The organism is Peribacillus sp. N1, from assembly GCF_054600815.1.
In genome coordinates, this window is the sequence record NZ_BAAHZO010000008.1 from 57672 (window position 1) to 115342 (window position 57671).

The window sequence follows — 57671 nt, forward strand, 5'->3', positions numbered from 1 at the left end:
AATTTCTTCACATATATGGATTGCCAATCTTCTATCGCTTCTTGGCAGGCCGTTCTTATCTGCTCACTCGTCGTATATGTTTCCGCTGCAATCGTTCCGATTGGCAGTCCTAATAGATTTTCACTATCCCCAAATACCTCGGATAATTGAAAAATATGAGCCTGAATGGCTTTGATGGGGTCATCGATTTCATCAAAGCCTCGTTGAATTTCATCTATCACGAATTCTTTAGTATGAATTATCGCCTCTATCGCCAATTCTTCTTTGCCTTTCGGAAAATAATGATACAGAGAACCTTTTGGGATTCCACTTTCCTCAATAATGTCTTTAAGCCCTACACCATAATATCCACGTATTCGAAAAAGTCGGGAAGCAGCTTCAATAAGAATGTCTTTAGAGTTTCGTTTCTCTGCCATAGCTGGATCACTCCTTGAATTATATCAACCGGTCTATTAGAGACTATACTTGTATATCATTGTTTTGTCAAAGATGATACTTATGTATGCATTGAATATGCGATTGAAACTCATTGGAAACAAAAAAGAACACCTCCTAATGGTGTTCTCTGCAAGTTTAAAAAATCGTGAAAATCAATACCTTCTTAAACAACCCGGCATTTTTTAAAACGCTTCCATTATTAATCAAACACATCGTCCTGCCTCAATATCTTCAAGGATTCTTGTCATGATTTTTGAAATCAAGAATAGCAATTACAAACATGCCAAAGCTTAGCATCAGGGAAATAACTTCGAAAGTACCCATTCATACATCGCCTCCTTATATCCAGCTTTTCCTGATCAGAGATTGTCCTATACAAAAAAAAGATGAAGCAGTGGCTTTTAAACAAAAAATAAGCAAACCCAATAGGGTCTGCCCTTGTACTCCATTCGAATTTCTTTTCAAAAGACCGATTACTGTTAATAACCAAGTTTTTTTTCTACAACGTTCATTAAGGGTTTACCGTCAGAATAAAGCTTTAAATTTTTCAGGAATAATTCCATAACACGATCTAGGTGTTTGGAAGAGTTGTAAGCATTATGTGGGGAAACCATGACATTTTCCAGCTGCCAGAAAGGATGGTCCTTAGGTAAAGGTTCTACTTCAAACACATCTAGAGCCGCTCCTGCTATGTGCCCATTGCTCAAGGAATTAATTAAATCTTCATCAACAATCGTATTACCTCGGCCGACATTAATTACATAGCTGCCCTTTTTCATTTTATTTAAGCGTTCTTTATTAAAAAAGTATGATGTATCTTTTGTAAACGGAAGGGCCAAGACGACAAAGTCGGAACTGGAAAGGACCTCATCCACTTGATCCATTCCCATTATCAAATCAGCAGGTTCATATTCCGTGTTCCTCTTGGAGGGATTCCGGCGGCACCCAATAACGGTCATACCAAGTGCTTTACATCTCTTTGCTATCTCATAGCCAATATCCCCATACCCAATTATCCCCACTGTCGCATTCTCGAGATCTTTCACAGGAATTTCAACCCAAGTTTTGTTTATTTGATTTCTGATCATTGTCGGTACACCTCTTGCTAATGAAGACAGCATCGCAATTGTATGCTCCGCTATTGGGACAGATGTGCAGCCTTTGACATTGGTGATGATGACATCGCTGTTTTGTATATCTTCATTCAGCATGGCCTCCACTCCAGCAGTGTCTGAATGGACCCATTTAATATTTGGAGCTTTTTTTATAATGTTAAGATTATCATGAAGCCCCAGCGTATAAATGACATCAAACTTCGATAGATCATCTGTTGGTTGTGGTTCAGGTTCACCGAACTCCCATGGCTCGACAACAACTTCTGAACAAATCTCCTTAAACTGATTGATGTATTTTTCCGGTATATCGACCCTGATATAGAGTGAAGGTGCTGTTTTCTTAGAATCGGACATTATAAAACCTCCTCAAGAACCTACGATACCCTTTTCCCTCTTTTATGGGAAAACAATCCGTTGCAGATTAGACCATGCCTGCTTTATGGTCACCTCAAGAAATCTGGCTGCTCTTTTCTGATTCTGTCCCAAAGAGGCTGAAAACTCAGCCATCCCTCATATTCCGTTCCCGTTTGTTCTGCCGTTAACTTTGCATACTCTTCTTCTATAAAAATAGGCTTACCTACAGACTCAGCCATTATCTGTGCTTGACATGAACGTTCCATCGTTATGAACCACCACGCAGCTGAATCTACAGACTGGCCTACAGTTAACAATCCATGGTTACGGAGGATGACAGCTTTGCATTGACCTAAAGCCTTAGCAATGCGTTTCCCTTCTTCGGATGCGTAAACCACACCCGTAAAATCATCAAATAATGCATGATCTCTGTAAAATTGGCAGGCATCTTGCGTAATCGGATCTAACAATCTCCCTAAGGAAGACCATGTCTTTCCATAGACTGAATGAGCATGTGCCGCTGCAATGGCATCCGGTCGCGCTTTATGAATTTCAGAATGAATGGCAAAGGCAGCACCATTCACAGAATGTTCACCCTCTACAATATCACCTTTATGATTGACCAATATTAGATCCGAAACGGAAATTTGACTAAAATGCATCCCAAACGGATTAACCCAGAAATGGTCTGTATATTTAGGATCACGGACCGTAATATGGCCGGCTATCCCTTCATCGAAACCAAACTTTGAAAAAAGACGGAAAGAAGCTGCCAACCGTTCCTTCCTGTGAATGCGCTCTTCTTCCAATGTATTGAATGTTGCGGGTTGCAGGGAAATTGTCTTTGTCATTTTTACTTTCCTCCTCAATTTTTCCGTTTTTTTGCCGGACCATCAATTAGCCATTGTGTCCATGTCTGCTTTGCCCTTTATATCTTGCTTCACTTCACTTTTGTTTCTTTGATCATTATTCGGACTTAGGAGAGTGATCGTAGTAATGACGACAAAACTAGTAGCGAGCCCGTACAGGATTGGTTGAGTGGAGGAAGGTCCATTAATCACCAATCCGACAATAATAACGATCATGCTGGCCAGAATCGAGTAAAATGCCGCTGTAGCCGTGACCCTTTTCCAAAAGAAGCCAAGGATGATCGGAAAGAACACAGCACCGGATAAAATTGCGTAAGCTACATCCAATGCAACTAAAATATCTTGAATCCATATCGAAACGATTATGGTCAATACACCAATCGTTAAAGTTGTAATTCGGGATGTTTTTAAAAATTGACGTTCATTCATTCCCGGACCGATATATTTTTTAATGATGTCATTAACAACTAAAGTTGACGAAGCGAGCAAAGTTCCTGAAGCTGTGGACATTAGGGCCGAAACCACACTTGCAATGACAACCCCCAATAGGCCAGCAGGTAAAGTTTCCATCGCTATACTGGTAAATGCATTTTGGGGATCGCCTAAATCAGGAAGGATAATAAAAGCGCACATTCCAATGATACTGATTGCAATCGCATAAAAAACACTATATATTCCCGCTCCAACCGTTCCGCCACGAGAAACAGCTTTGGTTCGTGCGGTAAAAAGACGCTGCCAAATATCTTGGCCAACAACTACCCCTAGAGTAAATAGTAGGAAATATTGAAAAATTGTTTCTCCGCCAATGTTGCCTAATTCGAAATGTGAGGCAGGGAGATTTTCTTTAAGCGAGCCCCACCCTCCTGCCTTAGAGATGCTCATCGGAAGCATGACAAAGAAAATGCCGATCGTCATGATGACGAATTGCACGACATCAGTCATGGTGACTGACCACATACCTCCTAATATTGTATAAAATAATACGATCCCACCCCCGACTATCATGGAAACCGTTAAATTCCAGCCAGCCAAAACATGTAAAATCGTCCCCATCCCAATCACTTGCGTTACAGTCAGCATGAATGTATAGATAACAGAGACAAGTGCACTGATCAATCTTGTCTGAGAGTTGTAGCGCTTCTCAAGCATTTCACTGATCGTCAATACTTTTAAATTAAATATCTTATTTGTTAAAAACAACCCGATAGCGATTATGCCGAGCCCGATCATCACCACTAGCCAAATACCGGATATCCCAAACTGATAACCTAACTTTGCTGTCCCTAGAGTAGAAGCCCCCCCTAATATCACAGCAGCTAAACAGGATAAATACATAAAATGACCAAGATTACGTCCTGCCACAATGAAATCATCTGCTGTTTTTGCCCGTTTGGATCCGATTACTCCCACAATGATTAAAACAGAAAAATATAGAATCATGATCGATATATCCAAAATATGCATTTACACATCTCCTTTTGGGCTTGTATTGTTCTTTCGCTTTGTAAAGAGGGAAGAAAGGACTTCAGCGATTCCTTCCTTCTTTACAGTTAAATGAAGGAACTAATTGTTAAGCTGGGTTTCCAAATCTCCGACTCTCTCTTTTTTCTCCAGTTTCCCTTTTTTTGCGAGGGCGATGAGTGTGATGAATTCATAGACAATATTAGCGGCTGCGGCAGCCGTGATTTGTCCGTGATCGTATGATGGTAAAACCTCAACAAGATCGAATCCAACAAAATCTATATTCGTCAAGCCTCTCACCAAAGCCAAGGCATCATCAATGCTGGCACCGGACACTTCAGGGGTCCCCGTTCCCGGAGCATAGACCGGATCTAAAAAATCAATGTCAAAAGATAAAAACACCGGACCATTCGCAACACGCTCATGAATGACCCCCAGCATCTTTTCAACCCCGAGACGTTTATAATCGTTTGTCGTATAAACGCCCAAACCTAAATCCCGGGCATCTTGAAGATCTTCCGGTCCGTACAGTCCGCCCCTCATACCAATTTGAAGAGATCGCGATACATCGATGAGCCCCTCTTCTATTGCACGGCGAAAAACGGTTCCGTGATTATACTTTTGATCAAAATAACTATCCCAAGTATCAGAGTGAGCATCGAATTGAAGCAGGGCAACAGGTCCATGTTTTTTTACGATCGCACGTAACTCCCCTAGTGTAATGGAATGATCGCCTCCCAATGAAATGGGAATGATCCCTTTTTCAATGACGGGGGTAAGCTCTGCTTCGATTTTTTTATATGTTTCAGAAATATACCCCGGAATGATCGGGATATCCCCATAATCTATTCCTGATATATAGTCAAAAATATTAATATCTTGTTCTGGATTATAAGGACGTAAAAGGATTGAAAAATCGCGAATGGCCTCCGGTCCGAATCTCGCACCCGTTCTAAATGATTGCCCGGAATCAAAAGGAATCCCCGTAATGACAAAATCCATATGTTCATCTACCCGTTCAACAAACGGGAGCCGCATAAACGTACGCACTCCACAAAAACGGGGTGATTTGAATGAGTCTTTCGGTTGATACTTCATCATGTAACATCCTCCTAAATTCTAATTCTGCCATAATTTTTTTCACACCACTGCAATTGCAGCTGCCCTACAAACTTTCATCTTTTCTAATAGAATGGCTATGGAATTTCTATTTCTATCTATTACATAAGCAAGATTCAGGCCAACTATTTTGCTGTGGTATATGGGGCTTTTCGTCATTTTGTTTCATTCAACTGATTAAAAACTTAATCATTTTCTTGTTTTTTGATTTTTTTTTTGATTATTTGGACTTTTTGATTTATATTTTAATTAAACAGCATCCCAAAACCCAAAGGAGCGGAACTTATGTACGATGATATGCTGGAGGAAGAACTAAATAAGATTATTGAAACATCGAATAATAACATTCTCATTACCGATCAAGATGGGATCATTTTATATTCCAACCCAAAACTTTGGGAGATTTATGGTATGAAAAGTGACTCTTATATCGGTACCTCCGTCTATCAATTAGAAAGTGAAGGCCTTCTCACGCCTTCCATCAATGCGATCGTTTTAAAAGAAAAGAAAGCGAAGCGCATAATGCAAGAAACGAAAACGGGTCATGTTGTCATGTCGACAGGCTATCCCATTTTTAATAAGGAAGGACTTCTCGTTAGGGTAATCAGCTATGGTCAGGATCAAACCGAGATTTTGCAATTGCAGGATCAATTTGAGCAATTACAACGAAAAATAAAAGGCTATCAAACGGAAGTCGAGGATTTAAGAGAGAAGGAACTGGATTACCATTATTTGATTGCCAGAAGTAATGAAACGAAGCATATTTTAAAAACGATCCATAATGTTTCAAAAACCGATGCCACGATTCTCTTATTAGGACCTTCCGGTGTAGGGAAAAGCACTTTTGCCCGTGCTGTTCATGACCAAAGCAACCGAAAGAAAGAGCCTTTTATCGAAGTGAATTGCAGCACGATACCTGAAAGTTTGTTTGAATCAGAAATATTCGGCTATGAGCCGGGATCATTTACAGGGGCAAATAAACAAGGGAGGCAAGGCCTGATTGAGCAGGCTGACAGCGGGACGCTTTTCTTAGATGAAATCGGGGAACTCCCACTTGCCATGCAAGCTAAATTACTGAAAGTATTACAGGAAAAAAAGATAAAGCGCATCGGCGGAAAAAAAGAAAACCATATTAACTTCCGCCTGGTTGCAGCAACTAATCAAGATTTGAAGGAGATGGTAAGTCAAGGTAAGTTCAGATTGGACTTATTTTATCGTTTGAATGTGATTCCCATCCAAATACCGGCATTACATGAACGTAAAGAAGATATCCCTCTCTTAATTCAGCATTACTTACAGAAAACCAATGATAAATACCAGAAATTCAAAAAAATCCATCCATCGACTTATGAAATTTTGACTCATTATCATTGGCCCGGAAATATACGGGAATTAGAAAACTTAATTGAACGGCTAATCCTGACCATCGAAGAGCCCATTATATTTCCCGAACACCTTCCCCAATCCATCACAGGGCAAATAGAACAGCCTGAAGATTCCACCTTCCTGGCAATCGAACAGGAAGGTGAAGAGAATTTCGATTTAAAGAAGACACTGGAAAAGGTTGAAATGCAACTGATTGCAAAAGCATGGAAACAATGTAAAACCACATACGAAATGGCAGAACATTTAGGCATCAGCCAGCCAACAGTCATCTATAAATTAAAGAAATACAAAGAGTATTTGTAAATGCATCTGACTAAAATCCCTGTAAACCATGAATGGCCCTTAGCTAATTAAAGCTAAGGGCGCATTTTGAAGCCTTATATGACAGCAATTCGAAGTGAAACTATGAAGATTATCGACAATAATACCAATAAAAAGTCCCTCAAAAAAATCCACATTCAAGTTGAATGGGATTCAAAATATCACGTTTCCAAATTATTAAAGTTACATCTCACATTAATTCAAACGGATGATCGTCAGTGAAGCCCCTCACCAACTGTTAGCGACCAGTCACAACGGTAAACACAGTGTTGGTTCCATTCACTGTGAATGACCTGAATTTTGGTTACTTGGAAGCGTAAACCGATTGCCCCCACTTCTCCTGTTGTACCGGTTGATCCAGTAGCTCATTATTCCCTTTGTACGGTTGCACCTGTTACTTCCTGCTCCCTTTTCTTCACATTTCCATGATTGTCTCCATTTTAATGAAAATAAAAGATATTTTACTATATCAACAGAATTGGAATTACATATATCCTATTTTGAGTTGAATAAAAAAGAGGCACCCATAATGGGAGCCTGAATTTTTAGTGAAGGTAAGCCATTATATGTAAACGGTAACCATTCCGCATCCTTATGCTAACACGATGATTGAGAAATGGGATATTCCACCCAGTAACTTAGGAATATCTTTTCTATTGTACCGAATTTAACAGGCTAGCTTATAGTCGGTTATTTCACGGCCTTTTTTATAGCTTTCACTTCATATAATGATCCTTCCGAACTGACGATATATTCAGGCTTTGGTTTCCCAAGGTTCGCTTTATGGCCTGCGATATGGGCTTCACTCTTTTCCCACTGCTTCCAATGCGCCTCCGACTCCCAATTGATCATAATGATGACCTCTTCATCCCCGCGACGCACTTTTTTCACCATCACACTTAAATCGATGAACCCTTCCTGCTTTTCTATGATCCCTTCCCCACTGAACCGTTTTACTACTTGTTCTGCATTACCTTCTTTTACCACCATTTTTCTCATCTGGACGAACAATCTGAACAACTCCAATCGATATACTTATAATGAATCATTTTATTCGATAACGATTCTCATTGTCAATTATTGAGACTTCGACTTAAGTGCACTACTTAAAACTCCAAATCCAAAAACAAAATAAAAAATGGATCAGGAAGTTATGGCATATCTTCCTGACCCACTTTTTATTGTCATTCACCTTTTATCTTTAAGACTTTTAGGAACATAGTCATTCAGTTTATTAAATAAAGAAGTAATGTAGGAGCTGAGTTCGAAACGATCCTCCTGAACAAATTCAACTAACGACACTCCATTCTTTTTCATAACTTTTCCCCCTTTAGTTTTTATCCCGGTGCATAAACCTTTTCAGGGCACTAATACCAGTGAATTCTGCCATTTGCCGAAATCCATAACTTCTCTCCATTGTTTTCTTTATTTGATTATACAAGAAAGCGCTTACAATGTAAAATATTATAATACTAAAGATTGCTATTTAATTAGAATGTTCCAGTTATATAAAGCTACATATTTATATTTTTAAACTATGCTGGCCTTTTAGGTGCACTTTCTTAATCAATTACTACTTGTCTTGTTCACAGTGTATAAAATTTCATGAAATGCCCTTCAATATTTCAGTTAATCGCAGGAACTCTTCCTTATCACGATTTCTTAATGAGTGATCGATTTCTTTTTCGATTTGTGCTTTCCGGTAATCACTAAGGGCCTTTTTCAAAACCATTTCAGCCATCTCTTCAGGTTCAAGCGATGTTCCTGGCAATTGCTTCTCCATACGAAACCAACTCCTTAACCTTTTTTCTATTATACTAAATAACTTGGAGATTATTATTATTTATTAACTTCTCCTTTCCTCTTTTTTATTTCCTTATCCACATGATTTCCACTTTGCCACTCTTCCATACATAAAAAATACTAAATGATTTGAATTTAAAACTTTTCATTTTATCCGGGAATATCGAATCGTTTATTTCCATTACTTTAGAATTAATTATATTCCATTACAGGTGATTGGAGCTAAGTTATTCGCTTCATTTTTTTCAGAAAAGTCAGAAATATGTTGACCGGTATGGATAAGCCCTCTAAAATAATCTAAATAATCCAGTTTTTTACTTATATTCATTAACCATCATTTTTGTTCTTTTCGGCTTTATTATTGTTGAAAACAATTTTGATGAAAAACTTAGCATTAAAGGAGCATTTATCATGAAAAAAAGTCGAGTTCTTTTCGCAAGTTTAGCCGGTTCCGTTATTGAGTGGTATGATTTCTATTTATACGGGACAGCTACTGGCCTGGTTTTTACAACTCTATTCTTCCCCAATCATGATCCTGCCATTTCACTTCTTCTCGCCTTTGTCACTTTCGGGGCTGGTTACGCAGCCCGACCAATCGGGAGTATCCTATTCGGTCATATGGGTGATCGCATCGGACGGAAGGCAGCACTCATGTTCACCCTTATTGGTATGGGAGGGAGTTCAATGCTTATCGGTGTTCTGCCCACTTATGCCCAGGTTGGGTTGGCAGCCCCCGCCATCTTGGTGGTGCTGAGGTTAATTCAAGGGATTTCCTTGGGAGGTGAATGGGGCGGAGCCATCCTATTGGCAACGGAATCTGCTCCAAAGGGTGTCCGTGGGTTATATGGATCAATTCCCCAACTAGGGGTCCCCATCGGTTTGGTTGCCGGTTCGTTCAGCCTGACCCTTATCAGTTCCTTGACAACCGATGCCCAATTTTTATCTTGGGGTTGGCGGATTCCATTCCTTTTAAGCGGTGTACTGATTGCATTGGCAATCTGGGTAAGGAGTGGCATTGAAGAAACGCCGGAATTCCAACAGCAGAAAGATAGCGGCGATCTTGCGAAAGTTCCCATTATTGAAACGTTGAAACACGATTGGAGAAGTGTGCTGCAAGTGATCGGACTAAAAATTGGGGATGGGTTCTTCAATGTATTCATCATGTCCTATGTTCTCGTCTTTACTACACTGTATTTTGGTTATTCCCAAGAGTCAGCCTTGACCGGTTTAACGATTGGCTGCGCTACAATGCTAGTAACCATTCCTGTCATTGGTTACATTTCCGATTTTATCGACCGAAAAATCATCTATTTTGGGGGCCTGATTCTCCTTTTCATCTTGGCCATCCCATATTTCACAATGATCGGGCAAGGAGCCGGCTGGTTCTACTTTATGCAGGCAGTTGTACTCGGCGTCATCTGGGGAGCCATTTTTTCTACACAAGGGACGTTATTCTCGGAGCTCTTTCCAGCCAAGGTGCGTTATACAGGACTATCTGTCGGTTATCAGGTCGCGGCAGCCATTGCAGGTTTCGGTCCGCTGATCTGGACCACGATGGCGGAATCATATGGCCCATCCCCTCTGGTATTTGGCGGATTCATGATGGCAGGTCTCGCAATTTCCCTGGCGCTTTGTATATTATCACCGCATTTCAGCAGAAGGATCAAAAGTGATCAAACACTCAATCCACAAGAGCTGGATTTGAACTGATTCTAAAATCTAATAACAGAGGCTGCACGTCCTTTCACTTGGACAACCGGCCTCTGTTTTTTAGAAAGCACATACCTGTCTAAACTTCCTTAATTCCCACAATCTCCAAAAGATCGGTCAACGTCCGGATTTCATAGGTGGGGCTGATTCCCAGATTATTATCCTTTTGATGGGGATTGTACCAGCATGTATCCATTCCATAATTCAAGCCGCCCTGTATATCTGATGTCAAGGAGTCGCCCACTATCAACGCTTTCGATTTATCTGTAATCTTTAACTTCGTAAATGCATAATCAAAAATCCCTCTATCAGGCTTCTGAAACCCAGCCTCTTGGGAAACTATCAAAGTCTCAAACGTATTGCAAAGGCGTGACCCCCCTATTCTTGCTGTCTGCACTGTCGTGAAGCCATTAGTTATAATCGCCAGCCTGCATCCTCCAAGCTTCTCGCAAACCTCCAAAGCCCCGGGCAGAAGATGTATTTCCTTTCCCAAATGTCTTAGGTACACACGGCCGAACGCATCCGCATCGATATCAAGCCCATGCTTCAGGAACAACCGCTTGAACCTTTCCACTCCCAGATTTGCTAAATCAATAATCCCCTGTTCCAAATCCCTCCATAATACCTTACTGATTTCTTGGTAGCATCCCGCATAATCCTCCGCCCCTGTAGGCAAACCGAACTCTAAGAAAGCTTCATGCAGTGCATTTTTTTCCGATATTCCAAAGTCTAGCAATGTATCATCAACATCAAATAAGATAATCTCGTATTTCATCGCTGCCTCCATTATCATTTTAGTCCAACTTAACACATTTCCTTTAATTACGTATAACTTATTAGATACATGCTAAATAAATACTGCAAGCTTGGAAAACTACAAAAAGGACAGCTTCAAAGGCTATCCTTTTTTGTATGGTTCTTTATGGAGGATGACTCCTAATGGCAAACTGTTATCATATTTACTCTGTCATGACCATGGCGTTTATTCTATGACGCACAGCTATCATTTTAAATACCAACAGAAAATAAGAGACTTCCCTTTGCGGGCAAGTCTCTTATTTTTATGAAGAGCCAACTATTTTCTCTCCTCTCGGCTTTGTACTATTTGAGTCTGGTTCTCTTGTGATGCCAATTTGATTGAATTTATCATTAATGGACAGTTTGTATGTCAATGATCCTGTGCCTGCATCATCAGGCTTGAAAGTTCCTGCATTAGTCCGCTTTCCATCTTTCAGCAACCAAACCTGATACACCTCGGACTCTTGAAGGCTAGGCAAATTCTGAATTTGCACGATTAACCGTCTTTCTTCTCCTTGCTGCAAAATGTATGCAGAACCGTCCGTATTCATATTTACAGCCGTCTTATCGAAAGGCTGCAAAGATAGCGACGTTTTAACCTCCATTGGCAGATTGATGGCCGCAAGTTCTTTTTTCAGTTGAATATTGGAATATAACAGCACAAACGCAAAAACTAGCGCTGCCAACAAAAGACCTGAAGTTACTGGTGTAAACTGCTTAAAGAAAAAACGCCTCCAATTCTTTTCCCTTCTCACCGGAACTTCATCATCCGTCTCAAAGACAAAATTCATAACCTCTGATTTCAGGGAAGAAGAGGGTTCTTTTTCTTCGAAATCCCATTTCAATGACTTCCAGGCTTCCGTCATTTGTTCATACTCCCTAGTGCATTCAGAGCATTGTGTTAAGTGTTCCGCGAATGCTTTTTTTTCTTTTTCACCCAGTTCACCCGATAAAAATGAAAGCAGGTTAGCGCACTCTGTATTCATTTACAAACCACCTACTTCCAAATGCTTTTTCAATAATTTAAGCGACTGGTGAAGTCTGCTCTTGATGGTACCAACCGGTTCATTTTCAATTTTGGCAATTTCGGTTAACGAGTACCCTTTCCAATACAGTAAATCAATCAGTCTTTTTTGCGGCTTGCTTAACTTACTTTTTGCATTGGCAATTTCACTGTGTAATAGCCCATTTTCTATATCATTATTCGGATCTTCTATGTCAATTGGACGACTCATGTCCATGTGTTTATTATTCCGAATATGAACGCTGTCTTTACGGACATAATCCACACACACATTTCGTGTAACGGTCAAAAGCCAGCTTACAAAGTGCCCCTTTTCGGAATTGTAGCTGCTTTTTGTGGTCCAGAGCTTTAAAAAGACCAACTGCACAATCTCTTTGGTTTTATCAGGATTTCCATTTGTGAACTTAAAAATAAAACCATAGATTAATTTAATATGCCTGTCATAAAGTTCTTCCAGAGCAGGACGATGCTTTTTCATTACTAATGCCATCAATTCCTTATCAAGTTTTTCTTTCAATCGCACCTGCAACTCCTCACCAGTAAATTTGGAAAAAACGTGTAACAGGAACGACCATCAATGATCGTCCCTTTTTCTTATTTTGGAAAAACCGTCTTGTTATTTACAATATACCAAACATTTTTCACGCCTTCGCCATTGACATCTCCCGCTGCCTTATCATTCACAAAATAGTAGAGCGGAAAACCTTTGTACGTTACCTGCTCTTCCCCTGTATCTTCCCTTTCAATGGTTCCAAAGTCTTTTTCCTCAAATCCTTTTGGAACAGCAAAATCCCTTTCCATGAACGGCGGCCATTTTTTCAGACAATCACCGATGCAATTGCTTTTTCCTGATTTATCATTCTTGAAAAAGTAAAGTGACATTCCCTTCGAATCAGCCAAGTATTCGCCTGTTGTTTCACTTTCCATTAATTTTAGGGTTTCTGCTTTTTCATCGGCAGTACCACTAACCACTTGATCATTTTGGGATGAATCATTAGCTTCATTTCCACATGCCGCCAAAGCTAGAACCATCATAAAAACTGTAAATACCATCCACTTTTTCATATACTCTCACTCCTCGTCAATTTACTTCCATCCCCATTTTTGAAATACTTGATGGGATTCTTCCGTTTTAAGATAATCAATGAATTGTTTTGCCTTTTTCTTGTTTTCACTCTTACTCGTTATGCTTATCGGGGTTCCTCTATAGAGCTTGTCTTCCTCAGGGAGCCGAACCAGGTCCGTCACATCCGCCAGACGGTAATGCCAGGATTCATATGTGATCCAAGCGTCCAATTTTGAATTTGCCTTCCATAGATCGATAGCTTCAGCACTGGACTTCACTGAAATGTCAATATTCCTGCTAATTCCAGGAATCAATCCTTTCCTTCCAGCCAAATCTTCCCATAGCCCCAGTTGCCCAGCTCCATTAACATCCACAATCTTTACGCCCTTATTCGTTAAATCCTCCAGGGACTGTATATTCTTTGGGTTTCCTTTTCTAACCAGGATGCCAGCTGACCGTGTATACAATTCTGTACGATTTTTTTCTTCAAGGACCTCCGGATGATCATGCATAAAATCTGTTAGCATATACTCCGACCCTCCATAAATGATATCCGCATCCCGTTTGGCTTGATCAATCCATTTTTCTTCGGGTCCCGCTGTTACTTCAACTTTTATCCCGGTTTCTTTGGTGAATTGTTCCGCCACTTCCTTGATTGGTCCAAGAGGTCCACCTGGTCCATATACTTTTACGACGTCGTTGACAGCTTGCCCCCGTTTCGCACCCATTTCCGGTGAAAATCCTAACAGTACTAGCATCAATGATATCCACCCGATAAAAATGACCTTTTTCAAGTCTATTCTCTCTCCCTTCTAAAAAGCCTTTGTACTATAGATAACGGGACAAACTTCAAATCGGTTTGAAAAAAATTGTTAATTATTTATAACTTGCAGCAAAGCACACTGATGATTTCTAGTTTTTCACTTTTTCTCTCAACAAAAAAACCATTCGAAAACGGAATGGTTGCAGACTGTGGACAAACTCCTTAGTAATTGAGTTTGTCTACTATTTGGCTTATAAAAATTTGACGTTTTGGAATGTAGAGCCCTGCTTTCCACGGGCGCCCCTCCCCACTCAGGTGTCTCGAACACCCGCTCAAATCACCTTTGTTTCAAAATTAAAATAGAGCTCTTTCTACCAGCTTTCATGCACATACTCTTTCAAGTCTCTTAAAACAAGTGGCAGAAAAGGTTAGTTTGAATTGCTTCCCTTTCTCTGTCTTTTTCTTTTCCTCACAACAGCAATCACCAACAATAACAGAGGAATAATCGTTTGCATCAAAATTCCATGAAACGGGAAGGCGATGACATCATATCGACTGACAGCCATAGAGCTAGGATACGACCAAAAGCTGAATTCTACAATCAATATCCCTATAGGCCATACAACAGAACGATAGTCGGAGAGATTCAGCCACTGCGCGGTACCTAAAGCAGCCGCATAATAAAACACGGAAATTTTGACAAACGCTCCTACTATCCATACGGCCATGATGGCGGACTCCAAATGTTCAAAAAAGTCGGCCAAACTGATGTACCGAGATACATTCATCACGGGATAATTCTTTGTGGATGTTGTTGACCCGAGTATAAAAAGAACCATAAGATTCACCACAATCAACGTAATCATCACGGCAAAAACAGACATCATCCCGGATTTCATCCCTTTTTTCATATCGGTTAAAAAAGGGAGGAAAAAAATCATCAGAAAAAATTCACTGAACCATCCACCCGGTACAATCGAGCCCTTGATTGGAGGCATAATTCCATTCCCCAATATCGGGAATATATTCTTAAATTCAAGATCAGGGCCCAGGAGGACGATTAAAATTAGGATTGGAAAGATAAAAACGGGAACCAACAATTGGGCAGCTCTCCCCATCACCTCTATCCCTCCGCGTACGATAAAGGCACAAAGGAGTACCATCGTTGCCATGATCACGCTAATCGGGGTTTTGACCAAAAAAGAGTCGACAATGAATTCTCCGTAACTTCTTAGGATTTGCCCTGTGATCGGGATATAAAAAAACAAGAATAAAAAGCCGAGAATTTTCCCCGGAATCCGACCAATGATCTGTTCACTGAATTGGATAACCGTTTGTTTCGGATAAAGTTTGTGCAGTTTATAAGTGATATAAACCGTCGCATACCCGATGAGAGACGCCAAAATGGGGGAAAGCCATAAATCAGTTTTAGCATATTTCGCTGTGATGCTTGGAACACCGAGAACAGCCGTTGCCACAATCGTTGGATACATCATGAATGCCATCTGTAAAGATGAAATTTTTCCTTTCTCCATCATCTTCCTCCTTTCCGTGATAGTATGTAAATTTGAAATCACAAAGCCCACTGATAGTTTTACTTTTTCATAAACTCTTCAATCGGCTTAAAAAAGAGTTTCAATCCATTCGACTGGTTTCGGTTCCTTTACGATTTCTTTTCCTTACAACAGCAATCGCCAACAATAACAGAGGAATAATCGTTTGCATCAAAATTCCTTGTAACGGAAAGACGTTGACATCATTACGAATGACTTCCATGGAGCTTGGCAACGACCACAAACTGAATATGACAATAAAAATCCCAACCGGCCATACAATAGGTCGATAGCTGGAGAGATTCAGCCACTGCGCTGTACCTAAAGCACATGCATAATAAAAAACGGAAATTTTCACAAACGCCCCTACGATCCATACCGCCATGACGGCGGACTCTACATGTTCAAAAAAGTCGGCCAAACTGATGTATCGAGATACACTCATCACCGGGTAAAGTTTTGTGGATGTGGTTGCCCCGAGTATAAAAATAACCGTCAGATTCACCACACTTAACGTCATCATCACGGCAAACACAGTCATCATCCCGGATTTCATCCCTTTTTTCATATCCTTCAAAAAAGGAAGAAGAAAAATGATCAGGAAAAACTCGCTGAACCATCCACCCGGTACAATCGCACCCTTGATTGGAGGGATTATACCATCCGCCAATACCGGAAATATATTCTTGAATTCAAGATCAGGAATCAGCAAGAGGATTAAGATACAGATTGGAAAAATGAAAACAGGTACAAACAATTCAGCAGCTCTCCCCAACACTTCTATTCCCCCACGTACAATGAAAGCACACAGAAGCACCATCGATGCCATGATCACACCAATCGGGGTACGTACAAGAAAAGAGCCTACAAGAAATTCTGCGTAGCCTCTAACGAGTAGCCCCGTGTTCTGGATATAAAAAAATAAGAGTGAAAAACCGAGAATTTTACCCGGAATCCGACCAATGATCTTTTCAGTGAATTGGAAAACCGTTTGTTTTGGATAAAGTTTGTGAAGTTTATAAGCGATATACACCGTCAGATACCCTATGAGCGCAGCAAAAATGGGGGAAAGCCATAAATCAGTTTTGGCATATTTGGCGGTGATGCTTGGAACTCCGAGAATAGCCGTTGCCACAATCGTCGGGTACATCATGAATGCCATCTGCAGAGATGTAATTTTTCCTTTCTCCATCATCTTTCTCCTTTCTGTGATAGTATGAAAAATTGAAATCACGTAACCTTCTGCTAGATTCACTTTTCCATAAACTCTCCAAACGGCTTAAAAAGAGTTTGAATCCATTCAGTGGGTCCTGACATCTGTGGGAGATTGAACATGGACAAAGCCAAGCCAGTGAGGAGCAGTGTAAGAAATGCCACTTTATCTTTTTTAGGATTTTGTTTCATTTTCGGCCATTCATACAAAATGATTAGCGTTACAATCGCAGCTGTAAACAAAAATGCCCCCCATCTCACTTGTCCTTCACCTCTTTCTCAGACAAACCCGCCGGTTTGTTTATATAGCCCTGTCTTCGAATATGGGCCGCAACATCGATTTCCACTTCCATTTCCGCGAATATCTCATCCCAGTGGTTTTCGATTTTATTAAACTGTTTAGGATATTTCCTATAGAAATCTTTACCTAACCCTAAAATGTCCGCTTTCTTATGCTGAATATGCAGAAAAGCCATCTCGATGCGTTTCTCTATATCTTTTTGATATACTCGTTCTGCAGCTTTTAGAGACTTAGGATTTGAAAGGTTTAAATTCGTTCCATTTTGTATGACAGCTCCATCTGTATTTATCTTTACCAATAATTTCCATTTACCACTGATAATTTGCGGAATGATCTTGACTTTGGCTGACACTGGACTTAAAGATATCTCCCCTTTCTCCTCTTTGGGTTTTATGGTCACGGTATATGATTCCACTTCATCCCTTAACCACAATAGCCCTCTAGTTTCCTTTTCAGTCATCGTTCCAGTCATTTTATCTTTTTTGAACACGGCCGTTCCGAAAATGTAAGGAATCCCCTGTAATTTCGTTTGCCCTTTACCTGGAGGAGATATTTTAATGAATGGAAGTGCTGCCGCTTGAGGCCTACCCGTTAACATTTCATCCAAATCCTGCAGTGTGACCAGCATGCCAATATGTAAATCGGATAGTTCTCTAAGCACTTCCCCTGAATAGTTTTCCAGGGGTGGCAAAGATTCAAGGATAGGCTTTGCTTCCCCTTTGCTGACATACACATTTGCTTTCTCTCTTGGCTGCGGATGGCGCAGCAAAAAATCCAGCTGCTCTTTAATTCCTTCCTTCGCTAACTTTTCACCGAATACAAAAACTTTACAATGTCCCCAAAATACTTTTCGCGGAAGCTTGCTTTGCAGCTTAGACAATGCATCTGAAATATTGGAGCCTTTTTCAAATCTCACCATTGTCGTAGCCCCACTCCCCCCCTGACTGCTCCCTCCTTGACCGCCTCCACTGCTTATTGAACTTGGAATAAAGACTTGGACGGATAGTTCGATTTGATCATTACCCTTCTTATCGATGGCGGCGGCTGTGACAATCGCCAAGTCAGTGATTTCTATTCGATCCCAACAACCGCTTAGAAAAGTCGTTGTTCCACAAATAAAGAGCAAAAGAAGGACATGTTTCATGAAATGACGCCTCTTTCCTTTCTCTAATATGCTTTTTCGCCTCCAGCCATTATTCACTCCTCTTCACTCCCCCTTTTTGGATTTGGACTCTGTTCCGGGGCTTGACGGTATACATTAGAATCCCCTGTTAGATGCGGGCGTGTATCCATCTTCCACCAAGGAGCTCTCCACAGCACATCTTTCAGCTCTTGACCTTTTAACGGCGCCAGTGGCGCTAAGTATGGAACGCCAAAGGACCGCAAACTGCATAAGTGAATGACTATGGCGATGATTCCCATCATGATGCCAAGCAGTCCTAAAGTACCGGCAAGCAGCATCATTGGGAAACGCAGCATCCGGAAAGCAATTCCGGCAATATAGCGAGGCATCATAAAAGAAGCGATTCCCGTAATTGCAACCACAATGACCATTGGGGCTGAAACCAATCCCGCTTGTACGGAAGCTTGACCAATAACTAGCGCTCCAACAATGCTGACAGCGGAACCTACCTGCTTCGGCAATCGAACCCCTGCCTCTCTTAGTGCTTCAAACGTAATTTCCATAGCCAATGCCTCTACTATTGCAGGAAAAGGGACCGATTCCCGGGATGCCGCTACGCTTAACAGGAGTGCGGTTGGGACCGCCTCATGATGGAATGTCAAAATAGCAACATAAAGTGATGGAAGCAAAAGGGATAATCCCATAAAAAAATATCGTAACCAACGGATAAAAGTGCCTGCCATAAAACGTTGAGCATAATCCTCTTGTGATTGAATCAAAGAAAAGAAGGTTATTGGTGCAATTAATGTAAAAGGGGTTCCTTCAACAAGAATGACAGCTCGTCCCTCCAGCAAGCTGGCACAGGCTACATCCGGACGTTCTGTTGACATGATTTGAGGGAAAGGTGAATACGGATTGTCCTCGATCATTTCCTCGATGTACTCGCTTTCTAAAATTCCGTCTATTTTAATTCGTTCCAACCGAGTTGTAATCTCTTCAATCAGTGTTTTATCCGCAAGTCCATCAATATAAGCAATCGAAACATTCGTCCTGGTATAAGTTCCGATCTTCATCGATTGTATTTTAAGGGCAGGACTTTTAATAATACGTCGCAATTGGGATGTATTTACCTCTAGGGATTCAATAAACCCCTCTCGTGATCCCCTAACTCCTCCCTCTGCCACAGGTTCTTCAATGGCCCGCTTTTCCCATTTGGACAATCCTAAAGAAAATCCATCGCTATCCCCTTCATATAGAAGGATCGGGTTTCCAGAGGAAATCGATTCAATGCAATCCGCCAACATATTTACTTTCACCACTTTAGGAACGGGCATTTTATGTTCAATAAATTCATTTAATTGTTGTGGTTCTTTTGATGACTCCTGCATGAGTGGAGATAGCACATATTGCTCTATTGCCTCGATGTCCGAGAGTCCCGCAATGTAAATAAGCATCGCCCTCGTCTTTCCGAAAAGTAAGAACGAACGGAACATGACATCCGAGCAATTATCATAAACAGAACGAAGTGTTTCTACATTTAGACTGAAATTCGCATCAAGTGCATCTGCAGGCTTGGAATCTAGGTAATTATTTTGCATCAGGGATTTTTTTACTTTCTTATTTCTTAATAATTTGCCTATATTACGAATCAAGCTGGTTACCCCCATTTTTTTGCAGGTCGCTCTAACTCCATTTTTCTATGTTTCTTCATTTAGGGTATTTTATACAGAAAATCCTGTGCCCGGCATGAACTTAATTTTCTTTAGCAGAATTGAAAAGCTATGTTATTAGTTGATTTTGAATAAACCGTAAACTCTTGTGATATCCTGTTTGTAATTAATAACTAAGGGGTATATCAAAAATCGAGGCTACATATTAAAATACTGTCTCTGGCTAAATATTGTTTTTTGAACAAGCTACACAAGACCATAAAATAGGGGTTATTTTTTAAAGATGGATATTCGCTTTAAAATACCTCTTTTTTTCTTTTTAAATAAGTTTCATGGGCAAGCAGACTAAAACGATAAGGGAGATCCTATGTCATTCTTAATCACATTGCTCGGATTATTGGTGTCCACAATAATCGCTACAATATTAAATGCCATATGGCCCCGTATTCCACTACCGATATATCAGATATCCATGGGTGCAGTGCTTTCATTATTGCCATTTCAATTATCGTTGGATTTTCATTCAGAATTATTCATGATCTGTGTTATTGCTCCGTTACTCTTTACAGAAGGAAAAAATACGTCCCGAAAAGAAATGCTTGAATTGCGTAAGCCTATTCTGTTATTGGCCTTTGGGTTAGTATTTGTGACTGTTTTTGCAGGAGGTTTTTTCATCCACTGGTTAATACCTGAAATGCCGATGGCTGTTGCCTTTGCTTTAGCAGCTACAATTACCCCTACGGATGCTGTAGCGGTACAATCGATTACAAAAGGATTGAAATTGCCCGGTAATATGATGCCCATCCTTGAAGGTGAATCACTTTTCAATGATGCTGCTGGAATCGTGGCTTTTAAAGTTGCCCTGGCAGCTGCCTTAACTGGAGCATTTTCTATAAAAGATGCTTCGCTTAATTTTATATTTGTAGCTATAGGCGGTATTTTCATAGGTATCCTATTGGGCTACTTAATCGTTAAATTACGATTATTTTTACGGGTTCATGGACTTGAAGAAATCTCCATGTCTATTGTTATTGAGCTAATTACGCCTTTTGTCATATATATGGTAGCTGAAGAATTCCATGTTTCCGGAATCTTGGCAGTGGTTGCCGCAGGTGTTATTCATGGCATCGAGCGGGATCGCCTTCAGAATTCCACAACTAAATTGCAAATTGTATCATCTAATACATGGTCTGTATTAGGTTATGTTTTGAATGGACTTGTATTTGCTTTATTAGGATTTATGTTGCCGAGTGTTTATCAGGAAATTGAGTCGAACATAAGTAGGGGTAATCTTTTTGGGATTAGTGTTTTGATTGTTCTTTTATTATTGGTGATCCGTTTTATTTGGGTATACATTCTGCATGATACTTTTACGAAAAACAGAGTGAATCCATTAGAGCAATTCATTATGTCCAGGGTCCACCCAGAAGATAGCGAGGACACTGATGAGGAGAATGTTTCAAGACCACGATTTGCATTTTTGACATCCGTTAGCGGCATTCATGGAACCATTACATTAGCTACAGCTTTATCCATACCATATTTTATGCCAGATGACACTTTATTCCCGATGCGTAATACAGTCTTGTTCATCGCAGCTTGCGTTATATTGTTAAGCGTCACATTGGCTACGGTTCTCTTGCCATTACTGGTAAAGACACCGATTGAATTCAAAGATGAACGCCTAACCTCTGAGGAGGCTTATGAAATTGTTTTAAATAAAACGATCGATCAGCTAAGCAAAGAAGCAACCATGGATAATCAGAAAGCTATCAATCAAGTGATAGAAGATTTGAATGAACAACTGATTGATTTGGAACGGGGAATCACGAACAGACCCGATAATCGGACAATACGCGATTTAGTGGAGCAAGGGACCAAAAAGGAATTGGAAGTCGTTTCTGGATTAGTCGAAAAAGGAACTATATCTGAAACAGCCTTAGAACTTTATAAAGTGTATCTTTCAAGAACCATAAATTATATGCAAAAATCTTCGCTGAAAAGGGCTTGGATCAATTTGCAGGCGATTCTTTTCAAGAAAAAGATCAATGTCAAATGGGATAAGAAATGGGAAGCGAAATTAGAGGACTCCTTCGTTAAAAATGCGGACCTGATCCGGGAGTTTCGTAAAGCCCAAAAAGAAGCTTCAAAGGAAGCCATTTCATTGCTCAAACAACAAACTACACCTGAAAACCGTCATGAAGTGATGCTTGTCATTCAAAGATATAATCGTTATTTGAATCCATTCGGAACATTAAGTGAAAAAGAAGCACATCGCTTTGAAGAGATGGTGAGTCATTTTCAGTTGATTGCAATGCAACTCGAACGTGATATCATTCAACAAATGGTTGAAGATGATCAAATATCCATGCAAACAGCAACTGAGCTTAGACAAAACTTAATCTATGATGAAATGATAATGATACAAAGTTAAGAAATGTTAGAGACACCGTTACGACAGGGAGCGGTGTCTCTTTATTTAAATCCACAACCGCTCTCAATTCCTTCTTTTATCAAGTCCATCATTCAATATTTTCACTTGGAAGCGAAAGTAGAGATAGAATACGGTCCAGATGAACATATAGAAAGGTATGAAAATCCCAATTCCTATAGCCAATCCTTTTAAGCTGAATGGAATCCAACCAACAAAGAAAGATAATAGGAAGTAAAGAATGCTGACAGTAAGGAAGTGCAGAATGGTTTGAGATAACAAACTCCATTTTTCATTTTCAAAGAAGATTGTTGCCGTGCTGAAGAACCAGCCACATAATATGCAGCCTATCGCGTTTTTTACAAATATTCCACTTTCTAATGCAGTGACCTCCCCAAAAGCGATCACTCCAAAACACGTCAGCACCATCACGAGTGCCCCAAAGCAAATCCCAACAAAGCTACGGAATAATAGTGTTTTCATCATAATCCCTTCCTTTTCCATTGAAATGCTTTCTTGATTCCTTGAACATAGTGCCGAGAAACATATTCTTTTTCCCCTGATCGGAAATACACACATAAGGTTCCGTTGAAAGATGCCTCGAATCTGCTTAACTCATCTAAATTGGCAATCACTGACTTGGACAATCGCACGAATTGATTACCAGGAAGGTCCCTTTCCAGTTCATATAACCTTTCTTTCATTTCGAAAGTCCCCTGTTTCGTCCGCACCATTATGGAATCTTGCTCTGTAAATAAACAGATAATTTCCTCTGCCCGAAATACGTGCTGCATTTCTTCTTTCCTGCCAACAAAATACGGTCTTTTCTTTTCCTTCAAACGCTCCATCAGTTCCTGGACTTCCTCATTCCATTCGTGATTTCTGATAAGCACCTCTATCGCCTTGATCTCCTTATCTATCTCTACGTTTATTTTCAACTCTGCGACCTCCCTTTGCTTATAATGTAAGTATATTGATATTTTTGACAATTCGCTTGTGATTTCCGGTTACATGTAACTTTACAGTGATAACATGCTTGAAATGGATACTCAGATACACTAAATAACCGTCCAAATAATTGGACGGCCCTTTAATACAAAAAATTTTGTTCTGCTTTTGAATCCGTTTTTATCAGTCAGCTTACTATTGACCTGTTCCAAGGGTCCGGATCACTCTTTGCTTGTAAAAGTGCTTGGCATCACCACAGCGATTACCTCTCCACGAGCACAAAGTTTATCGATGGCAAATACCTCTGTTTCGATTCTCCATTTCTTTGGATGAACCTCATGAATGGTCCCAACGGCTGTTAATGGCACATCATTTGGGGTTGGCTTTACGAATTCCACTTTCAGTGATGCAGTCACAAACCTGGGAGGCTCCACCCCATCTCCAACTTCATGCCCATTTTTACGATGCATTGCCAATGCAGCGGAGCCTGTTCCATGACAATCAATTAAAGAAGCAATCAAGCCTCCATAAACAAATCCAGGAATTGCGATATGCTCTGGACGTGGTGTATAAATTGTCCTTGTTTGCTCGCCTTGCCAACCGGTTCGAAAGTGATGACCCTCTTCGTTTAAACGACCGCATCCATAACACCATGCAAATGCATCTGGATAATCATCTTGAATCGCTTTTATCACAATCTCCTCCATCATCTCTCCTCCTTTTTCAGAATATTATAACATCAATAAAGAGAATTCCCAGATAGTTTATTGAGCTTTCAGCTTTATACATACTGCAGAAATTGTTAACATACATAAAAAGTTTGCAAGAATCCTTGCTCCTTTTCTCGATAAATGACAAAAGCCCCTGTTAGCAAGCAGCTTTCATGGGCTTTCATTTGAAAATATATATAGTTAAGAAGTGTATCTATTATTTTGTTGCAGGTTTACCTTCTTAAAAGTTAAGCCTTTTTCTTAAATCCCAATACTTGAATGTCATTTTACCCATTTTCGACTTCGAAAGTGAATTATATTTACGTTCAAGTGCCAGGTTTTGTTTTTCTAGCTTAGTAATTTGTTTCAGTTGAACCGTGTTCAGTTTTTTTAATTGCTTTACTTCTTTAGCTAATTCTTTATTTTTCCCTTTCATATCATATTTTTCTTTATCAGCAGTTGCCCGTCCCTTCATTGAAATTTCCACATCTTTTGGCTTTAATTTAGGATTTCCATAGGTTTCAAATCCTATAGTTTTTAAATATGGCATGTTGTTTTGAAAATTTTGTTCATAGTTTCCATAACTTTTATGGATGTGGAGAAATGAATAACATCCGGCTTTTTCTGCTGAAATGATTTGCCCATATCCAGACAGTTTAAACAGTTTTTCGACTCGTTTTATTTCTTCAGGTATGTTTTTGACGATATAGGTGAAAACTTCGTCAGCACTTAACTCTGCAGGCAATCTTTTCACTTTATTTGATGGTGCATGCTTAGTCAGTTCATCAAAGTCATCTACATCAATATAAAACATATTTGTGCTTTGCTCTACAAAATCTGTAATACGCTTGCTCCATAATAGTACTTGCAGTTTTTTTATTGCTTCCGAAAATAAAAACTGCCTGCTGACCTGATACATTCGTTTTGCCGCAAACTCATATATATCCTTATTGCATAGTGCTAATTTGACAGCGTCACGAAAATCCTTCTCTGTAACAGCATATAACGGGTAATCTTCGCCAAAAAGCTTTATATGCATTTTGGTTGGATTCATTATTACAGCCTTCCTTAAAATCCCATACTCCAATAGCTTTGTAGACAGTTCAAGACTGCTGTCCATTTCCTCGCTTCTCCAGGTTATCCCAATATCACTGTTCACGATTAATTGTTGGGCATTCTCCCTTGTCAATGCACCGTACCATGTAAGACCATCTGTATTTTTAAGAAGGTATGCCGCTTCTTCCTTAAACTGAGAATCATCCTTAACCCATTTGAATTTATCCCCCGCAACATCAAGTGAAAGATTCGGAATTTCGTGCTTTAATTCTTTAAAAGCAGTAATGATCGGAATGGTCTTCCAATCAGGGTCGAACTTCCCTGTATATACAAGTTTGTTTTTTAACCGGGTCTGCCCTTCTGCTGATTCAATGTTTGGTATCATCGGTGTAAGCAGGGAAACTTTGTTTTTTTCTTTATTCAAATTAAGAATCTCAATGACAAATTCGCACATCTCTTCTGTTTGACATAAGAAATACGCACACTGATCATATATATTTTTGATGCTCTCAAATTTTTCTTCATCAACATCCTGGCCTATGTGAGTCAATCCTGTAGCATAAACTAAAGTATTCTTTATGATATGCTTATGCTTTGCTATTTTTTCAACAGTCTCAATGCTTCTAACAAATAGCCAATCATATCCCTTTTGACTCCAATAGTGAGTAATGAGCATTTCAGCTATATCAAAATCAATGACACCTTTTTTTACCCATTCATCATCGGTGGCACTGAAAAAAGGATCAACAAAAGGATTGAGAATGGTTATATTATCAAATTTCTCAAGAGGCTGAATTAAGATATCACGTTTGATCGGGCTAGCTAGAAGTAAGTCAACTTCGATGTTGGAATCTAGCGCAATGGTCGATGCTAAGGAAGATAAAAATACTGCAGATCCATCCATTGAATTCATGTCAATAAAGCCAAATAGAAGTACCTTCATTTTTCTGTTTTCAACTAGTTCATGTGAATTCAAAGTTTTCACTCCAATGACTGAAATCTGATATGAATCTTTATTTTTTTATTTGTTCTTTAATAGATGATTTAAGCGCAAGATATTTTAACGTGAATTTTCCTGCATATGTAACGTTGAATTTGTGTTCTAATAGCTTAAGTCTTCGTATTTCTTTGTTAAGCTTAATATTTTCTTTTTGGGCGACCTTACTTTTTTCTAATTCTTCTCGCAGCATATTATTTTCTTTTGTAATGTTCTCAATGATTTTTTGTTTTTCAGTGCCATTGCCCTCTATGAGCTCCAATGTCATGGACATCATGTCTTTCATTTGTAATTCGAGTTCCTCGTACATAGTTTTCCAATATTCGTTTCGTTCTTCCATATTGAAAAAACTCCCTTCGATTAACCTTGGATAATCTCCAATTCTCTTTTAATAACAACATCTACTGCGCATTTTTCTCGAATCGACTGAGAAGCTTGTTTTGACACTCTTAAAAATACGTCCGGATTGTAATATAAGCGCTCTATTGCATCGGCAATTTCGATAGGAGACTCAGGTTTTGTTAGAAGGCCAGAAACGTCATGTTTAACGAATTCCGGGATTGCCGTAATATCTGTTGAAATCGGCACTAGCCCGCTCGACATTGCCTCACACATTGAAACCCCTTGAGAATCCAAACGGGTCGGGCAAAGGAAAATTCCATACTCCTTATGTAATGCAGCGATTTGATCCTGAGATAGGAAACCTTTATGAATCGTTACATTTTCAAAATCCCTGATTGGCTCAACGGTTTGATCGAATAATTTTCCATCACCATAAAATGCAAATTCCAACTTATCGAAGTATGGTCGCTTCGATAGTTCAAGAACTGCTTTCACCGATAAATCATTGGCGTATTTTCGCGAAGCGTATGGCCTGATTGAAAGGACTTTTGTCCGCATTTCAACTGGCTTTTCAATAAAGGTAAAGAGATTGTCATCTATTACATTAGGAATGATTACTGAGTTTTCCGATTCTGCTCTTGCATCACATTCCGCTATATGTTCTTTGAACCATTTGGAAATATGAACAAAGGTTGTATTCAACTCATTCGTTTGATAAAACCAATTCATGAAAGAAAGCTGAGCTACATAGTAGTCGTCCGACATTTCAAGTATCTTCCGCAAGCTTTCAGGGCTCTCAAGAAAATTAAACCACCTTCTATGCCATGCCTCCGTTTCAAATCCATGTATCCAGGTAATAATCGGTAAATCTGTGTTCGTTTCTTTTATCGCTTGTACCATTTTTGGATTAACAAAATGAATGAGCGCTTTTTTATGTACTTTATGATTTAAGAAAATACGCAGATGCTGTTCAGTTCCACGATAAACAGGCACATCTTCATACGTATACTTTTCTGCTTTTTTATAGGCAGGATGCAAAACAAAAACATCAACTTTCAAACCCTCATCCAGATAAGCCTTGACTCTTCGGTGGATAAACCCATTCCGATATAACTGATCTTCATGTGGATAAGCATTCGTAATGATTACATATCTATCTTTTTCACTAAATGTAAGCTCATATAGATTTATAGATTCCTCCATTTTTGTTCACTCCTACTATTCAGTCATCTTCAATCGGCCTGCTACTTATCTGTAAATGAAGGATTTTTAAGAGACTCTTTTCCAATCACCTTTAAAACCGTCAACCGATTATAACAAACATGTATTACTGAATATTGACATCAATATGAGAATTCTGTAAATAAAAGTAAAGTTTTCATGAACTTTTATAGGCTATTGTGAAGCTTCATTAATCTCATGACTGGGAGCATCAGTAATAGCATGAAGGTGGATGGTAAATAAACAGCAACTTAGAGAAGGAGGGCGTTCCATTTAGCGGAAACGCCCTCCTGCATTAATCAGTTATAAAGTGTCCACTATTCCCCCCCATAACTTGTCTACACCATTACAATAAAAATTCATATTATACAAAAAAAGGAATTGTCTAAAAAAAGAGGTGCGATCTTACATGATACCCATAGATGATTGTAAATTATTAATTTCATGCTGCAATCATAAAGGCGGTCTATATTTAGTCCAATTTAAACAACAACAACAACATGAAATAAAAAAGATTTTAAATGTTGGATGCACAGGCATTACAAAATACGGCAGCTCTTTTGTCGTAATTTCCAATTCTCATGGAATCTTCATTTTGGATGAAGGCTTAAAGGTTATAAAGAATAAGGCTTTATCTACAGAATTAGATTTACATGGTGTAGCAGTAGATAAAGATAAAGCTTATATTATTGAAACCAAAACTAACTCAATTGGTGTTTATGATTTGGAAAACGATTTGGAAAGAATTGATGAAATTAGATTTTCACCTAAAAATGACGATGTTTGCCACGTCAACGATTTGTATATAGCAAATGATAAGTTATATGTATCGATGTTTTCATATCCTCCAAGGAAAAGTTTCCTCTCTTTAGCAAGTTATTTCCCTAATAAAACAATCCACAAGGGTGTGATCCTTGAATATTCTTTACAGGAAAGAAAAGTGGTTAAGATTTGTCATGATAAATTACTTCAACCTCACAGCGTACTTCATTATGATAATAAGATGTATTATTGTGTTTCAGGTGAATTCCTAGTAAAAAGAAATGAGGAAGATATTTTTAAATGCCTTGGTTATACTCGCGGTTTAGCAGTTAGAAATCAAACGATGTTCATTGGTCAAAGTGAGAGTAGGCACATACCGGTTTTACTAAAAAAACATACGAACATATTACTGGATTGCGGGATTTATGTTCATGACATCTCTACGAAACTTTCATCTTTCATCCATATACCTTCTGAAGAAATTTATGGAATATTGGTTATTTAAAACAGTGAAATCGTATTTTTCAGTTGTTGAAATTTTTCTATCCTTAATGTAAGTTATTCGTTTAGTTACCAGATCATAAGGATATCTTTCTTTATTCACTTGAACAGTCAGTGAACTTTTTTCTACCTTCAAGAATTATTCAAGCATGTTTTTGTAAGAATAGAATAGAATCGAAAAAAGACCAATTTGCTGAAGAGAGTGATATAGATGGAACCAATTACCTTTAAAGCATTTGCAATCACTAATGAAATCGATTTGAATAAAATCGCCATTCATTGCGGCATACCGAAAAAATTCACCTGGGAAGAGCCTTTAATCCTTAAAGGCGATTTTCTAAGTTCCATCCTAAATAAAAATGTGGACGAATCGCAGCAGGTGCTGGTTTTTTCCTTTGGCAGCATTGTCTTCATCAATTACTCACACGCAAATGAGATTAAGGAATTTTCATCCTTTATCCATTCTTTCGAGCCGGTTATTGATCTCGACAATTTAGATAGATATACAGACGATTACAGCCTTCACTTCAGTGAAACCGGAAACATCAATTTGACAGACGAATATGTAGTTGTACCTAAATATGAATTTTTCTACCCTGAATTAATTTCCACCATTCTCGCAAAATCGGTGGCACTTGAAAAAACTGAGGAACAGCTCGGAAAAATCCACGACAAGCTCGAAGCCATGATAGACCGACTGGAAAAAGGCAAGCTGAGAATCGGTAATAAGGAACTAGCGAGGACGACTGCCAAAATCGTACGTCACGAGTATAATACCCTAGCGTACATCATGATTCTGGACAAACCTGATATTACATGGACAAGCAGCATTGCCGGCGAATTTTATGACAGAATGCTTGATTTTTTTGAATTGAATGATCGGTATAAAATCCTGAAAAGTAAAACCGAAATTTTATATAACATTATGGATGGGTTTTCTAACATCAGCCATTCGATCAGGGGACTATTCGTTGAATGGATCATTGTAATCCTCATTGTCTTTGAGATCGTTCTGACGTTATTAGAAATTGCAGGATGGATTCCATGAATTCTGAATCATATCGTATGGAATACCTTCCAATAAAATAAGCATCGTTTAAGTGCTTCAGACTGTAGACAAATTCGAAAAACGGGTTTGCCTACAGTTTTTTCTTTGAAAAACGTTCCCATTGATTTCAGTAATCCGCTCCCTTTCCGTGGACTGTCCATTTCCTAAGTTTTCTGATGATCGTCTCATGGGTGCCTGTTTTTCTTTTATCTTACTCTCCCGAAGTATTTCATTTGTTTAATCCAGGGCAAAGTGGAAAATAAATTCCTCCCCTTCTTCCCCATTGAATCTGTATCCTTTATCAATGAATCCAGCTTTTTTATATAAATTAATCGCTGGAACATTCGAATGATGCACTGTTAGAATAATCTCATCTTTATCTGGATGACTTAGTTTGATCATATCGGGCAACACTTTTAAAGTCTCAAAAGCTAGCCCCTTTTTTTGATGGCGCAAATCCAAGGAGAATGATTTTAGAAGAATCGCATTCTCATTACTTGTATATTGATTTCCCGCTTTATCCGTATATAAGGCAAAACAACCAATCAAATCCTTATCTAAATAAATGACCATGGGGAGGTTATATTTATCCTTCCTGAAGTCTTCAATAACTTTCAAAGGTAAGGAAGTATAGATTGCTTGTTCTATAGGTAAACAATAATTGCTCAGCGCCTCATAGTCATTTTCCATAAAAGGTCTGATAGTTAATCCAGTCATCATACTTGCACCCCATTTTTACCTTTCTATAAATCCATATTAACAGATACTAAAGTTTTACAATTCACTGCAAAATACTTTTCAGGATAATTCAATCACAAAAAAGGAATGGTTTGTTTACCATTCCTTCAGACTGTAGACGAACTTGAGGGAAAGCGGCGAGAATCCGCTCCCTTTCCGCCGACAGTCTGCCAAACCTCATCAAAGCAAGCGGCTATGGGTATTGGCAGACCAGTTATTCGGCAGGTGTATCGCAAATTTCTTCAACCTATTAAGAGTTTCATAACCATGAAGATGTTAAATTATTCAGACGCTGATAATTCACTTTCCGTTACCCATTTATGATTCTTCACTTTTTCTCCTCCCGCAGTCGGTGTGAAGTCGACCATATAAACAGTCGTTTTTTCAGCAGATTCAACTTCAGCGACAGCCCCGTTCATTCCTTCCATATGAGAAGCATTTACTGTGACCTCCGCTCCGGGTTCATATGCTTTCTCACCTGCATCTTTGATTTCTTCGTGAATGATCCATTTATGATTTTCAACTCTTTCTCCGCCAGTTGCAGGCGTATACGAAATTGCATAAGCAGTCGTATCAAAGGCACCCACTATTGTTGCTTCCGCCCCCTTCATGCTTTCCATATGACCTGATTCGATAATCGCTTGACTTCCAACTTCATAGGTTGGATTTTCTGCAGCTTTTAATCCTTCTGGAACTTCACCCGTGCTAGAATGGTTCATGTCCATTTCACTATGTTCCTTTTCTTTTTTTTCTTCTTTGTTTTTATCATCGCTGTTGGAACATGCGCCAAGGACTAAAAACAGGGCTGCTAATAATGATAAGATGATAGGCAATTTTGTTCTTTTTTTCATATTAATAAAACCTCCCTTATGATTACATCCATCTTACCAATTAAATATGCAGAAAATATGGAGTTCACTCGTGGCAAAAGAAAGAAGCCTCATACTTTTTTAGGAATAGTCCTGCCTCAATTTAAGCGTTCATTAGCCACCACAATCGCTACTTTTATTGCTATTCGATTTTTCTTGAAGAAACTTTTTGAATTGCTCTTTTGTAACATCCGATTTCATTGCCAATATTACTAGTTCCAGCCATTCGTCAGGAAGGTTTTCATCAAAATCCTTCATATCGTCAACTCTTTCTTTTTATCTTTAGTTGGTTTAACTGTATGGGGTAAGGTTCAATATTGAGGCTATTTTTCCACGTGAAACTATATTCGGAATATCATTATAAATTATCTCAAGCGTCCATAGCTGGATTTTAGTGTAAATTTAATAAGTCTTTACATTTACATATAAGGCCTCAATGTTTGTTTGTTATCTAATCAAGGAATTCCCCATTCTTCTATATACCTTTAATAAAGTGAACAGCATGCTATCGGGAGTGTTTTAACAGAAGTAAAAAGAGATGGTTTATTGATAGAGGTTATATGAGGGGTATTCAATCCAAACGGGTATTGCTTGGAAACCAAGCAAGAAGGACTTTGGTAAAAGTCCTTCTTATGTTTAGTCTCCCAAAGCTGATTGTTCGATTTTTTGCATGATATGTGAAAGGTTCATGGAGGCATGTCTTTTATAATCCCTGCCTATGGATTTGAATAATCCTTTTGCTATTCCTCTTAACATGATTTTGGTATGACCATCCGAAATAATGGACTTATTAGGGAAACTTGATTCAGCTTGTGCACCGCCAATCTTATTAGCTGTTTCCTTAATAAAATCAATGATTTTAATTTCCTGTATTTTACCTTCGATATCGGTTTTATAGATAATTTGATTTCTCCAAAGCTTTAGCTCAATCCTCTGTTTAGTATAATCGAAGATGTCTTCCGTAATTTGAACATTGCTCATTTGAATGGAGTCCTTAATAGGATACAATCTTGGGTTAGGATTGATTTTCTTTATTAAGGATTGATCAATCGTGACCTTTTCCCGCTTTATGCGCGTATTCTTCGTTTCACATAAAATCAGCCTTAACTGTCCGGCAATTATATTATTGAACTCTTCTAATCCAAAGAGCTCAACGAGCATTACGCTATATTCCAAAATGGTGATAGCTTCATCGAATTTTCGTTTAGCAGCAGCATTCGATCTAGTGAAAACCAATCGATTCTTCCTCTCCATATCCTTCTCACCCCACTGAATTCATATCTATTTAGTGAATAGTAAAAACATCCAGTTGATTTCATCCGGAGCCTTTTTTGGCCGTTCTCGATTTTTTTCGTCCTTAACAGCACTTTATCCGGCCATTCTCGAACTTATTCGACCTTCATCGCACTTTATTCGACCGTTCTCGAACTTATTCGACCTTCAACGCACTTTATTCGACCGTTCTCGGACTTATTCGACCTTCAACGCACTTTATTCGACCGTTCTCAATTGTTTCGTCCTTCACCTCAGTATACCTGCGCGGTCTCGACAATCATTTTATTCATAAAAAGACTGTCGAGAATGGACAGTCTTTCGGTATGGACGCCTTTAATATTCAGTCCTTTTCCACTATCTATCGAAGTGCTGTTTCATTAACTCTTTAAATCGTGTTCCATCTATTTCTTCTTTCGTCACTTCCCCATCTTCCCACCGGGTAAAGGATGTATCAGTTAAAGTGATGTTCCCGTTGTTTGTCAAACGGGTGATTAATGGATGCTTATTGAATGGCGATTGGGGATGTTCCCTGATGATCGTTTGGACCTCATTAAGTTCCGCTACATTTCCTACGGGTTTTGAAGAATCGAAAGCATACCCTATTCTCCAATCGCGATCTTTATGTTTCAGTTTTAATTCAAGGACATGATCTCCATGGTCGGTACTTTCTTTTTTTATTCGGAATTCACCATTTTGGGAAACGACCGTTTCTCCGTTCAGCGGAACTGGTTTTAAAGGCAGATTCCCGCCAAAACCCGTATCGATCAGATAGGTTTGGCCCACATGGTTCAATAGAATGGTAACATGGGTCCTTCCTATGGTCATCCACCCTTCATTATAGATGACACCTCGAACCAAGAATACATCAAAGTCATTTTCCTTCAGGAAAAAATAAAGAGCTGCATTCAATTCATAGCATAATCCACCCTCATTCCTCACGAGGACTTTGTTCATGATATTGGCTTTATTGATATCACTTAGATGGGAGGCCATGATTGATAAGTTTTCAAACGGAATGGTTTTCGCAGTTTTATCCAGAATTTCATCTAATTTTCCAAATGTCAGTTTCACATCTTCCTGGAGCCCTATTCTTTTCCTGAATAATGCATTCAGTTCATTCATTACGATTCCCCCATTTTAACAGATACCAATGAAGAGCATCTTGACTTTGTATATATTCATTATACTTTGCCCATATTTCATTCTTCAACGATATGCCATTAACAAAACCCACATTCCACCTATTCCTTATCAAGCACCATGAAAAATAGGCCGCCCAATAATGTCGTAATTTTGGGTAACTGTCTCCAAACATGCTTCAAAGCTGCTTTAATCATTCATTTACTTGTAAAATGATTTTACCCAAATTCTTATTTGCTTCCATATGTTCATGCGCCCTTTGTACCTCTTCAAAAGGGAAGACATGATCGACGATTGCCTTGATTTCATGTTGGAGGAACAACGGCATGGCTTTTGTAATGAATTCTTCCGTTAACTCTTTTTTATATTCATCACTCCGAGGAGTTAAAAGAGTGCCTTTTAATTGAACTCTTTTTAAGAGAAGTTCCATCAAGTTCACCTTCTCGACTACTGTTCCTCCTAGAATCCCTATCAGTACCCAGCGTCCATCAGTTTTTATGCTTTTAAGGTTTTTCTCCCAGTAAGAAGCACCGATGAAATCCAGGATAACATCCACTCCTTGATTATTTGTAACTTTCATTACTTCCTCATCAAAAGATTGTTCTTTATAATTGATACAGATATCCGCCCCTAATGAGTGACAGAAATCCAATTTTTCCTTTGAGCCGGCTGTAGTGATGATCTTCGCTTTTGTCAGTTTTTTTGCCAGTTGGATAGCTGCTGTGCCTACACCGCTTCCGCCAGCATGAATCAATACCGTATCTTGATCCGTCAATTCACCTAACCAAAACAAGGTTTGGTACGCCGTCAAGAATACTTCAGGAATCGCAGCCGCTTCTTCAAATGACAAGTTATCCGGGATCTTCATTGCTCTATCAGCCGGCATCAAGGCATATTGAGCATAACCGCCGCCGTTTACAAGGCCCATCACCCTTGTCCCTAATAGTAAATTTGTACCTTCCCCTGTTTCCACAACTTCCCCAGAAACTTCAATCCCCAATATTGGATTGGCCATATAACCGGATTTCCCTTCTCGTGAAACAATATCCGTTCTATTTATAGCAGAGGCTTTCACCTTAATTAATATTTCCCCTTTTCCGGGCATGGGCTTGGAAAAATCCTTAAATAGTAATTGTTCTGCTCCACCCGGTTCTTTAACTACCACTGCTTTCATTTGTCCCACTCCTTACTATTAAATTAGTGACCACACTTTTAAAATGTTTTGTCTTGAAGATGGAAACTATGCTACTCCAAAAAATATCCACAAGCAAATAATTAGGTTTTGTAAACATGTTGATAGAATAAAAAAAGCCGATGTCCCATTAGGGGCCATCGAGCTTTTTTTGAAAAGTTTCCTATTATTATCTTTTATTAAGCGTTTGACTTCTATCCAGGTCATGATGCAATTGCGCTGCCGGAAACTTAGGGTTAGGAATCTGCCCTTTTGCAACTGGTTCAGCTACATAAACAAAATCTCCTGTACCATCTGGGGCGCTTCCTGTTGCCCATAGTCCGTCTGCTGATTCATTACCTTCTGACAAGTTCCAGAATTCGTACGCTTCCGGTTGAGATTCCATTTCCGCTTCCGGTGGGAATGACGCGGGAACGACAACGCCATTTTTTTCTTCAAGTTCTGCAATGGCCGCCATCCATTGATATTGGTGGTAACGATCACGGGCTAACATTTTACGGAAGGTGGCACGTACCCCCTCATCTTTGGTCATATGATATAAACGGGCCACTTGAAGGCGTCCTTGGCTTTCAGCATGAAGATTCGATCGCATGTCCGCTAATAGATTTCCGCTGGCTACAATATAAGATCCGTTCCAAGGCACCCCATTCGAGTTGGTTGGCAGTCCCCCAAGACCGCTTACGAGCAAATGCTGGGGATTGATTCCACCCATGATGGCTGCTGTAGCAGGATCTTTTGCGGCTTCTGCTTGATCTTCCGGAGAAGCGCCATCAAGCAATTGACTAATGAGCGAACAAAGCATCTCTACATGTCCAATTTCCTCTGTACCAATATCCATCAGCATATCTTTGTATTTTTCTTCTCCACGGCAGTTAAAACCCTGAAAAAGATATTGCATCATGACAGTCATTTCCCCAAACTGTCCACCTAACACTTCCTGAATTTGACGGGCAAGCATCGGATCTGGTCGATCTACCTTAACTTCAAATTGCAATTCTTTTTGATGGCGAAACATATTAACTCCTCCTTTTTTTATATGATGTACGGTTTTTTATTACCCGCCTGTCCATGCTTGAAACCTGAATTTAGTTATAACGAACAGTAATTAGAAAAAATTTACATGCCATTAACAATGATTACTGAACTAAAAAGCCAAGGACTATCTTTGGGCTATGAATCGCTCAATAAATAAGATTTATAAAAGGTCCATTTACTGTCTATAACTTTACAATACAGGGTAAAGTAGAAAGAACCATATATAGGAAATTTAAAAAGGAGGATGGAAAATGGATTTCAAGCCCCGAAATCAAAAAGATCAATCTATTTCACAATTACGTTATACTTATACCGCTCGTAATCTATGGTCCGGTTTTCTATTCGGGATTGGATTGGTGGCATTCATCGATGAGTCCATCTTTCATCAACTATTGCATTGGCACCATTTCTATGACAAGTCCACATCCAATATTGGGCTGGTCTCGGATGGTTTATTTCATGCCCTTAGCTGGTTCGCAACGGTCGGGTCGTTATTCATGTTCGCTGACCTTCGCCGTCGAAAGGGATTATGGCTGAAAAGGTGGATAGGGGGAGTTTTGCTCGGGGCAGGTTCTTTCCAGTTATATGACGGAATCATCCAGCACAAGCTCATGCGTCTCCATCAAATCCGTTACAATGTCGATATTCTCCCATACGACTTGATTTGGAACATTGCAGCCACAATCATGATCTTGATCGGCATTATCCTTGTCATTCAAACAAGGCGCAGCGTACTTAAAATGAAAGAAGATACCAGCAATGCACAGTAATGGACATATTCATGATAATGGGGCTGGTTTTGAACCGATTTTATTGATTCTTCTGGCGCTTGTGATAGTGATTTATATCGCAGCTGCCGTAATTTCAAACCGCCGCTATAAAAAATGGCCCTTATACCGTACGCTCTTTTGGATTCTTGGCACCATCTGTGCAGCCTCTGCAATTATAGGTCCCATAGCCAATCGCGCGAATATGGATTTCACGGCGCATATGGTTGGTCATTTACTGCTTGGAATGATTGCACCCATCCTACTCGTGTTTGCCGCACCTATTACTCTTGCACTGCGAACACTTGATGTACAATCAGCAAGACGCCTTTCAAAGGTGTTGAAAAGTTGGCCGCTGCGCATTATAAGCAATCCAATCACTGCCTCTGTGCTTAATATCGGGGGGCTTTGGATTCTTTATACGACTGAGTTATATGGGTTGATGCATCAGAATGCCCTTCTACATGCATTAGTGCATTTTCACGTGTTCATGGCGGGCTATCTATTCACTGCGTCTATGATTTATATGGACCCGACGCCCCACAGGTTCAGCTTCATGTTTCGTGCTGTCGTATTTACAATTTCACTGGCCGGCCATGATATCCTTTCTAAGTATATTTTTGCCCATCCTCCAAGCGGAGTCACAAAGGAACAAGCGGAAAATGGAGGAATGTTAATGTACTATGCCGGCGATGCCATTGACGTTGCACTTATTTTCATCCTTTGCTATCAATGGTTCAAAGCCACCCGGCCTAAGGAATCACTTGCCTTGTAGGAAGGAAGGCTACTTATTACTTAGTTAAACTCCTATGTTTCTGTTTAATCGTCCAACATTTAGCTCATACTAATTTTTGATGAAAAAAATTTAGGATGGAGCTGAATGGAAAATGGAATTTGAAGCTAACAATTCTACTGAAAATGCTCTTCGTGATTATAAAGCTGGAATCGGTGCCTTTACGCATAAAATGCCTGTTCTCGCAGAGAAATTCAATTCGTTTACGGAAGAGTGCTTTAAAGAAGGTCAATTATCCCAGAAAGAAAAACAGCTTATCGCATTAGGAATAAGCTTATATTCACAAGATGAATACTGTATTATCTACCATACAAAAGGATGTCTTGATCAAGGCTGTTCCGAACAGGAAATTCTTGAAGCCATTGGTGTGACCGCAGCATTTGGCGGAGGAGCCGCCATGAGTCAGGCTGTAACACTCGTCCAGGAATGCATCCAAGATATAAATCAGATGAAACAGTAAGAAAGAAGGGATAGGACAAATAGTCCTATCCCTTCTTTCTGTTGTTGACAAATGCTTTTAATGACTCATGTTGTTGTTATTGTTATTTCCTTGTGCTGGTGCATATGAATTCAACATTTGCTGCATATCCTGCTGTGCAAGCTGCGGAACTTGATAGTAATGATGTTTGTTTTGATATATCGAAATCTCATATGCCATTTCAATGCAGTTCGGAACGGAATCTGCAAATACGCGGCGAACCACCGGATTCGTTATTTCAAGCGCTGCCATCGCTTTCATGGATGCAGCAGACTTAACAGCTCCAAGCATCAAACCTGAAATGCATTCATCCGTAATTTCCGATACGGATTGCAAAGGTTTCTTTGGCTGAGTTGGTGTCAATCCATATATAAAATCGTTACCTTGATTCATTTTGTAGCTCTCAGTCCGTTTAGAAGGATCCTGGCCCGATTGGAAGCACTCCAGTGAAATATTATATTCATCTTGGATGAACTGATATTGACGATCCAGAATATCAAGTAATTCCTGATCCTGGATATGCTGACGCAAAAGAGTATACGTGTTTAAAGTACCAATCGTTCCCGACAACACTTCATGTACATCGAATACTTCGTGACCACCGTGATTCATTTGTGGGGGAATGGCACCCGTTTGCATGTTCTGGTGTACTTGACCTTGTTGATATTGGTTTTGCATTGTATTTCCCTCCTCCTTTTCAATGATGCGAACAAGTTTAGTATGTTAAACCCCAACTGGATTATTCAATCTAAACTCTTCCAAGAAGACCAATAAGCTGCTACATCATGTTTTCTGTATAAAAAAAACGTGGCGTTTTAAACTATAGACACTTTATATGTATGGGAGGATTTCCAATGACACATCAATGCTTCTATTGTAGTAATGTTACGGAAGAAAAAAAAATCCATGTGGTAACGTTTCAAGTTTCTGACATGGATAGAAATGAAATGCTCTGTGATGAATGTTATCAAGAATGGCTACAAGGAATAAAAGGTTAAGCGTTAAAGCCCTCTAACATTTCACAAACATCAACAATGCATACGTGGATGAACTCAGGGTAACTTAAATCCGTTAAATAGTGAATTTCAAGGAGGAGGGTATGGGAATTTTAAGCGGTAATCCGAAAGAAGAGCCTATCCATTACGGAGAGGTATTTGGAACATGGGCATTTCTAACAACTACAAAAGGACTGATTTGCCTGTCATCAAACTTTGCTTAATCATACTGGCGACAAGGACCTGCATAAATTACTTGTTGAAGTGATCAATCAAGGGAAACAGGAACATGACCAACTTGAATCATTATTAAAAGAAAATAACGTAGGACTGCCTCCGTCACCACCTGAAAGGCCAAAAGCTAATTTGGAGGATATTCCAGTCGGGGCACGTTTTCAAGATCCTGAAATCTCTGCTTCAGTAGCAATCGATATTAATGCAGGATTAGTTGCTTGCAGCCAAATCATGGGTCAATGCATCAGAGAAGATATTGCACAGATGTTCGCACAATTCCATACGAATAAAGCTGCATTGGGTGCTGAATTCCTAAGATTGAATAAGGAAAAAGGCTGGCTGTCCCTCCACTTCATATTAATAAAACAAGTATGTAAATATAATGAAATATCCCCTAATCATGTTGACATCGTGATTGGATGCCCAACATGATTAAGGGGTTAATTCCGATAATGAAAGGACGATTAAGGAATCATTACCATTGCAGACTTTCGATTAAGTGGCACTTTGTGCATTGTTGACTATAATCAGTTTTTACAAATTCATGATTACACTTCTCGCGAAAAATGTTCAGCTCCCTTTTCAGCTGTTCCAATTGAGTTTCCAACTGTTTCATTTCAACTTTTATTTGGATTACCCGATTCATCGAATTCTCCCTCTCATCGGAATCATAAATAGATTTCCCCGTCCGTTTTCCTAAATTCATTCGCTTTTTCTTTAAGACCTTCATCGATTACCGACTCAAAGCCCAGACCCTTTTCCTTCGCCAAATCACGGATGTCTTGAGAAATCCTCATACTGCAGAATTTGGGTCCGCACATTGAACAGAAATGGGCTGTCTTGGCACCTTCAGCCGGTAGTGTTTCATCGTGATATTCAACTGCCCTTTCAGGATCGAGGGAAAGATTGAATTGATCTCTCCAACGAAATTCGAATCTAGCCTTCGAAAGGGCATCATCCCGTTTTCGTGCCTGGGGATGGCCTTTAGCAAGATCAGCTGCGTGGGCTGCAATTTTATAAGTAATGACCCCTACACGAACATCCTCTTTATTCGGAAGCCCCAAATGCTCTTTCGGTGTCACATAACAAAGCATGGCCGTTCCAAACCATCCAATCATGGCAGCACCAATCGCAGAAGTGATATGATCGTATCCAGGAGCTATATCCGTTGTCAATGGTCCCAGGGTATAGAATGGTGCTTCTTGACAGACTTCCAGCTGCTTATCCATATTTTCTTTAATCAAATGCATCGGTACGTGACCGGGTCCCTCCACCATGACTTGAACATCGTGCTTCCAAGCAATCTTCGTCAGTTCCCCAAGTGTTTCCAATTCAGCGAATTGAGCCTCATCGTTTGCATCTGCAATGGAGCCAGGACGGAGGCCGTCACCTAATGAGAAAGAGACATCATACGCCTTCATGATTTCACAAATCTCTTCAAAGTGAGTATAGAGAAAACTTTCTTGGTGGTGGGCCAAGCACCATTGTGCCATGATGGAGCCCCCCCGGGAAACGATTCCCGTAACTCGCTTTGCTGTCATGGGAATGTATCGCAAAAGCACTCCGGCGTGTATCGTGAAGTAATCCACACCTTGCTCAGCCTGCTCGATTAATGTATCCCGGAAAACTTCCCAATTTAAATCTTCCGCGACTCCATTCACTTTTTCCAATGCTTGATATATCGGAACCGTCCCAACTGGCACAGGAGAATTCCTGATAATCCATTCCCGGGTCGTGTGAATATTCTTACCGGTGGAAAGATCCATTATGTTGTCTGCACCCCAACGTGTAGCCCAAGTCATTTTCTCCACTTCTGCTTCAATCGATGAACTAACAGCGGAATTTCCAATATTCGCATTTATTTTCACATGAAAATTACGTCCAATGATCATGGGCTCACTTTCAGGATGGTTAATATTTGCCGGAATGATCGCCCTCCCGCTAGCTACCTCATCTCTTACAAAATCAGGGGCTACATTTTCCCTGATCGAGATGAATTCCATCTCAGGAGTTATGATACCTTTTCGGGCATAATGGAGCTGGGTTACGTTTTGCCCTTTTGCTGCACGCAATGGTTTTCTTTTCAATCCCGGAAAAATTTCTGCTTTCGTTTGTGACTCTTTTTTATACCCGTTATCTTCGGGCTTTATTTCACGCCCTTCATACTCTTCAACATCTTCCCTTTCCAGAACCCAGCTGCGTCTAATCGGGGCAAGACCTTTATGAATATCAATGGGATATTCTGAATCCGTATAAAAGCCGCTTGTGTCATATACTCGTAAAGGCGGATTCTCCTCTTCGCCGAATGAACCTGTAGTCGGACTTAGCTTAATTTCACGCATGGGCACCCTAATATCGGGTCTAGATCCCTCAACATACACTTTTTTACTCCCGGCAAAACTGGACATAATTGAAACGTTCATGTCATTTACTGAATTACTCATCATGATTTCATTTCTCCTTTTTAAGTTCATTTAAAAAGGACAAAATCCAATCCATTTCGCACGAAAAAGCCAGATCTCATATTTAAGACCTGGCTAACGTTAGTATGGCTACAGAAATGACCAATTGAAATGTCATTGTTTAGTAGATTCTAACTTCCCCACGCTGGTATGAACCAGATCAGGTCCTGAGGGTTAAGAAGCTTAAGCGCTTCTCTCTCAGCCCAACTTTTATTGGACACCCCTAGTCTGAATAATTTAATTGATTACAGGGTAACTATATCTCACCCATTTCATTCTGTAAATAATTTGAAAGACCTAATATTTTCATTACAACTATCAAAAATTTATTATTTGAAGAAGAGCCGTTAATTAATTTCCCAGGCTCTCAAGGATAGGGTAAAGCTCCTCTAAATGCTTGATTTCATAGGTTGGAATCACTGCATTCCGTTCCTTATCATGGCGATTTATCCAAACCGACTTTATGCCTACCCGTGATGCTCCAAGGATATCCGTCATTAAATTATCGCCGACCATCAATACTTCATCCTTATCAAGCTCCATGATCCCCAAAGCATGCTCAAAAATGGAGGCATCCGGTTTACCTCTTCCAAATGCGCCTGAAATCACGATTTGGTCGAAATAAGGAACCAGTTCAGGCGTAATTTCAAGTTTGGTATTTTGCAGCTCAGGAGATCCGTTCGTAAGCAATAGCAACTTATACTTCCCTTTTAATTCATCCAGAACACGGAATGTTTCTTCATAGATAAATGGCTTTTTGCGTCTCTCCGCAGGGAAACGTTCTGCCAGTTCAAGTCCAAATTCCGGGTCATCGATCCCTAATGCCAATAACCCTCTCGTCCACGCTTCTTTCCGATAAGCCGGTGCAATCCCGGCCATCTTCCTGAATTCATCATGATCATCCTGAAAATTTCCCCATAGCCCCTCAAATGGGTTGATTCCGATCATTTGGGTGAATGCATATGTATCGTAAGAAGAATAAAGCTCACGCGCTTCCTTTCGCACAGCTTCTTCAAAATCGTCGACATTCAGATCATATTTCTCCTTGGCCACTTCACATGTGGCCACAAAAGCCTCTTTTACACTTTTCTGATCCCATAGTAATGTATCATCTAAATCAAAAAAAACTGCCTTCAGCAAAATGTCCACCCCTCTTTCCCTATTATTGAATTCGTAAAAATTACACTATTACAATAATAAACCACAACCAATAAAAAAAGAATAACTATTCGGAAAATGACTTACCTTTTCTAGTGGGAAACTCTTATCCACTTATCACCTTTCAAATACATACAGCTTTCCATTACTGGCAATCTTGAATTTGGGACCGGTGAACCCCCGTCGGATCAGCTCTTTCCTCATATATACCATGAGGGCGGCATGACTCACGATCAAAACATCCCTTTCCCCCTTTGCAAAGACTTCATCCAATACTTTATTGATCCTTCGCTCTGCGATCTTAATTTCCGCCCTTGTCTGCTTGTTTAACACCGAGCAGCAGCGAATCCAGATAGCCCAAAGGATGAATGGCAGCTTTACCCTTCCTTTAAGAGGCGGGGAAGGTATTTCCCGCAGCTCCTCCATCCGGTGAACCGGACCTGGATAGATATGTTCCGCTGTCTTGACAGCTCTCGACATATCACTGCAATAACACTCCTCCCATTCCTCCGCGCCAAATAAAGTCGTTCCATAAATAATATCCGCTGCATCATAGTCCTTAAACCATTGCTTCATATCATCCGCCGTCACAGATCTCCCAGTAGGAAATTCATGTGCCACCTTAAAATGCCGTACCAAACCAATTTTCATATCTTCTCCTTTTTATCTTTTAAAATATACGTTTCTTTTTCTTGTAAACAGCCCTTATCAATATATTACCCTAAGTAAAACTATAAAAAAAAGTATGTTAAAACCATTAAAACCTTACTAAACTCTCCTTAACACTGTGTATATATTTAAAAGTTTTTAAAGATCCAGCGTTTAATTATGATAGCATCGAAAAAAGAGAAAGCATCTCGCCTTCTCCATTTATCGTTTAATCTATGAATTGTAGTTCTGTTATCGTACATCTTTTCCTGAATTTATATTTTCCGCTCAAATCACTGAATTGATAATCATTGAGAGATTTCCCCAGTTGTTCCCTCAGCTTCTCTACAGTGATGGATTCCTCAACTGTCTCTTTCCAATTTTCTTTTCCGATCAACTCATCGAACGGAATGGTAGTCAGGACTTCATCATATATCTGGATGCTTTGATCGATGCCGAAGCTGCCATAGATACTGCCATTTTCATCAGCAAAGATATGATCCGATTCCAATTCCTCCACCAATACTTCCAGATATTCCTTTGACTTAACAGGCTTGATGGCAATCTCTGCTTCCGCCTTTACAGGTCCCAATCTCTTATCGACGATCTCTATCGTCAATTTAACATGAACGGGCGGATACCCAAACCCTTCACAAAGTTCTGTTGCCGAATTATATAACATCTGTACGTCCTCCTTTTGACACTATCATTATATAATAAAAATAGTACATTTCATTACCAAAAACCCTTATTCAAGTTCACTTGCATCTTATTTTTATAGCGACTCTTTTTCAATTCATACGCTCCTTCAACACTGAAGTGTCAATCGTCATATTTCGAGGATTTCCCTGATACGAAAGCCACGAATCCTAATTTTCTCAGTTCACGGGCATAATTATCATTCATATTTCACACCTCATTTATACGTTTATCGATAATACACCATTAATTTTGATCCATTTATGAACTCAACTAAAAATCCAATGCCGCTCAGGGCATTGGACTTTTTATAAGCTTCACATTATGGCTTTAGCACCACTTTAATACATTCATCCTCGTGATCGTTAAAGATTTGATAAGCCTCACTCGCTTTTTCTAGAGGGACTTTATGGGATATGATTTCCGTGGGGTCGAACTCTCCAGCCGTGATCTTATCAAAAAGCTTGGGCATGTAGTGAATGACCGGTGCTTGTCCCATTTTAAGATTAATGTTCCGCTCAAATAAATTGCCTAATGGGAACATATTATATTTGGATCCGTATACGCCAGTCAGTTGGATCGTGCCGAATTTACGTACGGCGTTAAGTGCAATCTCGATCGCACTTAACGTTCCACCCTGAAGTTTCAGCTTTTGTTCAATCGCTTCTATCGTTGATTTCTTGCCGTCCATTCCTACACAATCTATGACCACATCTGCCCCGCCAGAAGTGATTTCCTTAATGTAGCTGCCCATATCGTTATATTCATCGAAGTTATACGCCTCAACCTTATTCATTTGTTTAGCCTTATTGAGTCTATAAGGAAGATTGTCGATGGCAATGACCCTTTTTGCTCCTTTCATCCAAGCGAACTTCTGAGCCATCAACCCAATCGGCCCACAGCCCAATACCACTACCGTATCATCTTTCTTGACGCCAGCGTTCTCTACACTCCAATATGCGGTTGGCAGCACATCGGACATGAACAAAAGCGCTTCATCTTCAAGTTCACATGACTCTGGGATGACAAACGGCATGAAGTTTCCATATGGGACCCTTAAATATTCTGCCTGCCCGCCTGGATAGTTCCCATATCGTTCCGTAAAACCAAAGTACCCGCCTGTATCCACCGCTTCATTGGGGTTGGAATTATCACATTGACTCTCCATATCATGTTCACAATAATAACAGTGCCCACAAGAAATGTTGAAAGGCAGGACAACCCTGTCCCCTTTTTTCACCTTTGTTACTTCCGGACCCACTTCTTCGACGATGCCCATCGGTTCATGGCCAATGACATAATCTTTATGCGTCGGCAAAGCACCCTGATATATATGGAGGTCGGACCCGCAAATAGCCGTTGAAGTCACTCGGACGATGATATCATCCTTTTGCTGAAGTTTCGGATCTTCAACTTGTTTTACCTGTATATCTTTTGCTCCTTGAAAAGTTACAGCCTTCATATTCAACCTCCTAAAATATTCTTTATACATCTGATATACCCGTCAAAAAAGGCTACTAAGCCTATGAACATCTAATTTCCCAAGAATCTCTTCATCATGCTGCACCAAGATGACAAAAAAAGCCCCGGAAACCGGGACTCACCTATGAAACCATTTATTTAGGAACTTTATTATTGTGCTTATACTCACTTAGTACCTCGTTGAATACATCGGGATAATTCGTAAACAGCCCCGTTGCACCCCATTCAAGAGCCTTTTTCATATCCGCTCTTTCATTTACTGTATATGGATGGAATTGGAGGTCATGGTCGCGAACCATCTTCACATATTGTCCGTCCACCTTATTGAAGTTCGGCCCAACGCCAATTGCATATTCCTTAATGGACTCCAATTCTTCATCGGAAATGGTTGCTGGGTTTTTATAAGAAAAAAGTTGCACAAGCGGTAACTTTGGATTCATGTCATGAACCTTCATAAGGCTTTCTTTACTGAACGATTGAATTAATACATTCTTGGTTCGGCCTTTTGAATCCACCATTTTATATTCTTCCAGAACCTGCAGAAGTTCTTCTTCCATTCCCGGATATACTTCAGGAGACTTTGTTTCGATATAGTAATTGGCCTGCTTTCCGAACTTCTTAAAGACTTCTTCAAGAGTGGGAACCGTTAACCCTTCATATACCTCTTTTGCCAATTGCGGATATTTTTCATTGAACCATGTACCGGCATCCAGTTTCTTGATTTCTGTCAGCGTTAAATCCTTCACCAGACCAGTACCATTCGTTGTACGATCCACCTTTTCATCATGCATTGCTATCAATCTACCATCCTTGGTCATTTGAAGATCGATTTCTATGTAGTCGCCTTTCATTTGTTCTCCCATTTGATAAGCTGGAATGGTATGTTCAGGTGCATAACCAGAAGCTCCCCGATGTGCAATATTCACGATTTTCTTCTCATAAATAGATGAATTGGAATGATTTCCATTTGCAGCTAGGGTCCCGATGGAAGTAGCCTGCAATATAAAAGCCGCACTCATCATACAAAAACTGAATTTCTTTATATTCGTTTTCATTTTCCCTCTCTCCCTCCTACTATTACCATCATTTTAGAAGGGGAATGTGAACTTACAGCAAATATAATGTAAAGAAATAATATATTATCTAAAATGGTTAAAATAACCTATCAAATACAAGGCATTCATGTAGTTTGTTCTACCTAATTAACCGTTTCATTGACACTTTAAGCGTTCCAGACCCATATTAAATCAAACTTAAAGCCGATAAATTCCAGATATTAGATCAGATATTCCAATGTTGACATACCAAGAGGACCTGTACAGAATTGCCCCTTAACTCCTTGCCCTGACCTTCAGGTACTGAATTCCACCCGACCCATGCCTGGAGTGTGGTCTTTTCTAAAATATAGATACAAAGACTATCAATGACAAAATCTATCTTTTTCTGATTTACAAAAAACTAGTATCATATTACTATTAAACAAACAGAATATTAATCCTAAGGGGAATTATGTTAAAAAATTATCAATATTATCAAAACAAACACCGATTTATACTGAAAGCATTCATGGCAATGATATCCTTTTTACTATTAGTTGGGATTTCTGTATCACCTATAAGTTGGAAAGATAATCCCTACGAGATGACATTACAGGTCATTTTAATATCGGGGATGATAATTTCTCTGTTATTTTTCTTAAAAACAGAAGTCAATTTTTATAAGACCCTATTCATTTTCTTAATTACTGTTTATTTATATAGCAAATTTTGGATATTTCCAGATACAGCAATCATGCTTTCTTTATTTGCTATAGCACCCTTGTTTCCCATTTTTCTCTTTGATAAAATCGGGTTTTATGTTGTGGCCACTTTAAATATCATATTAGGTCCCGCTTCCATCATGATCATTTCAAAAACGGATCTTCAATACACTTATGAATATGTCGCTTTGGATAGTTTCGGCAACACGCTTAATTTCATCGCCATTCAAATCATATTGGTATTCGTGTTCATAGGCACCAATAATAGGATGGAATCCACTAATGCATTCCACAAGGAAATACAGCAGGCCAAACAATTGAACTCAGTCGGACAGCTAGCTGCCACCATTGCACATGAGATACGTAATCCGATTACAGTCGTTAAAGGGTTTGCCCAGTTATTAGATCAAGAGAAGGAACTGAATGAAACGGAAAAATTTTATGTACAGACCATGCTTACGGAACTTGAATATACACAAGTGATAATCAATGACTATTTGTCTTTGGCAAAACCGCATACGGATAATGTACAGGTCATACCTTTAAATTATGAAATCCAAAAGATTTCCGATTTATTAACCAGTTTCGCCAATAATCGTAACATAGGCTTTCTCCTGGACTTCCGTGACGACCTGCACATTAACATGAATCCCATCGAACTTAAACAGATACTGGTCAATATCATGAAAAATGGAATTGAGTCAATGAACAAACCTGGATTCATCAAGGTGGAAACAGAGCAGGAACGCACTATGGCAAAAATACGAATAACGGATACAGGAATAGGTCTCTCAAAAGAACAGCTTGATATTCTAGGTACCCCATTTTATTCACTTAAAGATAGGGGAACCGGTATCGGCCTGACCGTTTGTTATTCCATCGTTCAAAAATACAAAGGGAAAATCGTGGTACAGAGCGAAGTGAACAGAGGAACATCGTTCACCATTTATTTGCCCTTATATAAAAAAATAGATTAAATATATATCCCTAATAAGAAAAAGGATGACCACCCTTCACCGGGCGGTCATCCTTTTTCAATTAGGCTTTAAAACTATCTTGCCATTTCAGCAAATAATTTTCTAAAAAGCGGACAAACGAGTCTGAGATTTTACCAGCGAGGGCAAAAATGATGATGCCTACGAATACGACGTCCGTTTGCATGAATGAACGGGCATCCTGGATCATGAAGCCCACCCCTCTATCCGCACCCAGCAATTCAGCCACGACCAGGCACATCCAAGCCGCACTTAAGGCTAAACGGATACCAAGTAATATGTTTGGCAAAGCTGCAGGAATCATGAGCTTCGTTATTTGTTCCCGTCGGCTAAACTCCAATATTAGGGCAACATCGTACAGTTTTTTATCCACATTCCGAAGTCCCAAAAAAGTTTGTAAATATAAAGGAAAAAAAGCACCTAAAGCGATAAGCAGCACTTTGGATAGTTCACCAAATCCGAACCACATAATGAATAAAGGGGTAATAGCAAGTAAAGGGACCGTTCGTAACATTTGAATGCTCGGGTTTAAATATTCCTCGGATTTTTTTTGCATGCCAACGATGACTCCAAACAATAATCCTAAAAAACCACCTAATGCAAAGCCTAGAATAGCCCGCGTTAAACTGATTTGTAAATGCATGCCCATTTCCCCCGACTGAACGAGATCAATGAAAGTCGTGACGATCAATAAAGGTGATGAGAATAATTGGGCAGGCAGGATGCCCACCGATCCTAATGTTTGCCATGCAATCAACACGACAACGGGAAGGACCGAACCCCGCAATGCCGATTTGGCGAGTTTGGATTGTTTTGTCGTTCCCCTAATGACAAGCGGCTTGTTTTGAGCAACGGTCTGTGTAGACATAATTTTCATCCTTCCTTTTTCAAAAATTTAATTAAATGCTCCAATCTTCCACTTCTACTGGATGATGATCAAGTTGGGTTAATATGACGGACCTGAATTCCTGAAACACTTTGCTTGTTCGAGTTCTTGGATATGGCAAATCAATTGGAACGATAGCTTTAATCCGTCCAGGCTTTGCATCCATGACGACCACTTTCCTCGATAAAAAGATGGATTCATCTATATCATGGGTGACAAGCACCATCGTTGTCTTATTCCTCTCCCATATTTCTAGTAAAGCCTCTTGAAGATGCGTTCGCGTGAATGCATCCAACGCACCGAATGGCTCATCCAGTAATAATACTTCCGGATTACGTAATAAAGCCCTGGCAATGGCAACACGCTGCGACATTCCACCGGATAATTGGCGTGGATACGCCGTTTCAAATCCTTTTAGTTTAACAAGTGAAATCAAATCATCCACCCTTTTTCGAATGTCAGGTTTCTTTAATGGAAGGTTACCTGCAATATTCTTCTCCACGTTTAGCCATGGAAATAAGCGATGCTCCTGAAAAATGAAACCACGGTCTTTAGAAGGGCCGCTAACCGGATGATCACCTGCCATGATTGCTCCGTCAAAGTCTGAATCAAGTCCTGCGATCAACTTTAATAATGTGCTTTTCCCGCAGCCGCTCGGACCAATGATGGTGACGAATTCACCATTGTTGACGGTCAGATTTAAATTATCCAAAACATGGACACTTTCATTCTCATTCTTAAATGTTTTGCTTACTTGATTAATTTCTAACGTCGCAACCAATACCCTCACCCTTTCTCAAATAAAAAAATAGAGATCCAGCAATAAGGCACATATTGTCCCTTTGCTGAATCTCTAGTTAACTAGTCGATTCAATATTTCATTTTATATTAACTTATCGATTATTTATAATCAACACCTAATACCAATTTATTTTATCGGATTAATAGTGAAAAAGTAATTGACAGATAATTCTAACAGCTGTTAAGATGCTTTCATACACAAATCCGCTTCACACAGGAGCCAATTAAATAAAGGTCATGTGAATCAACTGGACTACCGGAGATTCAATGAAGAGTAACCCCGGCATACTCTTCGTTGAATCTCTTTTTTGTCATTAATCTGACTATCCAGATGTGGTAAGTGTATTAGTGAAGGAGGGAATTCATGAAGGAATATCGTAACAAGTTAACTGCATTACTACTTGCCATCATTAGCATCGCTGTATTGGCAGGCTGTAATTCCGATGCCGGCAAAGCTTCCGGGAAAAGTGATCCACTGAAAGTTCATATTGCCTTAAATGGCAAGATGGGACCATTGGTCATTGCAAAGGAAAAGGGATTGTTCAACGAAGAGTTTTCTAAACTGGATGCCCAAATCGAGTGGAGTGAATTCTCGAGTGGTCCTCCGCTTTTGGAATCCCTTGCTTCCAATCGGGTTGACCTGTCTTTTTTAGGGGATGGTGCACTGATTGCCGGCATTGATAAGAATCTGCCATTCGAAGTGATTGCACAAACAGGACGGGGTGAGTCATCTGTCCGGATCCTGGCTCAAGCAGAAGGTAACATAAAGAAGATTGAAGACTTAAAAGGAAAAACGGTCGGTGTTGCCTCGGGGACAACGGGTCATGTGTATTTAATCAAGGCATTGAAAGCCCATGGCTTAACGACTGATGACATTAAACTGATCAATTTACAACCGGATGATGCTCAAGCAGCTTTTGAAACCAAACAATTGGACGCCTGGGCGATATGGAACCCTTATTACCTTAATAATATTGAAAAAGGGAATGCTGTCGCACTTAAAGTAAAAGGAAAAATATTAGCACCTGGAGCTATCATTGCACGTAAAGGCTTTGCCGAAGAGCATCCTGAAATTGTAGAAGCATATTTAAAGGTTTATAAAAAAGCTGCCGACTGGCAAATTGAAAATCCAGATGAAGCATCTGAAATTTATTCCAAAGAAACTAAATTGCCTGTGGGTACGGTCAAGACAATAATAACGGCCGAAGAACCAAATATCTTCTTTACCGAAGATGCCATCAAAGCACAACAAGAATCCATCGATACTTTAGCTGGTGTGGGTTATATCAAGAAATCATTTAATTTTAAAAATCAGATCCACAATGAATACATTGATGAAGCCTTTAAAAAATAAAAAAACATACCTTACAGGAGGAGATTGATTATGACGGAAACTAAAACACAACAATTAAAAGTGGTACCGGTAGCAGGAAGGATTGGAGCGGAAATTCAAGGAGTCCAATTAAGCGGAGACTTGGATTTAGCTATTTTCAGTGAAATCAAACAAGCGTTAAACGATCATAAAGTCGTATTCTTCAAAGGTCAAAACCATTTGGACGATGCCAGCCAAGAAGCATTTGCCAAACTATTGGGTGAGCCTTATGCACATCCTACAGTACCGGTCAAAGACAATACTAACTATATTTTCGAACTTGATTCCGAACGGGGTGCTAAAGCAAACCATTGGCATACTGATGTCACTTTTGTTCCAGAAGTTCCTAAATACTCTGTTTTAAGAGGTGTAACCATCCCTGATGTTGGCGGCGATACAGTCTGGGCAAATACCAATAAAGCATATGAGGACCTGCCGGATGGATTGAAGAAATTAGCTGACGGACTATGGGCAATCCATACAAATGAATATGATTATGCACAATTCAAACCAGCCGAAAACATTGATGATGAGGTTAAAAAGAAATATCGTGATATATTCGAATCAACCATTTATAAAACAAGGCATCCAGTCGTTCACGTGCACGCAGAAACAGGAAAAAAGCATTTGTTATTAGGTGGCTTTGCTGGAAGAGTGGAAGGATATACAACAAGTGAATCTGAAAGATTATTAAGTATCTTCGATTCATACGTCACAAGCTTAGAAAATACCGTCCGTTGGCAATGGAGTGAAGGGGACGTGGTCATTTGGGATAACCTGGCCACGCAGCATTATGCTATTGCCGATTACGGGGAACAGCATCGCGTCGTTCGCAGGGTCACTGTAGGTAAAGACGTTCCCGTAAACAAGGAGAACGAGTCAAGCAAACTAATTATTAAAAAATAAACTCCTGTATCGATTGAAAGGTTCGAAAATACTCAAACCTCCTGAGGAACTGGCCTTAGTGCAGGAGGTTTGAGTATTTTCTTTTTGAACAGGTCTTTCCACTCGCCCTTTGGCATTTCCAGTACTTTCTATCCCCTCATTTAAAATTAACTTCAATGAATTCAACCTCTTCTGCCCGACTTAATGTTCCATGGGCTTTTCCAACGGTGCCTTCTTTGTCTTCCCAAAAGAAGTTATGGTCCTGAACGATCGTGCTAAAATCAAAGTCTCGCCACCGGGCAGCGATGGCCAGCAATCTATCTCTATGCTGAAAATCACTTGAATCCACTATTTTATAAACTTCTTCTATAATCTTAGGGGACATCGGTATAGCTCCCCATTTATCTTGCGAGCGAACCTTTTGATGAGTCATTTTATGCATGACGTCCATGACTTCCGTTTCGGTTGAGCCTTCATCAAGTCCTGTTTCAAATTCGATCCCATCATATATCGCAGTTTTGGCCTCAAGTTCCGCAGCTTTCGCTTTTGCTTCCCTTTGGGCTTCGATTTTTTCATCTTCTCTTTCTCTTTCAATTTGTTCTTTGGCTTCCCTGGCTTCAATTACCAGTTGAGCTTTTTCGTACTCATTGGAGTTCTCCATGATTTTAAAGGAAGCAGCCCCCACCCCGAATAATGCAACAGCAGAGATTCCACTAACAAGTAAAACCTTTTGCGTTTTCTTCATAAAACTTCCTCCAAGATTGATAATGTCAGATAATATTTATTTTAACATATTAAATGGATGTACTATCCAGAAAAGGTAGACATCCAACCTTCTCATCCCTTCAAGAAGAATTACAGTAGTTTCAGATATCGATAATTCCCCAAGGTACCATTCTATTTTTTCAAGAAGATTCATTCGTCACTTATTCCATGCTGGATGACATATTTAATGCAGCAAAAGTAGACAAAGAAAAATTGATAATACCGGGTGCCGGGCATTGTGAAGCCGAGGTAGTGGATCCGGAATAGTATTGGAACAAGGTATGGGGTTTGTGGATAAATATATGGAGTAATGTAAGAGGGTAAAAAGAAACTGCCGATATGCAATCGGCAGTTTCCTTTCGTTTTCGTCCAGAATATTTTGAGCTTACATCGCGTTTTTATCAGGATTAATTAGCCTGAACGATTATTTCATCGATTATACCGTAATCCTTCGCCTCATTTGCGCTTAAGAAATAATCACGATCTGTGTCCTTCGCCACCTTTTCGATAGGCTGGCCGGTCCTTTCCGAGATGATTTGATTGATATGATCCTTTAGCTTTAAAATCCTTCGGGCAGAAATTTCAATCTCCGTGGCTTGCCCCCTCGCCCCACCTAGCGGTTGATGAAGCATGATTTCACTATTTGGCAAAGCGCACCTTTTCCCTTTCGTACCCGCCAATAAAAGCATGGCACCGAATGATGCAGCCATCCCCGTACATACAGTCCGGACATCAGGCTTAATATATTGCATCGTATCATAAATGGCGAAACCGGCACTGGTCGATCCCCCTGGACTGTTTATGAAGATGGTAATTTCTTTATCAGGTGCATCCGCTGCCAAGAATAACAATTGGGCAACCACGCTATTGGCTAAATGATCGGTGATCTCTTCCCCAATCATGATGATACGGTCTTTTAGAAGTCTGGAATAAATATCGTACGAGCGCTCACCCTTGCTTGATTGCTCAATTACATATGGAATGGTGGTCATATCTCTTCTTCCTCCTAACAATATAATTGGCTATGCAGCCATTGAGAGTGTGTTTGAAGGAGTGAAGCTTGATTTGGAAAGAATCGGACGATTCATCAGTTTAGGAATCATCGATTCACTGTTCAGCGATTTGAAAGATGGGATGCTTCTAATGAGGATATCAGGATTTTGGGCTTTTAAAGCCTGTGTCATCAGGGACATGAGCCGCTGTTCCTCCTCATCCTGCCAATCTTCCACACAAGACAACATACGCTCATCAACGTCATTGTCAAAACGCTTTTTCACACGGTTCAAGATGGCTTTTACTGCTGTTTCCGTGGTGTTCAAATAATCTGAGATTTCTTTTGACCGATAGAGGAACCCTTCCTTTAATATGAACACTACAGCTTGTTTCGGGGTAAGGGATTTAATTATATATTCTACCGTTTCAAAAACATTTTCCCCTCCTGCCCCCTGCTGTTCGGTATCCAACAGATCGTCTAAGGATTCTTTTTTCCTTTTTCTAATCGTATCAATCCAGGAATGGCGGGCAATCGTCTTCAATAGAGCAGTTGTTATCTCCGTTTTCTTTCCATAGCCCTGCATTGCCCTCAATATCGTTTCCTGTGCCAAATCATCCCCATCCCAATTATTTTGGGTCAGGAATCGGCAAAACCGCAGCAATTCAGGATAGACTTCACGCAAAATCGCATCGTTATCATTTTCTTCAGAAATATCTTCCCTTAACTTATTTATCATTTTTTCTCACTCCTTCAACACCCTCTATCCTATAAACGTTTCAGAAAGAGAAAAAGATATGGGGGTGAAAAATTTTCCTTCATTCTTCTTTATATCCTATTCCATTTTTTCCATTGGATTTCCTTTCATACTAAAAACCTGTTTGGTTAAGCTCCAAACAGGCTAATATCAATGTTCTGTATGCAGCAAATAAGGCCTCCCCCGCTGTGTACCCGGTTCGTCACCAAGCATTTCAGTGAAGACCTTATTTACCAAACCAATTATTATTCTCCGTACACTCCTTTAAGCCAATCAGCCAAATCTTTGGAAGTGACTTTCAGGTGTTTCGTATATATCTAAACCTTTTCCCAATTCTCAACTTGTTCCGATATCCCTGACCTCCCCGAGTGTCCTTGTAGTGAATCCTGAATTTCAAATTTCCGGATGATCCATAGGAACTCAGCTGCTATTCCAGGTGTTCAATGCATTCGACCGTGTATTCGCTAGGTTCCATTTCGTTTTCTTCGATACCAAACCAACTGGAGGTGCGACCTTCATTAGCGCTATCTTTACAATAGTTCACCAAAGAACCTGCTGGATTTTCTTCAGATTCTTCATCGCCCATCTCTTCAAAATTCACCGATCGCTCGTTATGACGCTCTCTGTCTACCTTTTCATTCTCCAGGTCTGCGAACATGAACATGCAGTAAAAAACGGCTATCATAATTGCCATAGTAATCAACCTTGAGCTTAAAGGCAGTACCTTTTTCAATATAGCTAAAACTCTCTTCATGGCGGTTTCCCCAATCCTGCTAAAGCATAATAAATTCAGAATGAATAAATTCATCTATTAAATATCCATCAATAACACTAGTTTAGAAAAATATTACTATTTTCAGTATATCAAGTTCCAGAAGTTTTTTATTGCTATTATTCAATAAACAACTAAAAATACTCCGAACCCTATAAAAAGGACAGTCCAAAAAATATCAGTATACCCCTCAAATTGACTTCCATCCTTTTTCAGTGTTACTCTTAAAAGTATACATTCAAAATACTGATTCCATTGGCGTGAAATAAGGGTGATCACTTTTGCCAAAAGAACATTTAATAGACGTTCAACCAATCAGAACATCGGAAAAATTAGATGATATGAAATGGTCATTGAAAAGACATTGCAGCGAGAGAGACTACATATTGTTCTTGTTAGGCATCAATACCGGCTTACGGGTGACTGATCTATTATCGCTGAAGATAAAGGACATTAAAGGCAAGATGGAGGTCATCATCAAGGAAGGGAAAGCAAAGAAGCCAAGAATGATACAGCTTAATACTATATGTAATGAATTGACCGCCTATATAGCCACCATTGATGGTGAATGGCTATTCCCCTCACGCAAGGGCGATAAGCCAATAAGTAAGATACAAGCTTACAGACAGCTTAATAAAGCAGCTGACATGGTGGACATCGAGGGCGTCGGTACACATACCATGCGGAAAACATTCGGGTACTGGCACTATAAACGAAGTAAGAACCTCGCTGAGTTACAAATGATCCTTAACCATTCACACCCTGTAATTACACTTAAGTACATTGGGGTTGCTGAAGAAGGAACAGAGGGCAGCTTATATGACTTTACACTATGGGAGGACGGAAGAAATGTCACTGACTGAATACAATGCAAAATATGAATCTATCATTCGCAGCAATATTTCCGACAGACAAAAGGCATTGAAGTTAGCTGATCTAATGACCGATATGGAAGGCCAGCTAAAAAATGAAATCGGGGAACATCGAAATAAAGAGGTAAATGCTTTATATAAAAAAGTATCTCTTTTCTCCAACTTGTTATAACCAGCTTAAGACCTTGCCCTTATGTGCAGAGGTCTTTTTTTCCTAGAAAGTTAAAGCTTTAAACTGAACCTCATTTATAATGCATCTGATAGGCACTTTTCATCTTCCTGTAACACCACAACATAACAAAATGAAAAAGCTCTATTCCAAACTTCATTCCCTCTCTTCTCTGACTCTCCTAAGCCGTATGCTTAAGATTTAATTCCAGACAACTTTCGAATAAAAAATTAATTAATATCATCCGGTACACTCGGTAATGGTTTCAATGTTTACAAATTAAACATACTTAAGGAATACTTTTTCGCCATCATTTCCAAGATTTTTATCCCGGCAACGCTGTTCCCCTTCTCATCCAACGCTGCGCCATAAATTCCAATCCCACATTTTCCGCGGACGGCTCCCATGATTCCCCCTGACACACCGCTTTTAGCCGGTATGCCAACATTAATGGCAAATTCACCTGATGCGTTATACATGCCGCAAGTAACCATGAATGTCTTGCAAATACGGGCAATGTCCCCGGGGATGATTTGCTTTCCCGTCAACAAATCTTTCCCATTCATGGCAAGCACACAGC

Annotated in this window: 60 protein-coding genes, 2 pseudogenes and 1 riboswitch (2 of these 63 cut by a window edge); of the genes and pseudogenes, 16 read left to right on the plus strand and 46 right to left on the minus strand. The window is 39.6% G+C overall.

Annotated elements, in window-relative coordinates:
- The 6 genes from ACYP5M_RS23685 to speB all read right to left on the minus strand — a co-directional run.
- Positions 1-416 carry the 5' portion of a TetR/AcrR family transcriptional regulator gene (locus ACYP5M_RS23685; protein WP_137019904.1) on the minus strand. The gene continues 157 nt to the left of window position 1, outside the view, so 416 of the gene's 573 nt are visible here — the first part of the coding sequence; it begins with the start codon at positions 414-416; its stop codon lies beyond the left edge, outside the window.
- A gap of 253 nt (positions 417-669) precedes the next feature.
- Positions 670-762 carry a putative holin-like toxin gene (locus ACYP5M_RS23690; protein ID WP_220126990.1) on the minus strand — a complete coding sequence of 31 codons (93 nt, stop codon included), beginning with the start codon at positions 760-762 and terminating at the stop codon, positions 670-672.
- Positions 763-917: 155 nt separating this feature from the next.
- The gene (locus ACYP5M_RS23695; protein ID WP_434167846.1) at positions 918-1907 is read right to left on the minus strand and encodes a D-2-hydroxyacid dehydrogenase; all 990 of its coding nucleotides are present in this window, start codon (positions 1905-1907) and stop codon (positions 918-920) included.
- 89 nt (positions 1908-1996) lie between these two features.
- Positions 1997-2776 (minus strand): class II aldolase/adducin family protein, encoded by a 780-nt coding sequence (locus tag ACYP5M_RS23700; protein WP_260359181.1) that lies wholly within the window; start codon positions 2774-2776, stop codon positions 1997-1999.
- A gap of 24 nt (positions 2777-2800) precedes the next feature.
- The gene (locus ACYP5M_RS23705; RefSeq protein WP_434167847.1) at positions 2801-4240 is read right to left on the minus strand and encodes a sodium:solute symporter family protein; all 1440 of its coding nucleotides are present in this window, start codon (positions 4238-4240) and stop codon (positions 2801-2803) included.
- Between the two features lie 99 nt (positions 4241-4339).
- Positions 4340-5338, minus strand: a complete 999-nt coding sequence (speB, locus tag ACYP5M_RS23710) for an agmatinase (RefSeq protein WP_101223388.1) — start codon at positions 5336-5338, stop codon at positions 4340-4342.
- Between the two features lie 303 nt (positions 5339-5641).
- On the opposite strand from speB, the gene ACYP5M_RS23715 reads away from it, so the two are divergent.
- Positions 5642-7045 (plus strand): sigma-54 interaction domain-containing protein, encoded by a 1404-nt coding sequence (locus tag ACYP5M_RS23715; protein WP_260359183.1) that lies wholly within the window; start codon positions 5642-5644, stop codon positions 7043-7045.
- 708 nt (positions 7046-7753) lie between these two features.
- Here ACYP5M_RS23715 and ACYP5M_RS23720 read toward each other — a convergent pair.
- From ACYP5M_RS23720 to ACYP5M_RS23730, 3 genes are all read right to left on the minus strand, one after another.
- A complete protein-coding gene (locus ACYP5M_RS23720) occupies positions 7754-8074 on the minus strand; it encodes an antibiotic biosynthesis monooxygenase family protein (protein ID WP_053533860.1) in 321 nt (106 codons plus the stop codon).
- Positions 8075-8251: 177 nt separating this feature from the next.
- Positions 8252-8380, minus strand: coding sequence for a hypothetical protein (locus ACYP5M_RS23725; protein ID WP_260359184.1), 129 nt, complete (start codon positions 8378-8380; stop codon positions 8252-8254).
- A gap of 286 nt (positions 8381-8666) precedes the next feature.
- Positions 8667-8846, minus strand: a complete 180-nt coding sequence (locus ACYP5M_RS23730; RefSeq protein ID WP_137019900.1) for an IDEAL domain-containing protein — start codon at positions 8844-8846, stop codon at positions 8667-8669.
- Between the two features lie 431 nt (positions 8847-9277).
- Between ACYP5M_RS23730 and ACYP5M_RS23735 the strand changes: the two genes are divergently transcribed.
- Entirely contained in the window at positions 9278-10576 is a 1299-nt protein-coding gene (locus ACYP5M_RS23735; RefSeq protein ID WP_434167849.1) for an MFS transporter, read from the plus strand.
- Between the two features lie 79 nt (positions 10577-10655).
- Here ACYP5M_RS23735 and ACYP5M_RS23740 read toward each other — a convergent pair whose 3' ends face one another.
- The 10 genes from ACYP5M_RS23740 to ACYP5M_RS23785 all read right to left on the minus strand — a co-directional run bounded on the left by ACYP5M_RS23740 (position 10656) and on the right by ACYP5M_RS23785 (position 20083).
- Positions 10656-11351, minus strand: coding sequence for a YjjG family noncanonical pyrimidine nucleotidase (locus tag ACYP5M_RS23740; protein WP_434167850.1), 696 nt, complete (start codon positions 11349-11351; stop codon positions 10656-10658).
- 286 nt (positions 11352-11637) lie between these two features.
- Positions 11638-12360 carry an anti-sigma factor domain-containing protein gene (locus ACYP5M_RS23745; RefSeq protein ID WP_434167851.1) on the minus strand — a complete coding sequence of 241 codons (723 nt, stop codon included), beginning with the start codon at positions 12358-12360 and terminating at the stop codon, positions 11638-11640.
- Positions 12361-12915 carry an RNA polymerase sigma factor gene (locus tag ACYP5M_RS23750; protein ID WP_434167852.1) on the minus strand — a complete coding sequence of 185 codons (555 nt, stop codon included), beginning with the start codon at positions 12913-12915 and terminating at the stop codon, positions 12361-12363.
- A gap of 77 nt (positions 12916-12992) precedes the next feature.
- Entirely contained in the window at positions 12993-13463 is a 471-nt protein-coding gene (locus ACYP5M_RS23755) for a COG4315 family predicted lipoprotein (RefSeq protein WP_434167853.1), read from the minus strand.
- A gap of 21 nt (positions 13464-13484) precedes the next feature.
- A complete protein-coding gene (locus ACYP5M_RS23760) occupies positions 13485-14192 on the minus strand; it encodes an extracellular solute-binding protein (protein WP_459735599.1) in 708 nt (235 codons plus the stop codon).
- Between the two features lie 463 nt (positions 14193-14655).
- On the minus strand, positions 14656-15762 hold the full coding sequence (locus ACYP5M_RS23765) for a GerAB/ArcD/ProY family transporter (RefSeq protein WP_434167854.1): 1107 nt from the start codon (positions 15760-15762) through the stop codon (positions 14656-14658).
- 100 nt (positions 15763-15862) lie between these two features.
- Positions 15863-16972, minus strand: a complete 1110-nt coding sequence (locus tag ACYP5M_RS23770; RefSeq protein WP_434167855.1) for a GerAB/ArcD/ProY family transporter — start codon at positions 16970-16972, stop codon at positions 15863-15865.
- A gap of 59 nt (positions 16973-17031) precedes the next feature.
- Complete coding sequence (locus tag ACYP5M_RS23775; protein ID WP_434167856.1) at positions 17032-17235, minus strand: hypothetical protein; 204 nt, start codon at positions 17233-17235, stop codon at positions 17032-17034.
- A 14-nt stretch (positions 17236-17249) separates the two neighbouring features.
- Positions 17250-18437, minus strand: coding sequence for a Ger(x)C family spore germination protein (locus ACYP5M_RS23780; protein WP_434167857.1), 1188 nt, complete (start codon positions 18435-18437; stop codon positions 17250-17252).
- A gap of 53 nt (positions 18438-18490) precedes the next feature.
- Entirely contained in the window at positions 18491-20083 is a 1593-nt protein-coding gene (locus tag ACYP5M_RS23785; RefSeq protein ID WP_459735589.1) for a spore germination protein, read from the minus strand.
- A 370-nt stretch (positions 20084-20453) separates the two neighbouring features.
- On the opposite strand from ACYP5M_RS23785, the gene ACYP5M_RS23790 reads away from it, so the two are divergent.
- A complete protein-coding gene (locus tag ACYP5M_RS23790; RefSeq protein ID WP_434167859.1) occupies positions 20454-22520 on the plus strand; it encodes a Na+/H+ antiporter in 2067 nt (688 codons plus the stop codon).
- Between the two features lie 63 nt (positions 22521-22583).
- On the opposite strand, the gene ACYP5M_RS23795 is transcribed toward ACYP5M_RS23790, so the two are convergent.
- The 6 genes from ACYP5M_RS23795 to ACYP5M_RS23820 all read right to left on the minus strand — a co-directional run bounded on the left by ACYP5M_RS23795 (position 22584) and on the right by ACYP5M_RS23820 (position 27773).
- Positions 22584-23000, minus strand: a complete 417-nt coding sequence (locus ACYP5M_RS23795) for a DUF3021 domain-containing protein (protein WP_459735590.1) — start codon at positions 22998-23000, stop codon at positions 22584-22586.
- On the minus strand, positions 23000-23455 hold the full coding sequence (locus ACYP5M_RS23800) for a LytTR family DNA-binding domain-containing protein (RefSeq protein WP_101223402.1): 456 nt from the start codon (positions 23453-23455) through the stop codon (positions 23000-23002). Before ACYP5M_RS23800 ends, ACYP5M_RS23795 begins: the two co-directional genes overlap by 1 nt.
- Before the next feature lie 231 nt (positions 23456-23686).
- Entirely contained in the window at positions 23687-24172 is a 486-nt protein-coding gene (locus ACYP5M_RS23805; protein ID WP_101223403.1) for a PaaI family thioesterase, read from the minus strand.
- A gap of 244 nt (positions 24173-24416) precedes the next feature.
- A complete protein-coding gene (locus tag ACYP5M_RS23810; protein ID WP_459735591.1) occupies positions 24417-26207 on the minus strand; it encodes a glycosyltransferase family protein in 1791 nt (596 codons plus the stop codon).
- Between the two features lie 37 nt (positions 26208-26244).
- Positions 26245-26568 carry a hypothetical protein gene (locus ACYP5M_RS23815; protein ID WP_434167861.1) on the minus strand — a complete coding sequence of 108 codons (324 nt, stop codon included), beginning with the start codon at positions 26566-26568 and terminating at the stop codon, positions 26245-26247.
- Positions 26569-26588: 20 nt separating this feature from the next.
- A complete protein-coding gene (locus ACYP5M_RS23820; protein WP_434167862.1) occupies positions 26589-27773 on the minus strand; it encodes a glycosyltransferase family 4 protein in 1185 nt (394 codons plus the stop codon).
- A 427-nt stretch (positions 27774-28200) separates the two neighbouring features.
- On the opposite strand from ACYP5M_RS23820, the gene ACYP5M_RS23825 reads away from it, so the two are divergent.
- Both ACYP5M_RS23825 and ACYP5M_RS23830 read left to right on the plus strand, forming a co-directional pair.
- The gene (locus ACYP5M_RS23825; RefSeq protein ID WP_459735592.1) at positions 28201-29058 is read left to right on the plus strand and encodes a DUF4915 domain-containing protein; all 858 of its coding nucleotides are present in this window, start codon (positions 28201-28203) and stop codon (positions 29056-29058) included.
- A gap of 207 nt (positions 29059-29265) precedes the next feature.
- The gene (locus tag ACYP5M_RS23830) at positions 29266-30102 is read left to right on the plus strand and encodes an RMD1 family protein (RefSeq protein ID WP_434167864.1); all 837 of its coding nucleotides are present in this window, start codon (positions 29266-29268) and stop codon (positions 30100-30102) included.
- Between the two features lie 237 nt (positions 30103-30339).
- Here ACYP5M_RS23830 and ACYP5M_RS23835 read toward each other — a convergent pair whose 3' ends face one another.
- The 7 genes from ACYP5M_RS23835 to ACYP5M_RS23865 form a co-directional block, all read right to left on the minus strand.
- Positions 30340-30819, minus strand: a complete 480-nt coding sequence (locus tag ACYP5M_RS23835) for a GNAT family N-acetyltransferase (RefSeq protein ID WP_452445214.1) — start codon at positions 30817-30819, stop codon at positions 30340-30342.
- A 302-nt stretch (positions 30820-31121) separates the two neighbouring features.
- Positions 31122-31691 carry a YdhK family protein gene (locus tag ACYP5M_RS23840; protein WP_434167866.1) on the minus strand — a complete coding sequence of 190 codons (570 nt, stop codon included), beginning with the start codon at positions 31689-31691 and terminating at the stop codon, positions 31122-31124.
- 132 nt (positions 31692-31823) lie between these two features.
- The gene (gene sinI / locus ACYP5M_RS23845; RefSeq protein ID WP_157831045.1) at positions 31824-31967 is read right to left on the minus strand and encodes a DNA-binding anti-repressor SinI; all 144 of its coding nucleotides are present in this window, start codon (positions 31965-31967) and stop codon (positions 31824-31826) included.
- A gap of 378 nt (positions 31968-32345) precedes the next feature.
- Positions 32346-32963, minus strand: a complete 618-nt coding sequence (locus ACYP5M_RS23850) for a hypothetical protein (protein WP_434167867.1) — start codon at positions 32961-32963, stop codon at positions 32346-32348.
- A 375-nt stretch (positions 32964-33338) separates the two neighbouring features.
- A complete protein-coding gene (locus ACYP5M_RS23855; RefSeq protein ID WP_434167868.1) occupies positions 33339-34106 on the minus strand; it encodes an arylamine N-acetyltransferase family protein in 768 nt (255 codons plus the stop codon).
- A 211-nt stretch (positions 34107-34317) separates the two neighbouring features.
- On the minus strand, positions 34318-35298 hold the full coding sequence (locus tag ACYP5M_RS23860) for an NAD(P)H-quinone oxidoreductase (protein ID WP_434167869.1): 981 nt from the start codon (positions 35296-35298) through the stop codon (positions 34318-34320).
- 187 nt (positions 35299-35485) lie between these two features.
- Positions 35486-36331 (minus strand): manganese catalase, encoded by an 846-nt coding sequence (locus ACYP5M_RS23865; protein WP_434167870.1) that lies wholly within the window; start codon positions 36329-36331, stop codon positions 35486-35488.
- Between the two features lie 271 nt (positions 36332-36602).
- Here ACYP5M_RS23865 and ACYP5M_RS23870 point away from each other — a divergent pair, with 271 nt between their 5' ends.
- The 3 genes from ACYP5M_RS23870 to ACYP5M_RS23880 all read left to right on the plus strand — a co-directional run bounded on the left by ACYP5M_RS23870 (position 36603) and on the right by ACYP5M_RS23880 (position 38371).
- A complete protein-coding gene (locus ACYP5M_RS23870; RefSeq protein WP_434167871.1) occupies positions 36603-37121 on the plus strand; it encodes a DUF2243 domain-containing protein in 519 nt (172 codons plus the stop codon).
- A complete protein-coding gene (locus ACYP5M_RS23875) occupies positions 37111-37893 on the plus strand; it encodes a cytochrome c oxidase assembly protein (RefSeq protein WP_434167872.1) in 783 nt (260 codons plus the stop codon). Before ACYP5M_RS23870 ends, ACYP5M_RS23875 begins: the two co-directional genes overlap by 11 nt.
- 112 nt (positions 37894-38005) lie before the next feature.
- The gene (locus ACYP5M_RS23880; RefSeq protein ID WP_101223416.1) at positions 38006-38371 is read left to right on the plus strand and encodes a carboxymuconolactone decarboxylase family protein; all 366 of its coding nucleotides are present in this window, start codon (positions 38006-38008) and stop codon (positions 38369-38371) included.
- 57 nt (positions 38372-38428) lie between these two features.
- Here the strand turns inward: ACYP5M_RS23880 and ACYP5M_RS23885 are convergent, their stop codons facing one another.
- Positions 38429-39067: a spore coat protein gene (locus ACYP5M_RS23885; protein WP_101223417.1), complete on the minus strand. Its 639-nt coding sequence runs from the start codon at positions 39065-39067 to the stop codon at positions 38429-38431.
- 176 nt (positions 39068-39243) lie between these two features.
- On the opposite strand from ACYP5M_RS23885, the gene ACYP5M_RS23890 reads away from it, so the two are divergent.
- Together ACYP5M_RS23890 and ACYP5M_RS23895 are read left to right on the plus strand one after the other, a co-directional pair.
- Positions 39244-39387 (plus strand): hypothetical protein, encoded by a 144-nt coding sequence (locus tag ACYP5M_RS23890; RefSeq protein ID WP_459735593.1) that lies wholly within the window; start codon positions 39244-39246, stop codon positions 39385-39387.
- A 101-nt stretch (positions 39388-39488) separates the two neighbouring features.
- A pseudogene (locus ACYP5M_RS23895) lies at positions 39489-40050 on the plus strand (DUF3231 family protein).
- Between the two features lie 236 nt (positions 40051-40286).
- Here the strand turns inward: ACYP5M_RS23895 and thiC are convergent.
- The 6 genes from thiC to ACYP5M_RS23925 form a co-directional block, all read right to left on the minus strand.
- On the minus strand, positions 40287-42065 hold the full coding sequence (thiC, locus tag ACYP5M_RS23900) for a phosphomethylpyrimidine synthase ThiC (RefSeq protein ID WP_101223418.1): 1779 nt from the start codon (positions 42063-42065) through the stop codon (positions 40287-40289).
- A gap of 135 nt (positions 42066-42200) precedes the next feature.
- A riboswitch (TPP riboswitch) is annotated at positions 42201-42315 on the minus strand.
- A 116-nt stretch (positions 42316-42431) separates the two neighbouring features.
- The gene (locus tag ACYP5M_RS23905) at positions 42432-43220 is read right to left on the minus strand and encodes an HAD family hydrolase (RefSeq protein ID WP_459735594.1); all 789 of its coding nucleotides are present in this window, start codon (positions 43218-43220) and stop codon (positions 42432-42434) included.
- Positions 43221-43355: 135 nt separating this feature from the next.
- A complete protein-coding gene (locus ACYP5M_RS23910; RefSeq protein ID WP_101223420.1) occupies positions 43356-43889 on the minus strand; it encodes a histidine phosphatase family protein in 534 nt (177 codons plus the stop codon).
- 226 nt (positions 43890-44115) lie between these two features.
- Positions 44116-44568: a hypothetical protein gene (locus ACYP5M_RS23915; protein ID WP_434167876.1), complete on the minus strand. Its 453-nt coding sequence runs from the start codon at positions 44566-44568 to the stop codon at positions 44116-44118.
- 339 nt (positions 44569-44907) lie between these two features.
- Positions 44908-46047, minus strand: coding sequence for a zinc-dependent alcohol dehydrogenase (locus tag ACYP5M_RS23920; RefSeq protein WP_452445212.1), 1140 nt, complete (start codon positions 46045-46047; stop codon positions 44908-44910).
- Positions 46048-46201: 154 nt separating this feature from the next.
- Complete coding sequence (locus ACYP5M_RS23925) at positions 46202-47122, minus strand: glycerophosphodiester phosphodiesterase (protein WP_101223423.1); 921 nt, start codon at positions 47120-47122, stop codon at positions 46202-46204.
- A 454-nt stretch (positions 47123-47576) separates the two neighbouring features.
- Here ACYP5M_RS23925 and ACYP5M_RS23930 point away from each other — a divergent pair, with 454 nt between their 5' ends.
- Entirely contained in the window at positions 47577-48803 is a 1227-nt protein-coding gene (locus ACYP5M_RS23930; protein WP_434167879.1) for an ATP-binding protein, read from the plus strand.
- A 61-nt stretch (positions 48804-48864) separates the two neighbouring features.
- Here the strand turns inward: ACYP5M_RS23930 and ACYP5M_RS23935 are convergent, their stop codons facing one another.
- Together ACYP5M_RS23935 and ACYP5M_RS23940 are read right to left on the minus strand one after the other, a co-directional pair.
- Positions 48865-49689 (minus strand): ABC transporter permease, encoded by an 825-nt coding sequence (locus ACYP5M_RS23935; protein WP_434167880.1) that lies wholly within the window; start codon positions 49687-49689, stop codon positions 48865-48867.
- A gap of 31 nt (positions 49690-49720) precedes the next feature.
- Positions 49721-50488 (minus strand): ABC transporter ATP-binding protein, encoded by a 768-nt coding sequence (locus ACYP5M_RS23940; protein ID WP_434167882.1) that lies wholly within the window; start codon positions 50486-50488, stop codon positions 49721-49723.
- A 384-nt stretch (positions 50489-50872) separates the two neighbouring features.
- Between ACYP5M_RS23940 and ACYP5M_RS23945 the strand changes: the two genes are divergently transcribed.
- On the plus strand, positions 50873-51862 hold the full coding sequence (locus tag ACYP5M_RS23945) for an ABC transporter substrate-binding protein (protein WP_101223426.1): 990 nt from the start codon (positions 50873-50875) through the stop codon (positions 51860-51862).
- A 30-nt stretch (positions 51863-51892) separates the two neighbouring features.
- Positions 51893-52786 (plus strand): TauD/TfdA dioxygenase family protein, encoded by an 894-nt coding sequence (locus ACYP5M_RS23950; RefSeq protein WP_459735595.1) that lies wholly within the window; start codon positions 51893-51895, stop codon positions 52784-52786.
- Between the two features lie 136 nt (positions 52787-52922).
- Here the strand turns inward: ACYP5M_RS23950 and ACYP5M_RS23955 are convergent, their stop codons facing one another.
- On the minus strand, positions 52923-53510 hold the full coding sequence (locus tag ACYP5M_RS23955) for a DUF6241 domain-containing protein (RefSeq protein WP_434167883.1): 588 nt from the start codon (positions 53508-53510) through the stop codon (positions 52923-52925).
- Between the two features lie 167 nt (positions 53511-53677).
- Between ACYP5M_RS23955 and ACYP5M_RS23960 the strand changes: the two are divergent.
- Positions 53678-53797: pseudogene (locus ACYP5M_RS23960) on the plus strand (alpha/beta hydrolase); the annotation flags it as partial.
- Positions 53798-53937: 140 nt separating this feature from the next.
- Here the strand turns inward: ACYP5M_RS23960 and clpP are convergent.
- From clpP to ACYP5M_RS23975, 3 genes are all read right to left on the minus strand, one after another.
- Positions 53938-54522 (minus strand): ATP-dependent Clp endopeptidase proteolytic subunit ClpP, encoded by a 585-nt coding sequence (gene clpP / locus ACYP5M_RS23965; protein ID WP_101223429.1) that lies wholly within the window; start codon positions 54520-54522, stop codon positions 53938-53940.
- Between the two features lie 30 nt (positions 54523-54552).
- Positions 54553-55260 (minus strand): sigma-70 family RNA polymerase sigma factor, encoded by a 708-nt coding sequence (locus ACYP5M_RS23970; RefSeq protein ID WP_434167884.1) that lies wholly within the window; start codon positions 55258-55260, stop codon positions 54553-54555.
- 445 nt (positions 55261-55705) lie between these two features.
- The gene (locus ACYP5M_RS23975; RefSeq protein WP_459735596.1) at positions 55706-56086 is read right to left on the minus strand and encodes a hypothetical protein; all 381 of its coding nucleotides are present in this window, start codon (positions 56084-56086) and stop codon (positions 55706-55708) included.
- A 305-nt stretch (positions 56087-56391) separates the two neighbouring features.
- Here ACYP5M_RS23975 and ACYP5M_RS23980 point away from each other — a divergent pair, with 305 nt between their 5' ends.
- The gene (locus tag ACYP5M_RS23980; RefSeq protein ID WP_434169732.1) at positions 56392-56913 is read left to right on the plus strand and encodes a tyrosine-type recombinase/integrase; all 522 of its coding nucleotides are present in this window, start codon (positions 56392-56394) and stop codon (positions 56911-56913) included.
- Positions 56900-57094 (plus strand): hypothetical protein, encoded by a 195-nt coding sequence (locus ACYP5M_RS23985; protein ID WP_053533812.1) that lies wholly within the window; start codon positions 56900-56902, stop codon positions 57092-57094. Before ACYP5M_RS23980 ends, ACYP5M_RS23985 begins: the two co-directional genes overlap by 14 nt.
- 269 nt (positions 57095-57363) lie before the next feature.
- On the opposite strand, the gene glsA is transcribed toward ACYP5M_RS23985, so the two are convergent.
- Positions 57364-57671: the end of a glutaminase A gene (gene glsA, locus ACYP5M_RS23990; RefSeq protein WP_459735600.1), read on the minus strand. Its footprint extends 634 nt past the window's final position; the window shows 308 of its 942 coding nt (coding positions 635-942); its start codon lies beyond the right edge, outside the window; its stop codon occupies positions 57364-57366.

Bases quoted from the DNA above. Each gene is read 5' to 3' on its own strand.
- ACYP5M_RS23690 (WP_220126990.1), bottom strand. From the start codon at position 762: ATGGGTACTTTCGAAGTTATTTCCCTGATGCTAAGCTTTGGCATGTTT.
- ACYP5M_RS23695 (WP_434167846.1), bottom strand. From the start codon at position 1,907: ATGTCCGATTCTAAGAAAACAGCACCTTCACTCTATATCAGGGTCGAT.
- ACYP5M_RS23705 (WP_434167847.1), bottom strand. From the start codon at position 4,240: ATGCATATTTTGGATATATCGATCATGATTCTATATTTTTCTGTTTTA.
- speB (WP_101223388.1), bottom strand. From the start codon at position 5,338: ATGATGAAGTATCAACCGAAAGACTCATTCAAATCACCCCGTTTTTGT.
- ACYP5M_RS23715 (WP_260359183.1), top strand. From the start codon at position 5,642: ATGTACGATGATATGCTGGAGGAAGAACTAAATAAGATTATTGAAACA.
- ACYP5M_RS23725 (WP_260359184.1), bottom strand. From the start codon at position 8,380: ATGAAAAAGAATGGAGTGTCGTTAGTTGAATTTGTTCAGGAGGATCGT.
- ACYP5M_RS23730 (WP_137019900.1), bottom strand. From the start codon at position 8,846: ATGGAGAAGCAATTGCCAGGAACATCGCTTGAACCTGAAGAGATGGCT.
- ACYP5M_RS23735 (WP_434167849.1), top strand. From the start codon at position 9,278: ATGAAAAAAAGTCGAGTTCTTTTCGCAAGTTTAGCCGGTTCCGTTATT.
- ACYP5M_RS23740 (WP_434167850.1), bottom strand. From the start codon at position 11,351: ATGAAATACGAGATTATCTTATTTGATGTTGATGATACATTGCTAGAC.
- ACYP5M_RS23745 (WP_434167851.1), bottom strand. From the start codon at position 12,360: ATGAATACAGAGTGCGCTAACCTGCTTTCATTTTTATCGGGTGAACTG.
- ACYP5M_RS23755 (WP_434167853.1), bottom strand. From the start codon at position 13,463: ATGAAAAAGTGGATGGTATTTACAGTTTTTATGATGGTTCTAGCTTTG.
- ACYP5M_RS23760 (WP_459735599.1), bottom strand. From the start codon at position 14,192: ATGGGTGCGAAACGGGGGCAAGCTGTCAACGACGTCGTAAAAGTATAT.
- ACYP5M_RS23765 (WP_434167854.1), bottom strand. From the start codon at position 15,762: ATGGAGAAAGGAAAAATTTCATCTTTACAGATGGCATTCATGATGTAT.
- ACYP5M_RS23770 (WP_434167855.1), bottom strand. From the start codon at position 16,972: ATGGAGAAAGGAAAAATTACATCTCTGCAGATGGCATTCATGATGTAC.
- ACYP5M_RS23780 (WP_434167857.1), bottom strand. From the start codon at position 18,437: ATGAAACATGTCCTTCTTTTGCTCTTTATTTGTGGAACAACGACTTTT.
- ACYP5M_RS23785 (WP_459735589.1), bottom strand. From the start codon at position 20,083: ATGGGGGTAACCAGCTTGATTCGTAATATAGGCAAATTATTAAGAAAT.
- ACYP5M_RS23790 (WP_434167859.1), top strand. From the start codon at position 20,454: ATGTCATTCTTAATCACATTGCTCGGATTATTGGTGTCCACAATAATC.
- ACYP5M_RS23795 (WP_459735590.1), bottom strand. From the start codon at position 23,000: ATGAAAACACTATTATTCCGTAGCTTTGTTGGGATTTGCTTTGGGGCA.
- ACYP5M_RS23805 (WP_101223403.1), bottom strand. From the start codon at position 24,172: ATGGAGGAGATTGTGATAAAAGCGATTCAAGATGATTATCCAGATGCA.
- ACYP5M_RS23815 (WP_434167861.1), bottom strand. From the start codon at position 26,568: ATGGAAGAACGAAACGAATATTGGAAAACTATGTACGAGGAACTCGAA.
- ACYP5M_RS23820 (WP_434167862.1), bottom strand. From the start codon at position 27,773: ATGGAGGAATCTATAAATCTATATGAGCTTACATTTAGTGAAAAAGAT.
- ACYP5M_RS23825 (WP_459735592.1), top strand. From the start codon at position 28,201: ATGATACCCATAGATGATTGTAAATTATTAATTTCATGCTGCAATCAT.
- ACYP5M_RS23830 (WP_434167864.1), top strand. From the start codon at position 29,266: ATGGAACCAATTACCTTTAAAGCATTTGCAATCACTAATGAAATCGAT.
- ACYP5M_RS23835 (WP_452445214.1), bottom strand. From the start codon at position 30,819: ATGACTGGATTAACTATCAGACCTTTTATGGAAAATGACTATGAGGCG.
- ACYP5M_RS23840 (WP_434167866.1), bottom strand. From the start codon at position 31,691: ATGAAAAAAAGAACAAAATTGCCTATCATCTTATCATTATTAGCAGCC.
- sinI (WP_157831045.1), bottom strand. From the start codon at position 31,967: ATGAAGGATTTTGATGAAAACCTTCCTGACGAATGGCTGGAACTAGTA.
- ACYP5M_RS23850 (WP_434167867.1), bottom strand. From the start codon at position 32,963: ATGGAGAGGAAGAATCGATTGGTTTTCACTAGATCGAATGCTGCTGCT.
- ACYP5M_RS23855 (WP_434167868.1), bottom strand. From the start codon at position 34,106: ATGAATGAACTGAATGCATTATTCAGGAAAAGAATAGGGCTCCAGGAA.
- ACYP5M_RS23860 (WP_434167869.1), bottom strand. From the start codon at position 35,298: ATGAAAGCAGTGGTAGTTAAAGAACCGGGTGGAGCAGAACAATTACTA.
- ACYP5M_RS23865 (WP_434167870.1), bottom strand. From the start codon at position 36,331: ATGTTTCGCCATCAAAAAGAATTGCAATTTGAAGTTAAGGTAGATCGA.
- ACYP5M_RS23870 (WP_434167871.1), top strand. From the start codon at position 36,603: ATGGATTTCAAGCCCCGAAATCAAAAAGATCAATCTATTTCACAATTA.
- ACYP5M_RS23875 (WP_434167872.1), top strand. From the start codon at position 37,111: ATGCACAGTAATGGACATATTCATGATAATGGGGCTGGTTTTGAACCG.
- ACYP5M_RS23880 (WP_101223416.1), top strand. From the start codon at position 38,006: ATGGAATTTGAAGCTAACAATTCTACTGAAAATGCTCTTCGTGATTAT.
- ACYP5M_RS23885 (WP_101223417.1), bottom strand. From the start codon at position 39,067: ATGCAAAACCAATATCAACAAGGTCAAGTACACCAGAACATGCAAACG.
- ACYP5M_RS23890 (WP_459735593.1), top strand. From the start codon at position 39,244: ATGACACATCAATGCTTCTATTGTAGTAATGTTACGGAAGAAAAAAAA.
- thiC (WP_101223418.1), bottom strand. From the start codon at position 42,065: ATGATGAGTAATTCAGTAAATGACATGAACGTTTCAATTATGTCCAGT.
- ACYP5M_RS23910 (WP_101223420.1), bottom strand. From the start codon at position 43,889: ATGAAAATTGGTTTGGTACGGCATTTTAAGGTGGCACATGAATTTCCT.
- ACYP5M_RS23915 (WP_434167876.1), bottom strand. From the start codon at position 44,568: ATGTTATATAATTCGGCAACAGAACTTTGTGAAGGGTTTGGGTATCCG.
- ACYP5M_RS23920 (WP_452445212.1), bottom strand. From the start codon at position 46,047: ATGAAGGCTGTAACTTTTCAAGGAGCAAAAGATATACAGGTAAAACAA.
- ACYP5M_RS23925 (WP_101223423.1), bottom strand. From the start codon at position 47,122: ATGAAAACGAATATAAAGAAATTCAGTTTTTGTATGATGAGTGCGGCT.
- ACYP5M_RS23930 (WP_434167879.1), top strand. From the start codon at position 47,577: ATGTTAAAAAATTATCAATATTATCAAAACAAACACCGATTTATACTG.
- ACYP5M_RS23935 (WP_434167880.1), bottom strand. From the start codon at position 49,689: ATGTCTACACAGACCGTTGCTCAAAACAAGCCGCTTGTCATTAGGGGA.
- ACYP5M_RS23945 (WP_101223426.1), top strand. From the start codon at position 50,873: ATGAAGGAATATCGTAACAAGTTAACTGCATTACTACTTGCCATCATT.
- ACYP5M_RS23950 (WP_459735595.1), top strand. From the start codon at position 51,893: ATGACGGAAACTAAAACACAACAATTAAAAGTGGTACCGGTAGCAGGA.
- ACYP5M_RS23955 (WP_434167883.1), bottom strand. From the start codon at position 53,510: ATGAAGAAAACGCAAAAGGTTTTACTTGTTAGTGGAATCTCTGCTGTT.
- clpP (WP_101223429.1), bottom strand. From the start codon at position 54,522: ATGACCACCATTCCATATGTAATTGAGCAATCAAGCAAGGGTGAGCGC.
- ACYP5M_RS23970 (WP_434167884.1), bottom strand. From the start codon at position 55,260: ATGATAAATAAGTTAAGGGAAGATATTTCTGAAGAAAATGATAACGAT.
- ACYP5M_RS23975 (WP_459735596.1), bottom strand. From the start codon at position 56,086: ATGAATTTATTCATTCTGAATTTATTATGCTTTAGCAGGATTGGGGAA.
- ACYP5M_RS23980 (WP_434169732.1), top strand. From the start codon at position 56,392: ATGAAATGGTCATTGAAAAGACATTGCAGCGAGAGAGACTACATATTG.
- ACYP5M_RS23985 (WP_053533812.1), top strand. From the start codon at position 56,900: ATGTCACTGACTGAATACAATGCAAAATATGAATCTATCATTCGCAGC.